Genomic DNA, 57671 nt, shown 5'->3' with positions numbered 1-57671 from the left:
ATGGAGAGAGAAGAATTTAAAAAATTAAAAGAAAGCTCATAGCCTTCTTTTCTTATGTTCTTGTAGTTAAACGGATATAACAGTCCCCTCCTAAGGGACCGTTGTGGGTTCGATTCCCGCCAAGAACGCCAAGAAAGTACATTTAATAATGTACTTTTTATTTATAGTGAATAAACAAACACCCATATGACATAAAGAGTTATGTGGAAATAGAAATTTCACTGTTTTTGCATAGGAGAAAATAATGAAAAGTTTTTTTAATTTTATTTTTAGTAGGATTTTTTTCATATTTTGTATGGTTTTAATTCAACTAGCTCTTTTAACATTGTTTATAATCTATTTTAATAGATATTTTATTTACTTGTATGGAACAAATTTGATTTTTGGTATAATTTTCACATTTATTATTATAAATGATAATATTAATCCAGCATTTAAAATAACTTGGATACTAATTGTAGTGGTACTTCCATTTTTAGGCGGATTAATTTATTTAACTTTTGGAGAAAAAAGACTTTTGAAGTCTGTTAAAAAAAGACTTTTTAATTTTTCCATAAAGTTTAAAGATTCAATGGATCTTTCAAAGGATTATGATATTGAAAATTTGAATGCGGCTGATATGAATGTTTATAGACAAGCTAAGTATATAAATAGTGTGACTGGGAGTCCAATTTTTTTTAATACTAAAACAAAGTATTTTTCTTCAGGAGAAGAGAGTTTTGATGAGTATTTAAATGATTTAAAATCAGCAGAAAAGTTTATTTTTATGGAATATTTTATTATTTCAGAAGGTTTTTTCTTAGATTCTGTTTTAAGAATACTAAAACAAAAAGTAAAAAATGGAGTAGAAGTTAAAATTATTGTAGATGATTTAGGTAGCATTTTTACAATTTCAAATAAAAAACTTGCTGACATTAGAAATTCTGGAATAAAAGTTGTAGAATTTAATCAAGTTAAAGGTATTATTTTACCAAAACATAATAATAGGACTCATAGAAAAATGACTATTATTGATGGAAAAATTGCTTATACTGGTGGAATTAATATAGCTGATGAGTATATAAATTTATACGAAAAATATGGTTATTGGAAAGATTCAGTTTTAAAGCTTGAAGGTCATGCTGTAGCCTCTTTTATAAATATGTTTATTTCTCTTTGGGACTATTCAACTGGAGAAAATACTGATATTTTGAGTTTGTATGATAAAAGTGACCTTGAAAAAAAATCCAGTATTAAGGACGATCTTGGCGTAGTAATTCCTTTTTCTGAAACACCAGTTATGGAATCTACAAGTGAAAATATGTATCTTAATATGATTAGACGAGCAAATAGATATATTTATATAACGACACCCTATTTAATAATAACTTGGGAAATGGAAAAAGCTTTAATAAGTGCTGCAAAAACAGGCGTTGATGTTAGAATTATAACACCACATATACCAGATAAAAAATATGTTCACTTACTTACTAGGTCTTTTTATAAAAATCTTGTAGAAAACGGAGTGAAAATATATGAATTTGAAAAGGGATTTATCCATGCGAAGAATTTCCTTTGTGATGATGGATTTGTTGTAATAGGGAGTATTAATTTAGATTACAGGAGTCTTTATCTTCACTTTGAATGTGCAGTTTGGACATTTGGAACTCCTATAGTAAAGGATGTTAAGGAAGATTTTGAAAATACTTTAAAAGAATCTATAGAGATTACTCCAGAGTGGATAAAATCAAGAAAATTAATAACAAGAATATTGCAATCGCTGTTAAGGCTGTTTGCACCATTAATGTAAGGAGAACTTTTACTCATAGTAAAAGTTTTTTTTTAATAGTATTAATTATAGCGATTTAATGTTGACAAGATTTACTTTCAAAATTGTACATATTATAAATATTATGATAGAATAATAGTCTAGAATATTATAAAAATGGAGATATTTATGAGAAATATTATGCTCACAGTTAGTTACGATGGAAGCTTGTTTTTTGGATTTCAAAAGCAAGAAAATGTTGTAACTGTTCAGGGAGAGATAGAGAATGCCCTAAAGAAAATTACCGGAGAAAATATTAAAATTATTTCAGCAGGAAGAACTGATAGAGGTGTACATTCTTTAAGACATATAATCAATTTTCATACTGAAAGTAATGTAGGAATTTTAAATTTTAAAACTGCTTTAAATCATTTTTTACCTATTGGTATTAGAGTCTTAGATTCTAAGGAGGTTTCTGAAAATTTTCATTCAAGATTTGATGCAAAGATGAAAACATATAAATATATTTTAAATTTAGATGAAGTTATGGATCCTATTTACTATAATTATAAGGCAAATTTTCCGTACCCTTTAGATATCGAGAAAATGCAAAGAGCAAAAGAATGTTTTATTGGGAAAAAGAGTTTTAAGTCATTTATGGGTCCAAGAACAGGTAATACTAATCCTATTAGGGAGATTAATTCTTTTGAAATGTATAAAGAAAATAATGACTTAATTTTTTTGATTAAGGGTCAAAGTTTTATTAGAAATCAAGTTAGAATAATGGTAGGAACTCTAGTAGACATTGGCAGAGGATTAATTGAGGAAGATGAACTTGAAAAAATTTTAGATAGTGAAGATAGGACTAAGGCTGGAGTAACTTTAAGTCCAAATGGTCTTTATTTAATGGAGATTTTATATGACAAATTTTAAAGATTTAGATTTTTTAGTTGAGAGTTTACGAGAAGTTGATAATGGTAGAAATCACATTTTGATAACGGGTAATATTAAAGTTGGAAAAAGCACACTTTTAAATGCTTTTATAGAAAAATATTACAAAAATTCTAAAATTGATGGAATTATGACTGAGCTTGTTATTACTGATAAATTTCGAATTGAACTTTTTAGATATGGAACAGAAGAAAGATTTGTTATTGGAGAAAGAGAAAAAGAAATGAAATTCTTTGACGAGATTTTCTTGAAAAAAAGTTATGAATTTATTGAAAATTTTAAAGATAATGATATTTTAGTTTTTGATGAGATAGGGAATAAAGAATTACATTTAAAAGAATACTGTAAAAAATTAATTTCTCTTTTTGAAAATAATAGAATTTTTGCAGTACTTAAGAAAGGTGGAAATCCAGTAATTGAAAATTTGGATAAATTAGAAAATTTTGTAATTTTTGATTTGGATAAGTTTTATGAATAGAGATGAGTATTTTATGAGTCTTGCTTTGAAAGAGGCAAAAAAGGCTTATGATAAGGGAGAAGTACCGGTTGGTTGTGTAATTGTTAAAGATGATAAGGTAATAGCTAGAGGACATAATCAAGTTTTGAGTAGAAAAAGTGGAGTTTATCATGCAGAAATTATTGCTATCAATAAAGCGGGACAAAAACTGGGCGATTTTAGACTTGAAGATACTGAACTTTTTGTAACTCTTGAACCTTGTTGCATGTGTGCAGGAGCTATTGTAAATAGTAGGATAAATAGAGTAATTATTGGAGTAATGGATGTGAAAAGAGGTTTTTGTGGCTCAATCGAAAATGTATTAGATAGGCAGGAACTTAATCATAGGTCAATTATAAAACTAGGAGTATTGGAACAAGAATGTTTAGAAATTTTGCAAGATTTTTTTAAAAATTTAAGGAGTGAAAATAAAAATAAATGAAATTAGTAGTTTGTTTAGATGAAAATAATGGCATTAGGTTTTTTGGTAAAAGACAAAGTCAAGATGAGTTGCAAAGAAAAAATCTCTTTGAATTAATTGGAAATTCAAAAATTTTTTTAACAGAATATAGCTACGATTTATATAAAGAAATAGAATTTAATTTTGAAATTATCGATGAAAATATAGAGATTGATGGAGACTCAGTATTTTTATATGAAGGAGAATTTTTAGATAAATTTTTACCTTTTGTTGATGAAATAATAGTCTATTTTTGGAATAGAGATTATCCTTTTGATGAAACATTTGATGAGTTTGAACAAGATTGTTGGAAGGAAAAAGAAGTTTTAGAATTCAAAGGAAAAAGCCATGAAAAAATTACTAGAAAAATATTTGTAAAGGAGAATAAAGATGAATAATAAGATTAGAATTGATAAGAAAAATATTAAGATTTTTGGAACTTTATTACTTATTATTATTGCATTATTTATTGCTTTTTTTACATATAGGTATGTTGAAAATAAAAATACTAGGAATACTAATATCGTTGGACTTGATATAAACAAGCTTCCAGAATATAACGGAAAGCCTTATGTAGTCATAAATAATAATGAGCCAAATTTTGATAAAAGTGAACTAGTTGCTGAATCTTTTGAAAAATATTCAGAACTTGATTCCTTAAAAAGATGTGGAGTTGCTGATTCAATAATTGGTCAAGACTTAATGCCAACTTCAAAAAGAGAGAATATTTCCTCAGTAAAGCCAACAGGATGGAAATCTGTTAAATATAACGGAATAGATGGTGGAAATTTATATAATCGTTGCCATTTGATAGGGTTTCAACTTGCAGGGGAAAATGCAAATAAAAGAAACTTAATAACAGGAACAAGATATTTGAATACAAAAGGAATGTTACCTTTTGAAAATATGATAGCCGATTATGTAAAGGAAACAAATAATCATGTAAGATATAGAGTAACTCCTATTTTTATAGATAAAGAACTTGTAGCAAGAGGTGTTCAGCTAGAGGCCATTTCCATTGAAGATAATGGAAAGGCGATTAAATTTAATGTATATTGTTTTAATGTCCAACCCGATATTGAAATAGATTATAAGACAGGAAATTCTTGGAAAAAATAATTAATAAAAATAAAATAATGTTAAAAGATTAATGTTGATTTTTTATCTAAAAATGTGATAAAATTAGCTGGTAAAAGTTTTTAATCGATACAATTAAAACTTTTTAATATTTGATAAGGAGGTATTATAAATGATTCAGTTCAAAAATGTAACAAAAATTTTTTCTAAAGGAGTTAAAGCTGTTGATAATATCAGTTTTACTATTGATGAGGGAGAAATTTTTGGATTTCTAGGTCCTAATGGAGCTGGAAAGAGTACAAGTCTAAAAATGTTGGTTGGAATTTTAGAACAAACAGAAGGTAAAATTACAGTTAATGGAGTTGATACTCTTGAAAACTCTATAAAGGTAAAAGAAATGATTAGTTATGTTCCTGATAATCCAGATATTTATACAAAAATGACTGGAATAAAGTACTTGAATTTTATCGCTGATATTTATGGTATAGATGAAGAAGTCAGAAAAGAAAAAATTGAAGAGTATAATAAGAAATTAGAGTTAGGAGATGCAATTTACAGTACAATAGATAGTTATTCACATGGTATGCGTCAAAAATTAGTATTGATTGGAGCGTTGATTACTTCTCCTAAGGTTTTAATTCTTGATGAACCAATGGTTGGACTAGATGTTAAAACTTCTTTTAATTTAAAAAACATTTTAAGAGAGTTTGCTGATGCTGGAAATACTGTAATATTTTCAACACATGTTATGGAAGTTGCAGAAAAAATTTGTGATAAATTAGTTATTATTAACAAAGGAAAAATTGCATTTTGTGGAAGTTTATCAGAATTGAAATCTGCAGATCATTCTAATGAAGATTTGGAAAGAATATTCTTGGAGTTGACTGACGATGAAACAATCTAAATTATGGACTTTAATAAAATATTTTGTTTCAATTGATTTTTTTGCAATTTTATCTATAAGACAAAATTTAAAAACAAAAGGAAAAAGAGCAGCCAGTTTTCAAGGGGCTGCAGGCATAATATTTCTTGCTATAATGTTTATCTGGGGAGCTCCTAAACTTGGAAAATTCTTAGCTAGTAATTTTCAAACAGCAATAGGTAGTGCAAGTATAACTACTTTTTCTGTAGGAATTTTTGTTATAACACTATTCTTATCATTGGCAACAGCTTTTGTATTCATTGAAAAGAATAATGAAACTGAAATATTATTATCTTTGCCAGTATCTGGTAGTGATATATTTTTATCAAGAATTTATTCTTTAGCAATAACATTTTTCATATCATTCTTTTTGATTTTTGTTATAGCATTTGGAGTAACTGGATATACTCTTGGAAAGGGAATTGATTTTTACATCTTTACTTTTCTAGGATTGATTTTACTTAATTTAGAGGCAATTTTATTAACTGGGGTTATAATACTTATTTTTGGTAAATTACTTAGAACTAGTAAAATATTCAACAGATTTTTAAAATTGATTTATGGATTATTTACAATTGGATTATTTATTGTGTATATGATTTTTACTCAAGCTGCATCAAATCCAGCACTAGGAGTTAATCTTGGAAAAATTCTTGTAGATTTTGATAAAAAACTTTCATCAATATTTTTCTTTGTAGTTTGGATTAAGAAAATAGTTATTTCTAATGATATTATGACTTCTGTTGTAAATTTAGGAATTGGATTAATTATTTGCATAATTCTTTCATTTTTATTAAAATTCTTTGCAGAGAGAAATTATCTTGAAATTTTGAGAAGTGTGAATGTCGTTTCACAAGAAAGCAAAGCAGTTATTGAAAAAAGAAAAAAACAAGGTGTTGCACATGCAAGACAATATAAACTTATTGTATTAATAAAGAAAGAATTTAATCAAATCATAACAACTCCAACATATTTTATGCAAGTAGTTATGATTGATTTAATGGTAGTTATTATGTCTTGTATAGCAGTATATTATGGACTTAAATTTAAATCTCAATTTAAATTTGCTGTAAATTTTGTAGTATCTAACCAACCAATAGGATATTTATTAGCAATAGCATTTGGAATTGGTGCTATTCTAGGACTTTTCTGTGGACTTTCATCACTTACTACAAGTTCTGTATCAAGAGAAGGAAAGGCTTTTTGGGTAATAGCTACTGCTCCAATAGGAATTAATACGCATATAATGTCAAGAATCATTGCTTGTCAAGTATTGCACTTTATTTCTGCAATAATAGTAATATTATTATCAATGATTTTATATATCTTTAATCCTATTTTATATCTTGCAGTTATACTTGGAATGTCTTTAACTTTATTTACAAGTGGAAGTTTAAATATGATTTTGGGATTAATTAATCCATATTTTGATTGGAAAACACCAAAAGAAGCTATGAATGGTGGTTCTGGTGGAATAAGTGTATTTGTTTCAATTTTGATTAATTATGGATTATATGCATTACTTATATTTGTAACTGTAAAGATGATTAAATGGGATTATAAAGTACCTGCAGTTATTTTAGCTAATATATGCATTATTTTATTAACTGCAATAATATCATATTTAATAGACAGAAAACTATTTAAGAGATTATTAAGAAGATTATAATTTCAATGATGTGTTACATCAATTAAGAATTTTAAATTTTTTTTACAATGAAAAACAGAGTGATTTATTCACTCTGTTTTTTTGCTTTTTTTGATATTCTTATTGTTTCTTTTAATAGATTATTTTTTAATTCCCATAAGTCTTTTGAAAGATCGACTTTATATATGTGAGGATTATCAAATCTTTTAAACTCATCCCAAAGACTTTCAATTTCACTTGCACAATATTCTCTAATTTCTTTTATATTTGGAAGTTTGTAGATTAACTCTCCATTTTTGAAAATTTGTTTTAGCATTGGTCTTAAGATATAATCTTCATAAGTTGTAGTTTTCCAAGTATAAATTGGATGAAAAATAGAAATTGGTTTACTTTCATCAATTTTTTCATCGAATAGAGTAATTAAATCGGCTTCAGCTTTTTTTGTCTTTTTATCATATATTCTATATAGATTTTTAACCCCTGGTGTTGTTATTTTATCAACATTTTCTGAAACTTTAATCTTTGGAATAATCTTTCCGTCTTCTTCAATTGCTACTAATTTATAAACTCCACCAAAAACTGGATGAGTTTTTGAAGTTATAAGTCTTTCACCAATACCAAATGAATCAATTTGAGCTCCTTGGTGTAATAAATCTCTAATAGTATATTCGTCTAGAGAGTTTGAAACTACAATTTGTGCATCTTCATATCCAGCATCATCTAACATTTTTCTAGCTTGTTTTGAAAGATAGGCTAAGTCACCACTGTCAAGTCTAATTCCTTTTGGTCTTATTCCCATAGGTTTAAGAATTTCATCAAAAGTTTTTATTGCATTTGGAATACCTGATTGTAAGGTATTATAAGTATCAACAAGCAAGACACAATTATTTGGGAAAGATTTTGCAAATGCTTTAAAAGCTTCCAATTCAGTATCAAACATTTGTACCCAAGAGTGAGCCATAGTACCAAGAACTGGAATATCAAATAATTTTCCAGTTAATACATTAGAAGTACCATCTACACCTGCAATATATGAGGCTTTTGCTCCGTACACAGAAGCATCAATTCCCTGTGCGCGTCTTGCTCCAAATTCCATAACAGCTCTACCTTTAGCAGCTCTTTTTATTCTATTGGATTTAGTTGCTATTAAACTTTCATGATTTATTATTAATAAAGCTATTGTTTCTATTAATTGAGCTTGAACTGCAGGACCTCTAACGGTCATTATAGGTTCATAAGGAAAGATTACACTTCCTTCAGGAACAGACCATATATCACATTCAAATTTAAAATTTTTTAAAAAATTTAAAAATTTATCATCAAAAGTATTTAAAGATTTAAAATATTCTATATCTTCATCATTAAATCTCATTGAATTAAGAATTTGAGTTAAATGTTCCAATCCGGAAAAGATTGCATAACTTGCACCATCCGGATTTTCTCTATAAAAAATATCAAAATAAGTAATTTTATTATCCAAATTTTCATTAAAATACCCTTGAGCCATAGTGTATTCATAAAAATCTGAAAGAATTGAAATATTGAATTCATTAAAATTTCTGTTCATAAAAAACCTCCATAGAAATCTATTTATTTAATAAATATTCAAGATCATGATCAAATATACGAATTCTATTATATATTTGTTTTTGCCATTCTGTATCAAAAGTACCATCATTATTTATAAAAAAGTTAGAATCCATATATCTCATTATTATATAGTTACTATTTTTTTGATCGAAGCCATTTCCCCAAGAAAAATCAATTCCATTTCCGGTATTTCTTGTAACAATTGCCTCAATTAGAGGTAAAGTAATTTCATTACAAGGAATTCTCATATCAGGAATATTCCAGAATGTTTTTTTCTCCTTTTTGTATATTAAAAGGTTTGAAATTGTACCATTTGATGCACATTGTACTCTACGAATTTCATTAATATTTATGATATGCTTTGCTCCGGAGATAACACCATTAGAAATACGAATAGCTTTTTCTTTCAAACTACGAGCTAAATCTATATCCAAAGTATCAAGATTATTTGGAAAATCTTTTGTAAGTTTGTATGCAGCATGAGCTAGAAGTATAGACTTAGTTTCTAAAATATTATGACAATCATTTATAATTGTAGTGTCTGATGTAAAATCAATCGGAGCTGACTTATCTTTCTTTTCAAATAATAAATTATAATTTGAATTAGAATTACAATAGGAAAGTGCTATTATATATGAAATTTTATCAAAAGAAATATCAAAACTTTTCTTTTCTTTCTTTGCATCTTCATAAGATACTCCATCTTTTTTTACTGTTAAAAGACTTCCATCTTTACGAGTAAATTTCACATGTTGCTTTTCAAATATAGTTTTCATAAATCCCCCTTAAGCTTATTTATTATATCGATTCTTATTATAACACTTTTAGTATTTTTTTTCTATTATGATAAAAACAAATTTACTTTAAACTTAATTTCATTATTAAAAATTTAAATTTTTTCTAAATGTAAATAAAAATTATTCTTATTTATATGGATAATTTTTTATTTTTGTGATACAATATAAAAGAATTAGAATTATGCTTGAAATTTTAATTTTTAAAATTTCTTAAATAGGGGGTACAATATGAAAAATATTTCAAAAAAAGTTTTTGGATTAATATTAGCAGGTGCAGTTTTAATTACAGGTTGTACTGCAAAAACTGAGAAAAAAGAAAAAGAAGAAACAAAAAAACCTAAATTAAAAGTTGTAACTACAATTTTTCCAGAATATGATATGGCAAGAGCCATTGCAAAAGATAAAGTTGATTTAGAATTACTAGTAAAACCAGCGGTAGACGTTCATTCATTTAGTCCTACTCCACAAGACATAAAAACAGTTGAAAATTCAGATGTTTTTATTTATGGTGGAACTGAACATGATAAATGGGTTGATACTTTGACAAAAAGTATAGATATGCAAAATAAAAAAGTAGTAAAATTGGTTGATGGTATTAAACAACTTGAAGAAGAAACAGTTGAAGGAATGAAACATGAACATGATCACGATCATGACCATGATGATAAAGATGAAGATCATGATGAAAAAGATCATGACCACGACCATGAAAAAGAAGAAAAGCACAATCATAAAAATGAAAAAGAACATAATCATAATGATAAAGACGAAAAAGATGAACATGAAGAACATCATGATCATGATTCAGAAAAAGAAATGGATCCACATTATTGGACTTCACCAAAAAATGCTATTCAAATGGTTAAAACAATAACTGATGCATTGGTTGAAAAAGACCCAGATAATGCAGAATTCTATAAAGAAAATGCTAATAATTACATTAAACAACTTGAAGGCGTAGATAAAGAATTACATGATGTTGTTGATAATGCAAAGATTAAAAAAGTTGTTATAGCTGATAGATTTCCTTTCAGATATTTATTTTCTGATTTAGGATTAGAATATAGAGCTTTATTCTCAGGTTGTAGTGTAGAATCAACAGCAAGTGCTGGACAAATAAAGAAAATGGTTGATTATGTAAAAGAAAATAAAATCCCAGTAGTTTATCATATTGAAATGGGAAAAGGAGAAATGGCTGAAACTGTAGCAAAAGATTCAGGAGCAAAAGTTAAACTTTTACATTCAATTCATACTGTAACTAAAGAAGAGTTCGATAAGGGTATAACTTATATAGATCTTATGAAACAAAATGTGGAGGCATTAAAAGAAGGACTTAATTAATGAAAGAAAAAATGTTAGTTTGTGAAAATTTAAATATTTTTTACAAAAATAATAAAATAATTGAAGATTTAAGTTTTTCCGTTGATGAGGGAGATTTCTTCCTCATCTTAGGAAAAAACGGAGTAGGAAAATCTACATTATTAAAAGGAATTTTAGGTTTAAAAAATATCTCTTCAGGAGAAATAAAGAAAAATTTTAAAATTTGTGGATATATGTCTCAAGAAGTTTTATTAAAAAAAGAATTCCCATCAACAATATGGGAATTTGTTTTATCTTCAAGAGCTGTTTATTCTAAGTTTTTCTATAATTCAAAAGATACTGAAGTTGTTAAAGAAAATTTAAAAAAATTAAATCTTTGGGATATTAAAGATAAGAGCATAAGTTCACTTTCAATAGGGCAAAGACAGAGAGTGTTGCTTTGTAGATGTCTTTGTGTATCTGAAAAGATAATATTTTTAGATGAACCTACAAATTCTTTAGATATTAATGTTAGAAAAATGTTGTATGATATTTTAGAAAAACTAAATAGAGAAGGACTTACTATTGTTATGATAAGTCATGATGAGGAAGCTTTTAAATATTCTAATAGAGCTTTAATTTTAGGAAAAGAAAATAAAGTCATAGAAAATGTTTGGGAAAAATATGAAAAGGGGGAAATAAATTTTGATTAGTTTAATTTCAGAAATGTTAAGTTATCCCTTTATGGTTAAAGCAATATTCGTTGGACTTTTGATTTCTATAAGCTCTGCATTACTTGGAATAACTCTAGTCTTGAAAAGATATGCAATGATAGGTGTTGGACTTTCTAATGTTTCATTTGCAGCACTTTCAATTGCTCTTTCTTTTGACATTTCTCCAATAGAATTTTCAATGCCTATAGTAATTATAGCGGGAATTATTCTTTTAAAGTATGGAGAAAAATATAATATTAGTAGTGATACAGCAATTGCTCTATTGAGTTGTGTATCAGTTTCTATAGGTGTAACATTTACTGCTGTAACTAAGGGATTAAATGTGGATGTCTGTAACTACTTATTTGGAAGTATATTGATTATGAAAAGAAGTGATATGTATATCAGCTTTGTTTTAGGGATAATAGTTTTAATTTCATATATTTTGTTGTATAATAAAATATATACTATAACTATTGATGAAGATTTTGCAAAGGCAAGCGGAGTAAATGTGAGTCTATATAATACTTTAGTTACAATTTTAATATCAGTAACTATAGTTATTGGGATGAAATTTATGGGAAGTATGCTTATTTCGTGCTTAATTATATTTCCTGCAATGACTTCTATGCGAATTTTTAAAAGCTATAAAGTAGTTGTAATCTCATCAGTTATAATTTCCGTAATAGCATTGTTTATTGGAATAACTTTATCATATATCTACTCAACTCCAACAGGAGCTAGTGTAGTTTTAGTCAATTTAGTTTTATTTATTTTATCTTGTATAGTAAGGAGGTTTATCAGTGAATAAAAAAGTATTAAGTTTAATATTATCTTGTCTTTTATTTTGTTCTTGTTCAAAGGCTGATGGTAATAGTAATTTTATAAAAAATAAAGAGAATAAAAATGATTTAAAAAGTGCTTTAAAAGATGATCCTGAAAATGCAGGAACAGATAAAGATAAAAAATCTACTGAAACTGATAAAAATCAAAATCCTGACGATTATAAAATTGATAGATATCAAAATCAAGATAATTCAAAAGATGAATACAAACAACCGGAGAAAAAGGATGAACTTACTAAAGAACAATTAAATGAAAAAAGAGATGCTGATTCAAAAGATGGAATAATAAATATTTCTGACGGAATTTTTTTAGCTCTTGTAAATGATATTTATGTAAATAAAGATGAATATGTTGGCAAGAAAGTTAGAATTTCTGGGCAAAATGTTAGATTTGAAGACAAAGATACCGGAGAAGTCATTTATGCAATTTTACGAGAAGGTCCAGGTTGTTGTTATAATGATAGCGTAATTGGATTTGAATATATTACTGATGGAAAATATCCTGAAAAGGATAAATGGTATGAAATGATTGGTGAAGTAATAATCGATAAATATAAAACTGGAAAAGTTGTAAAACTTAAACTTATTGAGATAAAAGAAATAGAACCAAAAGGAAAATTAATTCATTTTCAAAACTAATTGGAGATAATATCTCCAATTTTTTTGTAAAATAATTTATTTTTAAGGGTATAAATATCACATCTTAATAACAAAAATTAGATTAAAATATAGAATTGTGATATAATAATTACAGATTTATGCCTTATGATAAATCTGTAATTATTTCATCATAATTACATTAATTTAATTATTAAAAAGCGATTATGATATAATAATTTCATCGCAACAACGGAAAATAGTTATTAAAAGGAGTTGTGATTTAATAAAAAATAAAAAGGATAAAAATATGGTATTAGATAATTTATATTTAATAGTTGCAATTACTGAAAAAACTAATGCAATAGGCAAGGATAATAATTTATTGTATTTTCTAAAAGAAGATATGAATTTTTTTAAAGAAAAAACTTGTGGCAATTCAATAATTTGTGGGAGAAAAACCTTTGAAGGTTTTAAAATTAAACCGCTTCCAAAAAGAAAAAATATTGTTTTGACAAATAGTAATTTTTCTTTTGAAGGAGTAAATACTTTTAAAAATATAAAAGATTTGATTGAATTTGTAAAAGAAAATCCGAAAGAAAAATTTTTTGTTTGTGGGGGAATGAGTATTTATAAACAATTAATTGATTTTTGTTCAAGAATGTATATTACAAAATATGAAGAAAAAGAAATAATAGAAGCGGATAGTCATTTTCCTAAAATTGACGAAACTATTTGGAAAGTTACTGAAAAAATTAAAGGAGAAAGTCAAAATCCAACATTAACTTTTTACACTTATGAAAGGATTTAATATATGAAAAAAGAAGATATAGATGTAAAAAAAGTAAAGAAAAAACAGAGCAAAGCTAAAAAATGGTTTTGGAATATACTTTTTGTAATATGTTTAGGTGTTTTTATATATTCTGCTGGAAATATAATCAAAGATTATTATGGTTCATATAAAGCTGGGAAAGATTTAAGAGATTTAAAAGAGTCTGTTTTTAACGGTGAAGAAAAAGAGACTAAAAAAGAGGTAAACTTAGAAGAATTAAAAAAACTAAATTCTGATTCAATAGGTTGGCTAGAAGTTCCTGATACTAATATAGATGAGCCAGTTGTTCAGGGGAAAGACAATGATTACTATCTATGGAGAGATTTTAATAAAAAAACTTATCCCGTTACTGGAACATTATTTTTAGATGTATATAATAAGCCTGATTTTTCAGATAGAATTAGTTATATATTTGGACATAATATTTGGGATAAGACAAAATTTTATGAGTTGAGAAAATTTGAAGATAAATCATTTTTAGAAAATCATAAGACATTTTATCTTTATACAGAAAAAGGAAAACTAGAATATGAGGTACTTGGAATTGATCTTGTAGATCCTGATACTTCACTGTATGAACAAAGTTCTGAGAGAAATGAAGATGTAGAAGCAATGAAAAAAGAATTGTCTAAACATATTCCAAAGTCAGAGGTTGATAAAATTGATGAAAACACAAAAATTCTAATGCTTGTAACTTGTAAGACACCCGATGACAATACAGCAAGAAGAATTTTGTTTGCAAAATTAAAAGATAAGTAAAATCATAAGGGGATTTATATCTCCTTTGTTTTTTGTGAAAAATTGTAAATTTTAAGGATTTATAGTATACTATTTGTATTATTATAATATAAGGGAGAATTATGGACAAGATAAGTATTATTGTACCTGTATATAATGTAGAAAAATATGTAAAAAAATGTTTGGAGTCAATTGCCAATCAAACATATAAAAATATAGAGATTATAATAGTAAATGATGGAGCAACTGATAATAGCGAAAAAATTTGTAAAGAATTTGTTGAAAATGAAAATAGAGCAAAACTCTATACAAAAGAAAATGGTGGTTTGTCAAGCGCTAGAAATCATGGAATGAAATTTGCGACAGGTAAATATGTATTATTTATAGATTCTGATGATTATATTTCAGAAAATATGGTTGAAGAGCTTTATAAAAATATAAAATACGAAAATGCAGATGTATCTATTTGTGGAGTATATAATGTTTATTCTGATAATCAATCACCACAATGTAAGGAAGATTTGTATTTTAGTTGTGAAAAAGATAGATTTTTAAAAGAGTATTTCATTGGAGAAAAAATTCCAGGAACTATTTGTAATAAACTTATCTCTTATGAAATTGCTAGTAAAATCTCTTTTCCTGTTGGAAAAATTTATGAGGATGCTTTTTATCAGTTTGAGCTTGTAAAATATGCAAAGAAATATGTTGTAACTACAAAGGCATATTATTATTATTTTCATAGAGAAAATAGTATTACAACAAAACCATATACTGTAAAAAATATGAATTGCATAGAAATTTATTCTAATTTTTATGACTATATAAATAAGGAAGTTCCTTCTCTTTCTGAATTTGCTTTTTTCAGACTTTCATATGCTCATTTTATGGTTTTTGATAAAATGTTATTAAGTAATAATTATAAAAATATTTCAGAATATAGAGAAGTTTTAGGATTTTTAAAGAAGAATTTTTGGAAGATTTTTAAAAATAAGAATTTTAGAAAAGGTAGAAGAATTGCAGTAATAATGTTAAAATTAAATGTTAAATTATATAGATTTTTACTTTTAAAAGACTTGAAGAAAAAAGGAGTAAATGCTTAATGGAAATCAAATATCTTTCTATGGATGAAATAAAATCAATAGAACTTGAAATTTTACAATATATTCACGATTTTTGTGTTAAAAATGATATAAAATATTTTATAAATTATGGAACGTTGATTGGGGCAGTAAGACATAAAGGATTTATTCCTTGGGATGACGATATAGATATTTGTATGTTTAGAAAAGACTATGAAAAGTTTATAGATTTATTTTCAAAAGATGATGGAATTTATAAAATTTTATCTTTGGAACTAAATGACAAATATTATAATAACTTTATTAAAGTTGTAAATTCAAAGACTAAAATTGAAGATGAAAGAAATTATAAGACTTATGATTCAGGAATTTTTATTGATATTTTTCCTATGGATTTCTTCGATGATTTAAGTATAGTTGAAAAGACATATAAGTTAGAAAGTTTTAAGCTTCTATCTTTTTCGAAAAAAGAAAATATTCAATATGGTGATAGTAAATTAAAGGATTTTATTAGGAGATTTTTTTGGACAGTTTTAAAACCAGTTTCACCTAGATATTTTGCTAAGAAAATCAAGAAAATTGTTGAAGCGAATGTTAAAGATAGCGGAAAATATTTAGGGCTTATAGGTTGCTCAAAATGGAAGTATGATGATGTTTTCGACTATAACCCTTTTGATGAATTAATCGAGTTAGAGTTTGAAAATAGTAGATTTTTTGCTCCAAAAAAATATGATGAAATTTTAAAAAAATACTATGGAGAATATATGGAATTTCCACCTGTTGAAAAGAGAGTATATCCTCATGAAATTAAGGCTTATTATATAGATTAGGAGATTAAGATGAAAGAGAGACTTACAGTTGATGAACTAAAAAAATATGAATTGGATATTTTAAAGTTCATTGACTATATTTGTAAAAAATATAATATAAAATATTTTGTAAACTATGGAACATTACTTGGAGCAGTTAGACATAAAGGATTTATTCCTTGGGATGACGATATTGATATATCTTTATATAGAAAAGACTATGAGCGATTACAAAAAGCTATTCTTGAAGAAAATAATGAAAGATATACAATTTTATCCAAGGACAACAGTGATTGGTATTTCCAAAATTTTCTTGTAGTTATAGATAAGCACACTCTGTTGGAAGATAGTGTAAAGAGAAATAGAAAAGACAGCAATGTTTTTGTTGATGTATTTCCGATTGATAGATTTAATGACTTAAATTTTGTGAAAAAAGCTCATTTGATGGTAACTTTGAAACATATTTGTTTCATAAAGAAAAAATATATAATTCATAAAGATAGTAAAATAAAAGATTTTTGTAGAGTTGTCTTTTGGCATTTGTTGGCATTTGTAAATCCGAGATTTTTTACAAAGAAAATTCAAAAACTTGTAGAAAGATATTCTGATGAAAATGGGATTTATGAAGCAGCGGTAGGAGTCGATAAAACAGGAATGAAAGAAGTTTTTGAAACGGGAACTTATGAGGAGTTGATAGAATTACCTTTTGAAGATATGATGGTACCAGCTCCTAAGAATTATGATAAGATTTTAACTCAATTTTATGGAGATTATATGCAAAAACCTTCTGATGCAGAAATTGAATATAAATCACATCTATTAGATGCTTATAGAATAAAATAGGGAGAATAATTTTAAATATGGCAAAAAATATAAAAGTTAATGCTTTAGCGAGTATTTTAGTTAGAGTTTTTAATATTCTGTTTCCTCTGATTACAGGTCCATACCTTGCCAGAATTTTGAGCAAGGAGGCTTATGGGGAATTTAATGCTGCAAATTCCATACTAAATTTGTTTATTCCATTTGCTGCATTTGGAATATACAGTTATGGGATTCGTTCGATAAGTAGAGTTAAAAATAATATGAAAGAAATAAGTAAAAATTTTACTGTTCTTTTTTCTATAAATGTAATAAGTTCTTTAAGCATTGGAATTTTGTATATAATATATATGCTTGTGAATGTAAATTCCAATATGTATATGTTGTATATTGCACTTAGTATTCAAATTTTTACGCAATTTGTAACTATAGAATGGATGAATGAGGCTTTTGAAAACTACGGATTTATACTCTTTAAAACATTATTTATCCGTGTACTTATGCTGGTTTCAATTTTTGCATTTGTACGAAAAGCAGATGATATAGTTAATTATGCTTTTATCTTATCAATTACAAATCTTATAAATTATTTAATAAGTTTTTACTATATAAAAAGAAAAGTGAAATTTGTAAAAATTGAATTAAAAGATATTCTTATCCATATAAAGCCTTTAATTGGAATGTTGCTTTTAGCTAATTCATATATGTTATATACTGCGTTGGATAGAGCTGTGCTTTCATTATTAGATGCAAAAATTTCAGTTTCCTACTATACCTTTGCGTTGTCAATAGCCCAACTTATTACAAGTGTAGTTTATTCTATAATAGTAGTAAGTATTCCAAGGCTTTCATATTATCATGGGAATAGTGATGAAAAAAATTATACAGAGTTATTAAATCAAGTTGCAAAGACCTTTTTATTCTTGGTAATTCCTATGGGTATTGGATTAAGTTGTGTATCTAATGAAGTAATGCTGATATATGCAGGAGAAAAATATTTAGAAGCTGGGTTTATTTTAAAACTGTTTTCGCTTAGAATAGTTATGTGGGCATTGGATCAACTTCTTGCAAATCAAGTTTTATTTGTAAGGGGATATGAAAAGAATATAACTGCCTTCTATTTTATAGGTGGATTTATGAACTTGGTTTTAAATATAGTTTTATTTAGATTAAAAGTTGTTCAACCTGAATATTTTGTTTATACAACTTTATTTTCAGAAATTGTAGTATTGATTATTCAAGTTTACTTTATAACAAAGAGAAATATTATTTCTATAAATGGGATATTAAAATCTTATGTAAAATATGTGCTATGCTCCATTCCGTTTTTTGCAATAACTTATGGAATAAATCATATTTTAAAATATTCATTGACATTGAATGTACAATTTCTTATTAGAGTATTTGCAATAATTGTATCTTGTGTACTATATTATTTTATTATTATGTATGTTACAAAGGACAAAATTTTATTCATTACAATTGATGGAATAAAAAGCAAATTCACAGTTAGAAAATATAAATTTAATTCAAAAAAATAACAAAAAAACAATACTTCGAAAGTTCTAGAATATTATATTTTAGAACTTTTTTCTTGTTCATTTTTATATAATATGATATAATAATTGAACAAGGTATTTAAGGAGGAACTTATGTTATCAATACAACAATTTGATATTTTAAATTTACTATTTAAAAATCAAGATAAAAAATATACGCAAAGAGAGATTTCAGATATTACAAATTTTTCTTTAGGAAAAGTTAATGAGACTTTGAAAAAATTAAAAAATAATGAATTTATAGATGAAAATTTAAAAATTACAGCTAAAGGATTTGTTGCATTAGAGCCTTATAAAGTTGATAATGCTATAATTATGGCTGCAGGAATGAGTTCAAGATTTGCACCGCTTTGTTATGAGAGTCCAAAAGGTCTTTTAAATGTAAAAGGGGAAAAACTAATTGAAAGAGAAATTTTACAACTAAAAGAGGCAGGAATAGAAGATATAACTTTAGTTGTAGGATATATGAAGGAAAAAATGTTTTACCTAGCTGAAAAATTTGGTGTAGATATTGTTGTTAATGAAGATTATTACAGATTTAACAATACTTCATCACTAATTTTGGTTACAGAAAGACTAAAAAATACTTATATCTGTTCTTCAGATAATTATTTTCCAAAAAATCCTTTTGAAAAATATGTTTATAGAGCATACTACTCTGCAGTTTACCAAGATGGAGAAAGTGATGAATACTTTGCAGAATGTGATAAAAAGGGAAGAATTACAGGAATAACAATTGGGGGAAAAGACGATTGGATAATGCTTGGTCATGTATTTTTCGATAGAGAATTTAGTGATAAATTTGTAAAACTTTTAAAAGCTGAATATCATGAGCCCATAGTTAGAGAAAATTTATGGGAAACTTTTTATATGCGTCATATAAAAGAATTGGATAATATGTATATTAGAAAATATGATGTAGAAGATATAAAAGAATTTGATTCTTTGGAGGAGTTAAGATTTTTTGACGAAAAATATGTTACTAATTCTGACTCTAAAATTTTCCAAAATATTTGCTCTGTTCTAAAATGTAATGAAGAAGAAATAAAGGATATTAAACCTATAAAAATGGGAATGACAAATACTTCTTTTAAATTCAGTTGTAAGGGAAAGTCCTATGTATATAGACATCCAGGCCCCGGAACTGAATTAATCATAAATAGAAAAAGTGAGTTTGACTCAATGAAAATTGCAAAAGAATTGGGTTTAGATGATACTTACATCTATATGGATGCTGATAGTGGTTGGAAAATTTCAAAATTTATCGAAGATGTAAAAATTCTCGATTATGCTGATAAAAAGAATGTAAAAAGAGCTATCTCTATGCTTAAAAAACTTCATACAAGTGGCAAAAAAACAGATTTTAAATTCAATATTTTTGAGGAAATTGAAAATTTTAAAATTAAAATAAAAAATTCACATCGTGATGATTTTGAAGATATGAATTTAATGAACGATAAAGTTTATAGATTAAAAACATTTTTAGAAAAAGATGATATAAAAGAGTGCATTTGCCATTGTGACAGTTATGATTTGAATTTTTTATTGGATAACAGAGATGAAATGTATTTGATAGACTGGGAATATTCTTCAATGTCAGATCCTGCAGGAGATATTGGTTGTTTTATAACTTGCTCAACATACTCTTTTGATGAAGCAGTTGATATAATAAAAGAATATTTTGATGGAAATCCTACGGATGAAGAATTAAGACATTATATTGCTTATGTTGCAGTAAGTTCGTTTTATTGGTTTTTATGGGCAATTAATCAAGAAATTCAAGGGAAGAGCATTGGGGAATATTTATATATTTGGTATAATCATACTAAAGAATATGCTGATTATGCTTTGAAATTATATGAACGAGGAGATAGTAATGAATAATCTGTCTATTGAAAAAATTATTTACGAAGAAACAGAAAAAAGATTGGATATAATGTCTAAAGAAGATTATGAATTTCCTAAAAAAATCACTAAAATAGATTGGCTTCTTATTTGTGGAATTGTAATAATTTCTATATTTTTAGTTATATTATGTATGATAGGAGTAATTGAATAATGAGTGGGAAATTAAATTATATTCAACAGGAGACGGTAACAGGTGTTGTCCCTATGATGAATTACGAAAGGAAGTATTCTTTCTTAGATTTGTTTTTAACCACAAGTGGTTTTGCAATAGCAACTTGGTGTTATACACAAGGAGCCTATGTTGCACAATTTTTAGGATTTAAACAGATGATTATAAATATTTTTTGTTTCAATCTAATATTTGTAATGATAGAATGTTTGCCTGTGTTATTTGCCGTGCGTTATGGAATAGATTTGTGGATATGGTTGAGAAGTGTTTTGGGAGAAAAAGGAGTTGCAATTTTATCAACAGTTATAAGTTTTGCAAACTTCGGTTGGTATGCAGTTGCAGCAAATCTCTTTGCTTCATCTATGATTAATCTTGCATTAAGTTTTGGAGTTGAATTAAATCCTATAATTTTCAAACCGTTACTTGGAACAGTATGTGTTGTGCTTGGAACTTTAATTGCACTTGGAGGACCTGAGGTTATTAAGTGGACAAACAGATTTTTAGTTATGGCTTTGCTTGTGGTTGGAGTTATAATAGTTGCAATTTGTCTTTTTGCAGTTCCAATTTCTGATATTCTAAAAGTTAAACCTATCTTAGCTGAAGGAACTACAAAATTACAAAACTTTATGTTATCTGGAGAAGGAAATATTGCTTTTGCATTTTCTTGGTCAACACAGGCTCTAGTACTTCCTAGACTTGCAAAATCTGAAAAAAGTGGATATTGGGCAACAAGTTTATCCTATGGAGCTGTAGCACCATTTTTCGTAGCGACAGGAGGTGTTATGGCATTGGCAATGTTTGTAAGAACTGGTGTATATGAAAGTGATCCTACAAAAATGTTATCAACATTGGCAACTCCGGGATTTGCATTATTGAGTTTGCTTTTAGTTGCCTTTGCAAATATTGGAACACAGGGAACTGGTTCCTATGTTAATTGTATGATAATAAAGAGCGGTATGCCTAAATTAAGCTACAAAAAATTAGTAATTATAGCTATGATTTATGTTAGTGGATTGACTATTTGGGGTGGAGTCGAAGAGTATTTTGGTTCATTTATTTCATTAGCGGCATATATTTAAGGTCCAATAATAGGGATGATTGTTGTAGATTATTTAATAGTTAGAAAAAGAATGCTATCTTTAAAATCTGCGTTTTTTATTAGAGGACATGATTCCTATAAATTTACAAATGGTTTTAACTTAGTAGGTCTTGGAATTGTAATAATAACTTTTGCATTAGCAATGTTATTTGTATATAATCCAATGACGGGAGCAATTAAAAGCAATCTGTTCTTAATTACAACAGGTAGTGGATTTACTGCAATTTTTGGAGGACTTTTATATTGGCTAGCAAGTTTAAGTCCATTAAAGTTATATATGTTAAAAGATAGAAATGATTTAGAAATAGTATAGAATATTTTAAAGGCAACTTTATAAAAGTTGTCTTTTTTGCTGATTTTTGGGTATTCAATACTTGTTATTATTGAAAAAATGTATTGTTTATGTTATCATAAATTGTTAGTAGGTGATAAATTTTGAATGAAAAAATAATTGATATAAAAGATTTAAGATATGAATATACTGGTGAGGATGATAAGAAAAGTATTGCTTTGGATGGAGTTAGTTTTTCTGTGAATAAGGGGGAATTAATTTCTATTTTGGGACATAACGGAAGCGGAAAATCTACTTTAGCAAAACTTTTAAATGCTCAGATTACTCCAACAGATGGAGAAATTGAAATTTTTGGGATTAATACAAAAGATGAGAATAAAATTTGGGATATTAGACAAAAATGTGCCATGGTTTTTCAAAATCCTGATAATCAACTTGTTGCAACAGTTGTAGAGGAAGATGTAGCTTTTGGACCTGAAAATTTAGGAGTGCCTTCAGCTGAAATAAGAGAAAGAGTTGATGAAGCTTTAGAAATTGTTGAGATGCAGGAGTATAAGAAGCATTCTCCACATATGCTTTCTGGTGGACAAAAACAGAGAGTTGCAATTGCAGGAATTTTAGCCATGAAACCAGATGTAATAATTTTCGATGAATCTACAGCAATGCTTGATCCTATCGGAAGAAAAGATATTATTGATACTATTTTGAAATTAAACAAAGAAGAAAATAAGACCATTTTATATATAACTCATTATATGGAAGAAGCTGTTCTTGCTGATAGAGTTATTGTTTTAAACGAGGGAAAGATTGAATTTGATGACAGTCCTAAAAAAGTTTTTTCAAATGTTGAAACTTTACGAGAATTGGGACTTTCTATTCCGCAGGTTACAGAACTTGCATATCTTTTAAAGAATGACGGGGTAGAAATTCCTTCTGATATTTTAACAAATGATGAAATGATAGAATTTTTGGAGAGAAAATTAAAATAATGGATATAAATTTTAAAAATGTAAGTTTTGTCTATGGAGAAAAAACTCCTTTTGAAAAACTTGCTTTAGATAATATAGATTTAACTATAAAAAAGGGAGAATTTGTTGGTATTATAGGGCATACAGGAAGTGGAAAATCAACATTAATTCAACATTTTAATGGAATTCTAAAGCCTACAAGTGGTGATGTTTTTATTGGAGATATGAACACTAAAGATAAGGAACTTGCTAAGAGTGGCTTAAGATATAAAATTGGATTGGTTTTTCAATATCCTGAATATCAACTTTTTGAAGAAACAATTGAAAAAGATATTGCTTTTGGACCTAAGAACATGGGACTTAGTGAAGAAGAAGTTACAGAGAGAGTAAAAGAAGCAATGGAGATTGTAGGACTTGATTATGAAGCAAAAAAGGATAAATCTCCTTTTGAAATTTCTGGCGGGCAAAAAAGAAGAGTTGCTATAGCAGGAATTTTAGCTATGAAACCTGATATTTTGATTTTAGATGAACCTACTGCAGGACTTGACCCTAAGGGAAGGGACGAACTATTTTTTCAAATTAAAAGGCTTTATGAGAAGAATAATATTACAATAGTTTTGATTTCTCACAGCATGGAAGATGTTGCAAAACTAGTAAATAGAATTATTATAATGAAAAATGGACATATCCACTTAGACAAAAGTACAAAAGAAGCTTTTAGCGATGTTGATGATTTAAAGAAGGTTGGACTTAATGTTCCGCAAATTACGGAACTTATGGATATTCTAAGAAAAAAAGGACACCATTTTAACAAAAATATTCTAACAGTTGATGAAGCTTTTAACGAAATTAAAAGAGAATTGAGGAAAAATTAATGGTAAAAAATATATCTATAGGTAGATTTTTTCCGGGAGACAGTATTATTCACAGACTAGATCCTAGACTTAAATTATATTTTATTTTTATGTTTATACTTTCCATATTTTTTATAAAGAGTTTTCTGGTTTTTATACCACTTGCAATTTTTTTGTTTTCAATTATAAAAATTGCAAAATTACCGATTTTAATGGTTTTAAAGGGATTAAAAGGAATTTTTTATATTGTTTTATTTACTGTGATTTTGAATTTAATTTTAACACCAGGAGAGGTCTTATTTAGAATATGGATTATAAATATAACTAAAGAAGGTATTAAACTAAGTGCATTTATGAGTGTTAGAATAACTCTTTTAGTTATAGGTACAAGTCTTTTAACTCTAACAACAAGTCCTATTGTGCTTACCGATGCTTTGGAATATGTTATGAAACCTTTTGAAAAAATCAAGTTTCCTGCTCATTCTGTAGCTATGATGATGACAATCGCCCTAAGATTTATACCAACAATTTTAGATGAAATGGATAAAATTACTAAGGCTCAAACTGCAAGAGGTGCAGATTTTGAAACTGGAAGTATTATATCAAGAGCAAAAAGTTTGATTCCTTTGCTTGTTCCACTTTTTGTAAATGCACTAAAACGTGCAGATGAATTAGCTGTTGCAATGGAAGCTAGATGTTATAGAGGGGGAGAAGGAAGAACTAGAATGAATGTTCTAAAATATTCAAGAACGGATTATATAGTTATGGCTTTCATAACAGTATTTTTTGGACTTGTAATAGCATCAAGATATTTCTTGAATATTTGGATTTTTAATTAGAAATAAAGGGAAGAAAAATGAGTTTTGATGGAATTTTTACAAAAGCGGTTGTTGATGAAATATATCCGCTTTTATTAAATGGAAAAATAAATAAAATAAATCAACCGGATAAAAATGAGATAAATTTACAGATTTACAACAAGGAGAATTATAAATTATTACTTTCTTGTGCGAATAATCTTTCAAGAATTCATTTGAGTGAAAAAAGCAAAAAGAATCCGATAACTGCATATAATTTTTGTATGTTACTTAGAAAACATTTAGTTGGAGGTACTATTAAAAATATATATCAACATAAAATGGATAGGGTTGTTTGCTTTGAAATTGAAAATTTAAATGAATTAAAAGAACTTAGTAAAAAACTTTTAATCATTGAAATAATGGGAAAACATTCAAATATAATTCTTGTTGATAAAGAGAGCAATAAAATTATTGATGCAATTAAGCATATTGACTCCAGACAAAGTAGTATAAGAGAAGTTTTTCCAAATAAGGATTACTTTTTTGTAAAAGACGAAAAAGAGAATATTTTAGATGAAAATTATAAATTGCCTTCTGAAATTTTAAAAAATTCAGAACCAATTTCAATGAAAAAGTTCTTTTATACAAATTATTTGGGCTTTTCTCCGATTATTTCCTATGAATTATTAAATAATTCAAATGTTGATTCGGCTGTTAATTCTGCTAATCTAAATGATGAAGATATTAAAAGGATTGACGAAAATTTTGTTAAAATAGTTGAAAATATTAAAGATAAAAACTATTATCCAATTTTTATTAAAGATGAAATGAATAACAATAAAGATTTTTATTGTTTTGACTTAAATTTGTATGAAAAAAAAGAAAGTGTCGATAGCTTATCAAAATTAGTCGAAAGTTTTTATCATAACAACTCTCTAAGAGATAGGATAAATCAAAAGGCATCAGGATTTAAAAAGATTTTGAATACAAAATTAAATAGGCTCACAAATAAGTATTTAGCGATGAATGATGAACTTTTGAATAATCAAAGTAAAGAGGATTTTAAAATTTTTGCTGATTTACTTTCCATAAATATCTATAAGATAGAAAAGGGAATGAAAAAAGTCTCAGTAGAAAATATTTATGATAATATGAAGGAGGTTGAAATTTCACTTGATGAAAGGAAATCTCCAAGAGAAAATATTGAAGCATATTACAAAAAATATAAAAAATTAAAAACTGCTGACGAAATAATAAAGGCTGAATTGCAAAAAATTGAAGAAGAAATGAAGTATATAAAACAAATTTTGGAAACTATTGAAATTATAACAGAATTAAACGAGCTTTCTGAAATTGAAGAGGAACTTATTTCTTTGGGTTATATTAGAAAAAGTAAAAAAAATAAACAAAAACTTGAAAAGTCAAAGCCTTATATCTTTGAAACAGACTCTGGAGCATTGATTTATGTTGGAAAGAATAATTTACAAAATGAAAATTTAACATTAAAATTTGCAAATAAAAATGATATATTTTTTCATGCACAAGATGTTCCGGGAAGCCATGTAATCTTAAGAGGTACAAACTTAACAGAAGATGACTATAAAATTGCAGGATTTTTAGCAGGATATTACAGTTATTTTAAAAATGAAGGATATGCAAATGTAGATTACACAGAAAAAAAACATATTAGAAAAGCAAAGGGAACAGGACTTGGAATGGTGTATTACGATAATTACAAAACACTATTTATAGACTTTAAAGATAAATTATATCATAAATATAAAAAATAGAATGGCAAAAACCATTCTATTTTTCTATTTCTTTAAAACTATTACCCAACCTTCTCTGTCAAGTTTATCAAAAGATAAAATTTCATGATTATGTTCTTGACAATATAAAGGTAAAGTTCCAACAGCTTCCGGACATGTAAATTCCAATTCAATAATTTGCCCAACCTGAGCATCACCTAAAGCTTTTTTAAGCTCTATAAGTGGAAGAGGTCAATCAAGTCCATGTGTATTTACTTTTATTACGTCCATCTTAACTCCTTTGTTTTGTAACTAAAAATATTCTTGCACTTATCCATATTCCTATCATTAAAAACACAAATGCAAACCAGCCTTTCATAGATAATTGAGCAGTGAAAACAAATCCGTTTGAGATGATACAACCTTGTCCCCAAATAGCTCCAAGTGCCATTAAAGCACTACCTATGATTGTGTATAGTACTGTTTTTTTATTAGGCATAATGATTGAAAATTCTTTACTAATAAAAGATGTAAAGAAAGAGCCGAGTATAATTCCTAAAACAAACATACTTCCCCAGCCAAGACCTTGGCCATCGACACCTCATCCTATGCCTGCAGTTTCAATTGGACAAATTTTATCTGCCCAAGTTAAAATTGGAGTTGAAATCCCAAAACTACCAACACGTCCTGTAAGGCTACTAAAATAGAAAGCTAATCCCATTAAAAGTCCTATTAGAACAACAGTAAGTTCTTTTGACCACATTTTTTCACAAAATACATGGCGAAGACCTGTATATCTACTAGGCAACTTAAATTTTAATTTATGTGATTTATAATGTCTGAACATTAGGAAGTATAATACTAAAACTATAATTGCACATAATATAATTGGTGAAAAAGGCAACTTTTCTAAGAAACTATCAGGCAAAGTCAATTTTCCATTTTCAAGAGAAGTGGAAAGTGGCTTTAATGGTCCTTTTACAGCAATATATGATGTTATTGTGAAGGTTAAAAGAGAAATTAATCCTATAACTCTACCATCACCGCTTTTTATAAGAGTACTTGTTAAACAACCATTACACATAATTGCACCAAAGCCGAATATAAAGCTACCAAGTGCGATTCCAATAACTGGAAAATCTACAAAATATGTCATGGGAACAAGATCAAAATAACGTAGTATATGATAAATCAAAGCATTAGTAAAAATAATTGCTAAGAGCAAAACTAGGTTATAATATCTCTTTTCAAGATATATATCCCGAATAGTTCCTGTTGGACAAAATCTTGATCTCTTTAATAAAAAGCCAAAAAGAAAACCAAAAAGTAATCCTGTATAAATCATATTATCCTCCTTTTTTAAATGTTATCAAATACAATTTTAACAAAAAATTGCTAAAAGGTCAATTAATTTTACTTATGGATGTATCGATTTATTGTAAGAAATTAAAACATAATTTTGAACTTATTTTATGCCAAAATAAATATATTATATTGATTTAGAACCTATAAAAATTTTTTCCAAAAATTAATAATAATTTCAACAAAATTGAGTTTATATAGATTAAGTTATAAAATTTATTTCATCAATTTGTAGTAAAATTCAAATTTAAACACACAAAAAGGAGCATTAAGCTCCTTTTATAAGTATATTTTATTTAAAAATCCAATATCAAATATTATTTCATTTCGTTCTTAGTTACTTGTCCACCTTTTACTTCAAGAATAACATTATCTTTGATTGGTGCTTTTACTATTACAGTTATTTCTCCTCCAACTTTTTTTGAAATTTCAACTGCAGGGTCAAGAACGTATTTTTTCCAGTTTTCACGATCTTTATCAGTAACTTTTCCATCTTTTAGATTTTCAAGTGCACCATTAATATCTGTTGCTGCTGGATTATCAAGCTTAATTCTAATTGTTTTCTTATCACTTTCATATATAGCTTTACCAAAATCTTTTATAGTTTTATTGAAATCATCAAGATATTTTTCAATACTTCTTTTTGATTGCATTTCAACTAGTTCTGCTTCTGCCTTTTTAACTCTTTCTTGTAGTTCTTTATTTTCTTTTTCTAACTCTGAAATTCTTTCTTTAGCTCCATTTTCTACCTGTTTTGCTGTGTCATTCTTTCCAGAACAACTAACTAACATAATGCTCATTAATAGCATTGCTACAATTTTTTTCCATATAAATTCTCCTTTTTTGTTTTTGTAAATATAAAATTTACTTAGCTCTATTATAGTCTTATATAAAATAAAAATCAAATTGATAAAAAATATATTTAATATTTTGATATTACTTCATTATATCCTTAATTACTTTTCCAGCTTTTACTTCAACTATACTTTTACTTTTATCTGTTGGCTGTAAAATTTTTACTGTAATTTCTTCGTTTACATTTTTTGAAATTGTCAATGCAGTTCCTGTAACTTCTCTTTCCCATAAATCTCGAATATTATCATTAGCTCTGCCATTATTTTTAGAATCAATCATTCCTGATACATCTGAAGCAGCTTGTTCAACTAATTCAATATTAACTGTATTGTTCTTTTCATCTAATGTGGTCTTAGCAAAATGTTTATTAGAATTATTGAATTCTTGTAAATACTTTTTAATTTTTGCAACAGATTCACTTTTAAGATTGTTATTTTCAGAACTTTTTATTTTTTCTTTTAATTCTTTATTTTCTTTTTCCAGAGAATCATTTTTTTCTTGTAATTCATTGTTTTTCTTTTCTAAAGAGTTTTTTTGTTCTTGCAATTCTTTAATCGCATTATTATCTTCATTATTTTTACCAGAACAACTAACTAACATAATGCTCATTAATAGCATAAAAACAATTTTTTTCATAATAAAATCTCCTTAATAAATTATTTCATTATATCCTTAATAACTTTTCCAGCTTTCACTTCAACTATTGTTTTTTTAATTTCCGTTGGATGAAGGAAATTTACTTTTATACTTTTATCAAGGTTATTAGATACTAATAAAGCTATATCAACTATTTCATTTTGCCATCCTTCGAGCATAGGTTTGGTAATAGTACCATTATTTTTATGGTCAATTAATCCAGATACATCACAAGCAGCCTGTAGTATCAATCGAATATTAACAGTATTCTTACTCTTATCATATGTAGCAATTGCAAACTCTGGATATTTTTCATTGAATTTTTGTAGATATTGAATTATATTAGAAACACTTTCTATTTCTTTTTGTTGTTCTTCTTGTTTAGTTAATTTTTCTTTTAATTCATTGCTCTCTTTTTCTAAGTTGTTGAATTTATTTTGTAATATTTTTAGTTCGGAATTATCTTTTTCTTCTTTTTTTACTTCAGTTTTATTAGTTTCTGTTGTGTTCTTTTCTTCTTTTTTTTGTGCACAACTAACTAACACAATACACAACAATAGCATAGTAACAATTTTTTTCATAATAAAATCTCCTTTAACAAATAAAAGTTTTCCTTTTCTATATTATAAACTTAAATGTAAATAAAGGCAACTATTATATTTAAATATAAGAGCTTTCATAATTAATTTAAAATGGTATAATATAGTTGTTAATATATTCTACATTAAATAAAATGATTATATCAAAGAAAGAGAGTATTTATGAATAATATTGAAGAGTTAAGAGAACTATATAGAGATAAATTCGATGATAATTTACCAAATATGACTATTTCAGAAGATTATGAGATAGAAATTATAAAAAGATGTCTGAAAGAAGAAAAAGATGCATATGAATTGGGATATTTTGATTTAAATAATATATACTAGTAAGTACTGTTAGTAATTTAGCATAATTAAAAAGGAGAAAATAAAAATATGTTAAAATTTAAAAAAATATTAGGATATTATCCTACAGGCTCAGTTGTTTTTTTGCTTGAAGATGGAAGATATGGAATGACCAATGTTTATCTTTATTCTGAAGATTTAGGTGGAGGGGTAGAAATATCATCTACTAGTATATATTTTCTTAGAGGAAAAGAAATGACAAATAATATTCCTGATGGTTATGAAGATAAAATTAGAGAAATTTTAAATAATCCCAATACAAAACTTAGTTTTGAATATGTAGTTGGACCTATCACAAGTCCTATTACAGTAAAAGAATATTTAAAAGATTCAAATATGGAAGATAAAGTAAAATTTAGGAGGTAATTATGGATAAATTCAAAATATTATCAATGACAACGACAAAAAATAACGTTGATTTAGATAAATATAAAAAAGCTGTTTTAGAAAATTTAAAAAATGAATTTAAAAATGCAAATGCAGAATTTGTTGAAAGATTAAATAAATATATAAAAACACAAGAATTTAAAGAAGACGTGCAACGTGATTATGACAACGGAGCGACAGTGAGTGCTTGTATTTACAATATATATATGTATGTTTAAAAAGGTATTATTTACTAATATAGTACCTTTTTTTATTGGACTATATACAGCTTTAATTTAACTACAAAGGCACTTTAAAAGGTGACTTTTTTAGTACATTTTTAAATTGATAATTGTAAAATTAGACAAGTTTGATCATTTGTCTTTTTTATTGTCCGTAATAACTTTAAACTACTTGGACTATGCACCTTAAACATTGAAGGTAAAGAATATGCTTTTAACGAACGTGGAGCGTTGATAAAGGATAAAGTTACTAGTAAAGATGGTGTTATAGAATAAAATAAGGGAGGCTTGTTGCTTCCTATTTTTTATATTTATTCATAAATTTTGAATAATTATTCAATAAAAAATATGACAATAGTTTTATATTTGTTTGCCTATTGTTTGCCTATTTTTAACAAAATATATAAAGTTATATAATCTTATATAAAAACTCAATAAAAAAGTTCTTGAAAATAAGCCATTTTATAAACTTATATAACAAGAACTAATGTTTGGTGGAGATGGTGGGTGTCGAACCCACGTCCGAAAAAGCATTCATATCACTTTCTCCGAATACAGTCAATTTTAAATTTCCCAATAACCTATAAACTAACAAAATCAGTTAGAGGTATCTTATAAATTCAATTACAAATCTAAGAACTTTTGTAAAGGTTGCCCACGAATTTAATGATAGAGTTTAGACTTTTGTGGGGAAAGAATAGACTCCAAATAGCTGACTAGGCAGCTAATGCAAAATTATTATTTTCTGCGTTTATATTTAATTTACCACTTTTTATGTTGATTGGATACAACAATTCGCTTATGATACTGCAACTTCCCCGTCGAAGCCAGTTCATCCCCATATTGTCAAATATAGTATACCCATATTTTTATATCATGTCAAATTTTAGAGATTAAAATTAATTATTAAATTTTCGTAATAAAGTATTGTAAAATATTTTTACTCGATTTATAATTTATTAATATAAAAATAATATAAATTTTTAAGGAGAAAAAGATGTTAAAATCAATGACCGGTTATGGTAGAAGTGAGTTCGTTGATGAAAATTATGATTTATCTTTTGAGATGAAAGCTGTAAATCATAAATTTTTAGATATTCAAGTTAAATTACCATATTTTTTAAATTTTTGTGAAGAAGATATAAAAAAAGTTGTAAGAAAAAAATTGTCAAGAGGACGAGTTGATATTTTTATAAGAGGGAAACAAAAGTTTTCTGAAAGTAACTCTGCTTTGGATGTTAATTATGATTTAGCTTCTGCTTATTTTGAGGCTTATAAAAATATTTCAAAAAATCTGGGGATAGAAAGTTCTGTAAGCATCGGGCATATTGTTAGAAATGAAAATGTAGTTGATGTTAAAACTTCTGAGATTGATGAAGAATATTTGAAAAAGAATGTTTTGGAAGCTATTGAAAAGGCAGTCGATGAACTTGTTTCAATGAGAATTGTTGAGGGAGAAAATCTGAATAAGGACTTGTTGGATAATCTTTTGACTTTTGAAAATAATTTAGGAAATATTATAGAAAGAAAAGAAGATGTTTTAAATAATCAAATTGAGAGATTAAAATTAAAACTAAATGAATTTTCTGATGAATTATCTGAAAGTGAAATAAACAGATTAAATCTTGAAGTAATTTTTTATACTGATAAACTTGATATAAGCGAAGAAATTACAAGACTTCATTCACATATTCAAAATTTTAAGAAGTTTTTAAATCTAGAAAATCAAGTTGGTAAGAAAATTGAATTTTTATTACAAGAGATGAACAGAGAAATCAACACTATAGCAAGTAAATCAAATAATTACGCAATTTCAACTTATGTTATTGAAATGAAGGTTATTATAGAGAAACTTAGAGAACAAATTCAAAATGTTGAGTAGTTTTGGAGGTAATATGAAAAAGGGATTTTTGATGGTTGTTTCAGGTCCGTCAGGAGTTGGTAAAGGTACTATTTGTGATATTTTATTAAGAGATAATAAAGATATTAAGTATTCAATTTCTGCAACGAGTAGAAATAAAAGACCTAATGAAGAACATGGAAAAAATTATTTTTTCGTTTCAAATGATGAGTTTGAAAAGATGATAGCAGATGAAAAACTTTTAGAGTATGCAAGAGTTCATGGAAATTATTATGGAACTCCTAAGGATTTTGTTTTAAATTCTATTGATAATGGAGATGTAGTAATTTTAGAGATTGATGTTCAAGGAGCACTACAAGTTAAGAAAAACTATCCTGATGCAGTTTTAGTTTTTGTTTTGCCACCAGATTTTGAAGAATTAAAGAGAAGACTTGTAGAACGTGGAACGGAAGATGAAGAAACTATAAATTTAAGAATGAATAATGCAAAAAAAGAAGTTGAATTTTTAAATGAATATAATTATTCCATAGTGAATGATTTTATAGATGAAAGTGTAGATAAAATGAAGGCTATTATTGAAGCCGAAAGATTAAAGATTAAGAAATAGGAGGAATGAAAGATGATAAATCCATCATTTAAAGAATTAGAAAAAATTGATAAGAGTAGATATGCTCTAGTTGTAATGACAAGTAAAAGAGCTAGAAGAATTGTAAACGGATCTAAAAATTTAATGGAAACAGATGCACAAAAACCAATTACTCAAGCACTTCAAGAAATAGTAGCTCAAAAGGTAACTAAAAAAGAAAAGGAAGATTAAGATGAAAAAAAATATTTTAGTTGGAGTAACTTCTGGAATTGCAATTTACAAGTCTTTAGACTTAGTAAGTATGTTAGTTAAGGCAGGATATGAAGTTAATGTTGTTATGACTGAAAACGCAACTAAACTTATTAATCCTTTGATTTTTGAAACAATAAGTCAAAATAAGGTTCATAGTGATGTCTTTGAAAGAGATATGGATAGTGAGGTTAAGCATATAAAACTTGCAAAAAATGCAGATTGTTTTGTTATTGCTCCACTTACTGCAAATACTATGGCTAAAATTGTTCATGGAATTGCAGATAATTTGATTACAAATATTGTACTTGCACATACTAAAAAAATGATTTTAGTGCCATCTATGAATGTTAATATGTACGAAAATCCTGTAACTCAAAAAAATATTGAAACTTTAAAAGAAAGACATATAGTTGTAAGTCCAGATTATGGTCGTCTTGCTTGTGGTGATTATGGAAAAGGAAAATTTCCTACAACAGAAAGAATTTTTGAAGAAATTGAGAGCTATTTTGTAAAAAAAGATTTGTTTGGTAAAAAGGTATTAATAGGAAATGGTGCTACAATTGAAGATATTGATCCGGTTAGATACATTTCAAATTATAGTAGTGGAAAAATGGGAAATGAATTGGCACTATGTGCTAGAAGACGTGGAGCTGATGTAAAAGTAGTATGCGGAAAAGTTAATAGTGATTACAGAAAATTTGGAATTGAATACATTGATGTAAAAACCAATGAAGATATGTATAACTCAATAAAAGAAAATTTTGATGAAGCAGATATTTTAATTATGCCTGCTGCACCTGTTGATTTTAAAGTTAAAAACAAAAAAGATTTTAAAATTAAAAAGACTGAAAATTTTGAAAATATTGAGCTTGAAAATAATATTGATATTTTAAAAAGTATTTCAGAATATAAAAAATCACAATTTGTTGTAGGCTTTGCAGCTGAAACAAATTCAGTTAAAGATTATGCAATTTCAAAGATGAATAATAAAAATTTGGATATGATTGTTGCAAATGACGTTTCATTAAAAGATAGGGGCTTTGGTTCTGATTTTAATAAAGTTAATATCATCACGAAAGATAGTGAAATTGAAACAGAAGTTTTAACTAAGAGAGAAATTGCAGATAAAATTTTAGATGCTATTTTGGAGAAAATATGTTAGCAGAAGTTGTTGTTAAGTCTTTTTTACTATCAAGAGCTGAAAATATTTTTACTTATAAAATCCCTAAAAATATTGAAGAAGAAATTTCAGTAGGTAAGAGAGTAATTGTTCCTTTTGGTAAAGGAAATAAGGGAACGGTTGGTCTTGTTATAAATATTTTAGATGAAAAAGATGTTGAAACAGATATAAAGTTCAAAGAAATTAATATGGTTATAGATGAAAAAGAAATTGTAAGTAAAACGCAGATTAAACTTGCAAAGTTTATGAGTGAAAAATATATTACAAATCTTTCTTACTGTCTAAATTGTGTTTTGCCTCCCGGAGATTGGAGTAAAATTGAAGAATTTTTTGTTTTAAATAAAGAAAAATCCAATGAGCTTTCTGCTGTTGAGGCTGAATTTTTTTCAAAGAGAAAAAATATTTTGGAAATTAGAGAATTTTATAATGATGATAATAGAGTAAATTATCTAATTGAAAACGAAATTTTAGTAAAAAAGTATAAATATAACAACTCAGAAAATAAATTTTTAGAAAAATTTGTTAAACTAAATGAAGATTTTGATTTTTCAAAAATTAGAAAAAATGCAGTAAAACAATCAGAACTTTTAAATTTTTTAAAGGGAAAAGATTTTGTAAGTGTTAAAGAATTAAGAGAAAATAATTTTACAAAAACTGTAATAGATTCTTTAGTTTCAATGGAAGCACTTTTTTTAACTGAGAATAAAATTTATACAAATTCCATTGAAGGAATAAAGAATTATGAAAAATTAAAGCTAAATAAAGAACAACAGGAAGTTTTAGATAGTATTTTAAATTCCGAAAACAATAAATTTTTAATTCACGGAATAACAGGAAGTGGAAAGACTGAAATATACTTGCAACTTGTTGAAAAGATGTTAGAACATAGAAAAAGCAGTATAATTTTAGTTCCTGAAATTAGTCTTACACCACAGACCATAGAAAGATTTTCAGGGCGTTTTGGAAATGATATTGCAATTATTCATTCCAGACTTACAATGATTGAAAAATTAAATCAATGGAAACAAATTCAAGACAAGGATATAAAAATTGTAGTTGGAGCTAGATCTGCAATTTTTTCTCCTATAAAAAACTTGGGACTTGTAATAATTGATGAAGAGCATGAATCTAGTTATATTAGTGACCAAAATCCAAAATATTATACTCACGAAGTGGCAGAATATTTAGTCGGATTGTCAGGAGCAAAACTTGTTTTAGGTTCTGCAACTCCGTCTGTAAATATCTATGCAAGAACAGATAGTAAAGATATTAAACTTTTAGAATTAAAAAACAGAGCTACAAAAAATTCTTTACCTGAAGTTGAAATTGTTGATATGCGTGAAGAACTTTTACTTGGAAATAAAAGTATTTTAAGCAACAGTCTTTATGAAGCAATTCAAAAAACTTTGGATAGAAAAGAACAGGTAATTTTATTTTTAAATAAACGTGGAAGAAGTTCTTTTGTTTTTTGTAGAAGTTGTGGTTATGTTCAAAAATGCGATTATTGTGATATTTCTATGACTTATCATAAAGATAATAGAAAAGATATTTGCATTTGTCATATGTGTGGAAGAACTAAACCAAAGCCAAAAATATGTCCAAATTGTTTTAAACAATCCATAAAAGAATTTGGTTTTGGAACTGAAGCATTGGAAGAATATATCAAAAATGCTTTTAAAGATGCTAAAGTTTGTAGAATAGATGCAGATACTTCAAAGGAAAAAGGAGTCTATGAAGAAGTTTATCGAAAGATGAAGAATAAAGAAATTGATATTTTAATCGGTACTCAGATGATTTCAAAAGGACTCGACTTTCCAAATGTAACTTTGGTAGGAGTTGTACTTGCAGATATAAGTTTGAATATACCATCATTTAGATCTGCTGAAAAAACTTTTCAGCTTTTGACACAGGTTGCAGGTCGTTCTGGTCGTGGAGAAAAAGAAGGAAAAGTAATAATTCAAACATATAAACCAAGTCATTACAGTATTGTTAATTCTTCTGATCATAATTATGAAGAGTTTTTTAAAGAGGAAATTAATTTTAGAAGAAGTTTTCTGTATCCGCCAAAGGCTCATATTGTGAATTTTCAATTTAGAAGTAAAAGTGTTGAAAATTGTATGGAAGAATTAAAGAAGATAAGAGATTTAATTTTTGATAAATTTAAAAAAGAAATAAATTTAAAAAATATAATTATTCTAGGACCCAATCCAGATGCGATAAAATGGGTAAATATGGTGTATAGATATAATTTGACTATAAAAGTTCTAGAAGACTATGAGGTCTTTAGACAATTTTTAACAGAATTAATTTTTAATAAAAAGTATTCATTTAATACTGAAAAAAATGGGAAATTAATTTTGACGATAGATTAAGGAGGAAAAATGGCATTAAGAAATGTTAGAATTGACGACGATCCTGTTCTTAGAAAAAAGGCAAGGAAAGTTGAAGTTATTGACGATAAAATAAAAGATCTGTTTGAAGATATGGCAGAAACAATGTATAATTCAGACGGAGTTGGACTTGCATGTCCTCAAATTGGAATTTTAAAAAGACTTGTAACAATAGATGTCGGAGATGAACATGGATTACTTAAAATGGTAAATCCTGAAATTTTAGAAAGTTCTGGAGAACAAGTTGGACCTGAAGGCTGTCTTTCAATTCCTGATGTGAGAGGTTTTGTAAAAAGACCTGAAAAAGTAAAATTCAAATATACAGATATTGATGGAAATGAACAAATTATAGATGCAACAGGACTTTTAGCCGTTTGCATTTGTCACGAAATAGATCACTTAAATGGAATTTTATTTACAGATTTAGCTTTAGAAGGAGAAGAAGCTGAAATGTATGAAAAATTGTATTATGGTGAGGCAGAATAATGAAAAAAATAATTTTTATGGGAACTCCGGATTTCGCAGTCCCACCTTTAGAAACTTTGAATGAAAATTTTGAAGTTTCTTTAGTTGTTTCTCAAAAAGACAAACTTAGAAACAGAAAAAAATTATTACCAACTCCCGTAAAGCAAAGAGCATTGGAACTTGGTCTTGAAGTTATAACTCCTGATAGTGTAAAAAGTGATGAATTTTTTGAAATTGTAAAAAAAATAAATCCTGATTTTATTGTCGTGGTAGCATTTGGACAGATAATTGATAAAAGATTAATCGACTTTATGCAAGGAAAAATTTTAAATATTCACGCTTCAATTTTACCTGAATTAAGAGGCTCTGCACCGATAAATTGGGCTATTGTAAATGGGTTAGAAAAGACAGGTGTTAGTATTATGTCAATAGGTGTTGGGCTTGATACGGGAGATGTTTTGGATATCGAAGAAACTGAAATTTCTGATTTAGATAATGCTGAAACACTTTATGAAAGGTTATCAAAAATTGGTTCAAGTTTGATTGTTAAAACTATTAATGACTTTGAAAACAAATATGAAAATAGGGTTAAACAGGGAGATGTTTTTTCCTATGCTCCTATGATTAAAAAGGAAATGGGAAAACTTGACTTTAACGATACTTCAAGAAATATTTTTAACAAAATAAGAGGCTTTTATAATTGGCCAAGTACATTTTGCGAATATTTGGGAGAAAATATAAAAATTCATAGAGCTGAAATTTCAAAAGAAAATCCGAATGAAAATGTTGGGACAATCTTTAAAATTTCGGATGATGCAATTTTTGTTAAAACTTTAGATGGAAGTATAAAACTTTTAGAAATTCAATTTTCAGGTAAAAAGAGAGTTTCAGTTAAAGACTATCTTCGTGGCAATTCTATAAAAGTTGGAGAAATTTTAAAATAATGAGAAAACTTGCAGTTGAAATTCTTTGTGAAATCAAAGATGAAAATTCAAATTCAACAAATTTATTAAATAAAAACACAAAAAATATTTCTGATTTAGATAGCAAATTTTTAAGAGAAATTGTATATGGGACTTTGGAAAACAGAATTTATCTTGATTATATAATCAAAAAGCTCTGTAAATTAAGGATAAAAAAGTTCAATCCATATATATTGAATATTCTAAGAATTTCTATTTATCAGATTATTTTTATGGATAAAATTCCTGAATTTGCAATAATAAATGAGGCTGTTAATCTTACAAAAGTTTTTAAACTTAAAAAATTTTCTTCTTTTGTTAATGGATCTTTAAGAAATTTTTTAAGAAATAAAGAAGATTTTATGAAGATTGAAGTTGAGAATGAAGAGGAAGCTATCTCTATAAAATACTCTGCAAATATGGATATTGTAAAAATATTACTTGGAGATTATGGCATGGAAGAAACTATAAAAATTCTTGAAAATTCTATGTCCAAACCTCATTTTGCAATAAGAATTTCATCTTTTGAAAAGACGGAAGAAAAAGTTGTTAAGGACTTGGAAAAAGACGGATACAAGCTTAAAAAATCTGAAATTTCAAAACTTACTTATTTTGTAGAAAATCCGACTAATATATTGGAAACAGAAAGTTTTAAAAGTGGAGATTTTACAGTTCAAGATGTTGGAAGTATTTTAACGGGAGAAGTTTTAGCTCCAAAAGAAAATTCAAAAGTTTTAGATATTTGTTCTGCACCGGGTGGAAAAACTTGTCATCTAGCTTTTCAGATGAAAAATACAGGGGAAATTTTTGCAAATGATATTGTAAAGAGTAAATTAAAAAAGATAGAAGAAAATTGTAAAAGACTTAATGTAAAGACTGTAAAATTATTTAATTTTGACGCTTCAATTTGCAAAGAGGAATATAAAGAACAATTTGACTATATACTCTGTGATGTGATTTGTTCAGGAATTGGAGTTATGGACAGAAAGTCTGAAATAAAATTATTTAGAAGCAAAGAAAGTATTGATGAAATAATAGAATTGCAGAGAAAAATTTTTGACAATTCGGTAGAATATCTAAAAGAAAAAGGGGAGATAGTTTACAGCACTTGCTCTGTTTTAAAATGTGAAAATGAAGAAAATGTCAAATATTTTTTAGAAAAACATAAAAATTTAAAAATAAAAGATGTTGAATTTTTGGGTAAATCAGAAAAATTTATAAAATTATTACCTGAAAAACAAAAACATAATGGATTTTTTATAATAAAATTTGTTAAAGAGAATTAAGGGATTGAGGACTAGTCTTCAATCTTTTTTTATAAGAAAATCGACTTGAGCAAAAATTAGTAAAGCGGAAGGAAATGATTCAAGATGATGAACTATTTAAGGATAAAATAAGTCAAAAGAGAAATAACCTTAAAAATCTTGTACTATTTTATAGTGGATTAAAAAATATAGTTAGAAAAATGAATATTCAGCTTGATTGAATGACAAATATGGGGGGAAAGTGGTATAATAAAATGAATGAAAAATTGGCAAATTAGAATTTTATGAGGAGTTTATATGGAGTTTAATAGTTTGATTCCTGAATTATCAGTTTTTGATATTGTTCAGACTAAAAATTTTTATGAAGAATTAGGATTTAAAATAGAGTACGAACGACCGGAAGTGAAATTTGTTTTTATGTCTTTTCAAGATAGTCAGTTTATGTTTGAACAAATTCATGATGATGGCTGGAATACAGGGGAACTAATCTATCCTTTAGGAAGAGGAATAAATTTTTCAATATCAGTTGATGATATTGAGAAACTATATGAATTAGTGAAAAGCAAACAATTAGAGATTTACAGAGAACTGATTAGAAGTGTATATAGGGTTAACGGAATTGAAGAAATACAAATGGAGTTCCTGATTCAAGATCCTAATGGATATTTATTGAGGTTTACAAACTGATGACTCTTGATTTGAAGGGTAGGTAAACTCAGACTTGTCGCGCTAAAACAATTAAATAAAATGACAAAAAGAAAGTGCGGATATTCAACTTAAATCGAAATAATATAAAATTACGAGGAGATTATAAGATGAACAATTATATAAAATTAAATGAAGATAGATGGAATAATGTAAAAAATGACTATACTGAGCCATTGACACATGAAGAATTAGAAGAAGTTAGAAAAAATCCTATTTCTGTTGCATTAACTGTTGGAAAAAAAGTTCCAAAAGAATGGTTTGAAAAAGCAAATGGAAAAAAGCTATTAGGTTTAGCTTGTGGTGGTGGACAGCAGGGACCAGTTTTTGCTATAAAAGGTTATGATGTAACCATAATGGATTTTTCTAAATCACAATTACAAAGAGATGATATGGTTGCTAAAAGAGAAGGCTTAAAAATCAATACAGTTCAAGGCGATATGACAAAACCATTTCCATTTGAAAATGAAACTTTTGATATTATTTTTAATCCGGTTTCAAATGTATATATAGAAGATTTAGAAAACATGTATAAAGAAGCCTCTCGAGTATTGAAAAAGGGTGGACTGTTAATGGTCGGATTTATGAATCCTTGGATATACATGTATGATGCTGACATTGTATGGGACAAACCCGATGAGGAATTACTTTTAAAGTTTTCAATACCTTTTAATTCAAAAGAGCTTGAAGAGGAAGGCAAGATAACCATAAATCCAGAATATGGATATGAATTTAGCCATACCTTAGAAACTCAGATTAGAGGACAACTTAAAAATGGTCTCGCTATGATAGATTTTTATGAGTCTTGTGACAAAAGAAATAGATTATCACGTTATGGAAATGACTATATAGCTACACTTTGCATTAAACTATAATATTATAGAACATACTTCAGGAGAATAGCCCGTTTTATTTTTCGTAAGGGTTAAAATCTAAATCTCAGTTTGTCGAAATAAAACTATTAAATAATAATTACAAAAGTTCTCTTAGTAAAATAAAAGAAGTTGAATTTTTAGGTAAATCAGAAAAATTTATAAAATTATTACCTGAAAAACAAAAACATAATGGATTTTTTATAATAAAATTTATTAAAGAGAATTAAGGGATTGAGGACTAGCCTTCAATCTTTTTTTATAAGAAAATTGTCTTAATCAAAAATTAGTAAATCGGAAGGAAATGAGTCAAGATTATGAACTATTTAAGGATAAAATAAGTCAAAAGAGAAAAAAACCTTAAAAATCTTGTACTATTTTATAGTGGATTAAAAAAAATAGTTAGAAAAATGAATATTTAGGTTGAATAAATGACAAAAAATGAGAAAAGTGATATAATGAGATAGACGAGAAATTGACAAATTGGAATTTGTTTTCCTTGGGTTCCTTGATTTTCACTTTTGTTCAATTTTTGAATATATGGAGGTAATTTATGAAATATAAAGAAGTAAAATTAAACGTTTCAAATAATAAAATCAGAGAATATAAGCAATTTGAAGGCATGAAATTATATTCTGATTTTTTCAAATCTGAAGACGGAAGAAAATTAACTAATAAAAGAGTATATGTTACAAGAAAACAAAATTATGTTTATTATGAAAGAACGGATGTAAATTGGAATTATTGGTCAAATAAAGATAGTTATAATTCAGATTTTATTCCAGATAATGTTGAACATGATATTATTTTTGAGATTTCTTCAGAACTAAGCACCTTTAGTAAACATTTAGGAAAAGAACTGATTGAAAAAATAGAGTTAAAATATAAAAATGGAGAGATTTTAGAAATATTAGACATTTAATCCACTGGTTTAATTAGAGTAATTATTAAAATATAAGATCTTTATACTCATATATTAAAATCTCGGTTTGTAGAAGCGAAACAATTAAATAAAACTATTGAAGAGGAAGTAAAAGCAAATAGCCGATATTTCCTTTTTTGTTGTCAAAAATTAAAAAAAACGGAAAGGAGAATTTATGGAGGAGCTGAAAAATAGAGATAGAAAAGGCATTAGTACAAAGAAAAAAATTGGAAAGACCACCTATGAGGTTGTTGTCCACTTCAATGAAAATGCGACTGAAACAATGCAAGATAAGCTGACAAGAATAATGTTGAGGGAGTTTCGGAGAAAATCGAATGAAAAAAAGATGATTTTGATTAAAAAGTCCTTGACAAGTTGTTACAGGAAAAACATATTAAGTATTTAATTGAAGATGAAATAATTACAGATAAGGAAGAAATAGAATATTTTTTAAGTAGAGAGTATAGAGATTTTTTAGAAAATCGTATGATTGTTGATAAGGATAGACATTATATTGCATACTTTTTTGAAAATGATATAGAAATAGGAGCAGTTCAATTTACGATTTATACCAATGAAGATGGAAAATATTTTTGAGATTGTTTTATACTTGATTTTTGGATATATCCTGAATTTAGAAATAAATCCAAAGGTTTGGAATGTTTTAAGAAATTAGAAAGATATACAAAGCCACTTGGGGCAAATCACTATGTTTTAAATTCAATGAAAGAAAATTCAATTAGATTTTGGAAAAAATTAGGTTTTAGAGAAAACGGAATTGATGAATGGGGTATGAAATTGTTTAGATTGTATTAGATTTTCAACATTTTTACGGCAAATTAATTTAATAGAGAAATGTTAAAGGAGCTTTTAAAAAGCTCCTTTGTTTTTATTTAGTATTAATCTTTGCAAGAAGGGTCTTTACTCGCTTTATCTTTTGGTAAGTCGCCAACTTTTTTATATTCTACATCTTTTGATTTAGGATCCCCAATTTGAACTGGAAGTTCATCATCCATTTGCCATTGATTCCAACCGCCATCATATAAACTTGCATTTAATCCGTTTTCATGAGCGAGTAAGAATGCTACAGAACCTCTCCAACCAGTTCCACAGTAGAAAGCTAATTGTTTGTCTGTTGAAATTCCTTGTTCTTCCCACATTTTCTTTATCTCAGAAAAATTTTTATATTTTCCATCTTTATCAGTGTAAGCATCCATTGATTGTTTATCATGTCCTGCTTTTCCCCATAAAGCTCCTTTTGGTTCTCCTGCTCTAGGAATATAAGTATAACCACTTTCTTTTCCTAACCATTCATTTTCACTTCTAATTGAAATTAATTGGAAGTTATCATCCTTGCCAAGTTTTTCTTTAACAGTTTCTATTGAAGTAATGTATTCAGGATGAGCTGGAATTTTAGTTTTAAAATCAGTTACAGGAGTAGGTTTAGTTTCTTCTTGTTCTACAGGATAATTTTTACTCATCCAGCTTTTTAAACCACCATTTAAAATTTTTACATTTTCAACTCCTGCGTATAGATAAGCTGTGGCAACTCTAGCACAACCTGTATTTTGTCCATACAAAATAACGACAGTATCTTTATCTATTCCATAATTTAATAAACTTTTTTCAAGTTCTTCTGGGCTTCTTAAATTCCATACAGGTTCTTTTTCTACTGTATCAGTATTGATATGTATTGCACCTTTGATATGATTTTGTAAATAATCTGGACTATCTTTTGTTTCACCCCAAGAGACTTCAGCAATTATAAATTTTTTAGAATCTTCATTTTTCCCATCAAGAACATCTTTAACATAATCTTCATCAACAAATATAGTATTTTTAGTTACTTTTTTAGATGAAGATTTTTCTTCTTTTTTCTCTGTTTGTTCTGTTTTCTTCTCACTTGTTTTTTCTTCTTGCTTTTTAGAACAAGAAGCTAAAACGCCTAAGGCCAAGAATAAAATCAATAATTTTTTTAAACAATTTTTCATAGTAAATCCTCCTTATATGTTTTATGACTATAAATGCACAATGACTATTTTTTATCATAGTTAATAAATATATTATTATAATCATTAAACTCATTATATAATAAAATAAAAGATTTGTAAATAAAGGAAATAATAAATTACAATCACACTAAAAGTATAATCAAAATTTTATTATTAGAATAAAAAAGTTATGCTTAATTAAACATAACTTTAAGATTTGAAATTTATTCCTTGATATGAATTTTTTTGTTTTAGGATTTTGCTAACTTCTCCAATTGTTTTAATTTTATCTTTTGACCATAGGGGAGCAATAAGTTTTTCTTTGTCGCCATCTCCTGTGAGCCTATGAATAATTATGTCCTTGTCTAAATTTTCTATTGCCATAATTAAAGCATCTATATATTCATCCCAAGTTATAACTTTGAAGCTATTTTTTAGATAATCATCATATAGTTCACAATCGTTCTGAATATAAAGGCTGTGAATTTTAATTCCCCAAGGTTTTTTGTTATTCACATAATCAATGGTATTTTTATAATCTTTTTCTGTTTCATTTGGAAGGCCAAAAATTATATGAAAAATAGTTTTTATATTTAATTCCTTTAATCTTTTCACACAATTTTCAAATGTTTTTGTACTGTATCCAATATTCATATTATTTCGAGTATTTTCGTTTGAAGTTTGTAGTCCAAGTTCAATCCAGACTTCAATTTTTTTGTTAAGTTCTGAAAGTAAATTATAAATTTCTTCATTAAAACAATCGGCTCTTGTAGCTATGGATAGTACTTTGACATTTGGAAAATTTATTGCCTCATAGTACATTTTCCTTAGTTCTTCTACAGGTAAAAATGTATTTGTATAACTTTGAAAGTAGGCAATATAACCGTTGCTTTTATCTTTTTCTTTTAAAAAATTGATTTGAGCATTTAATTGTTCAGTTATTGATTTTCTTTTAGTTGTAAATTCTCCACTTCCAGTTTCTGAGCAGAATTTACAACCGCTTTTTCCATTTTTTCTATTTGGACAAGAAAACCCTCCATCGATGGAGAGTTTTAAAAGTCTTGAGCCGAATTTTTTCTTTAGATAAGAACTTAAATCATTATATCTTTGCATATTATCTCTTTCTTAATTGTTCTTTTTGTTCTAAAACATGTCGTTTTAATTCGTCTAAATATTCTATTTCATCATTTGAAAAATCAACATTCTTCAAAAATCTTCCTGCACCTTTTATTACCATTAATTCAGGATTTTCTGGGTTTAAAACTTCTAAACGAGTTCTATCTGTTATCAATTCAACAAGACCAGGAATTTGAGATGTACCTCCAGTAAGAATTAATCCTTTTTCAGAAATATCTGCAATTAATTCAGGAGGAGTTTTTTCCAAAGTTTCTGTTATAGCATTTAAAATTTTATTTAATGTCATTCCAATCGCATGTGCAATATCTGAATCATTTACAAAAATATGCATTGGAAGACCATTCATAACATTTCTTCCTTTAATTTCATACATTGAACCGTCATTTGTAGGATAGGCTCTTGCAGCTGATAATTTAATAATTTCTGCAGTATTTTCTCCTATTAACATATTATATCTTGTACGAATGAAGTCTGCGATTGCTTGATCAATTGTATTTCCGCCTACATTTAAACTTTTTGCAATGATTATTTCACCATTAGAAATAATAGAAATATCTGTTTTTCCTGCTCCGATATCAACAACCATAGTACCTGATGGATCGTTTATATTTACACCACAACCTATTGCGGCAGTTATTGTTTCTTCTAAAAGGACAACATTATTAGCACCTGCAAGTTTTACAGCTTGAGTTATTGCTCTTTTTTGTACTTGAGTCAATTCACTGGCAATACAGACTAAAACATTAGGTCTAAAAAAGTTTTTTCCAACAGATTTTTTTATTGCTCTTTTTATAATAGCTTCTGTTGCATTAAAATCTACAATATTTCCTGCAATTACTGGCCTTTTTGCAACTACATTTCCTGGAATACGTCCTAATAATTTTTTTGCAGTTTCTCCATAATTTAAAATTTTATTTTTATAAGTATCCATAGTAACCACAGATGGCTCATTCACTACGATACCTTTATTTTCAACGAAAGTTACTACCTTTGATGTTCCAAAATCAATGGCAAGAGTTTTTCTAAAATACTTCATAAAAATCCCCTAAAAATCTCCTATCTATTTTACTTTATATATTATCAGAATAAGTTCTAGATAATTATATTTTTTAAATTTATTTTAAACCAAAATACACTACTATAATTTTACACTAAAATTAGCTTATAGTAAAGGGCATTATTCATATAAAAAAATTTGATAAAATTTATATGTTGTAGTAAAATAAGAATGATAAAATTAATATTGATATGGAGGACTTTATGTTTAGAATGAAAAACAAACTTAACAATCTATATAATGCAAATAAAGAAGTTAAGTTTGCGCTTATTGGAGCTGGGAAAATGGGAAAAGGACTTGTTAATCAACTTTCTAGAATTAAAGGTCTTACAAGTTCTGTTGTAATAGATGAAAAACCAGAAAAAGCTATGGAAGCTCTTATTTCTTCCGGCGTTAGAAAGTCAGATATTACTACAAGTGATAATATAAAAATAATTGAAAATTCTATAAAAAATGGTATGTATGTCGTTTCTGATGATTATACTATTGCTTGCAAATTACAAGATATAAAAGGAGTTGTTGATGCAACTGGGAATCCTCCTTTTGGTGCGATTTTAGCAATGGATGCAATTGAAAATAGAAAACATACAATTATGTTGAATGTTGAATGTGATGCAGTTATTGGACCGTATTTATTCAATTTAGCAAAAAAGAAAAATGTTATTTATACTGGATCTGCTGGAGATGAACCAGGTGCAATAATGGAACTGGCAGATTTTGCTTTAGGTGCAGGTTTTAAACTTCTTGCAGTTGGAAAGGGAAAGAATAATCCGCTTAATCATTATATTACAGAAGATGAAGTCAGAGAAGAGGCGATTTCAAAGGGACTTTATCCAAAAATGCTTGCAGGCTTTATTGATGGAACTAATACTATGATTGAACTTACAAGTGCTGCGAACGCCTTAGGATTTATCCCTGATGTTATCGGCTGTCACGGACCAAATGCTACACCTGCAGAATTAGCTAAAATTTTTTCTCTTAAAGAGCAAGGAGGAATTTTAAATAATTATAAGACTGTGGATTTTGCTTTTGGAGTAGCACCAGGAGTTTATGCTATCGTAACAAGTGATAGTGACGAAGTTCATGATTTAATGAAGTATTTAAAAATGGGTGATGGCCCAAATTATGCTATATACAGACCTTATCATTTAACAAGTCTCGAAACTCCAATTACTATATATAATGCAATTGTTGAAAAAGAATCAACTATTGTTCCAGCTTGTGGACAAGTTTCAGATACAATTACAGTTGCAAAAAGAGATTTGAAAGCAGGAGAAATTTTAGAGGGAATTGGTGGAAAATCCGTTTTTGGTAAAATAACAAGCCATGCAGATCAAAAAAATAGAAATCTTTTGCCAATTGCTATGATTACTAAAAAAACTAAGTTAAAAGTTGATGTTAAGAAAGATGAGCTTATTACTCTTGATATGGTTGAATTGGATGAAGACCATATTATAACTAAACTTAGAAGAAAACAAGATAAATTAGGACTTTAGGAGAAAGTATGGAAATTATTTCAAAATATAAGAATAAAATTGCAATGGGAATTTTTACCATTGCAGTAATTATATTTATTATATTTTTAAGTTTAAAATTCTCAGGTAATTCTAATAAAGAAGTAACTTATGATTTTTCAAAACCATATAGTAAAATTGAATTTATTAAAGATGAAATGTATATCTTCGAAAAAAATAAATTTTCAAGATTTAATAAAAATGGAAAACTTAAATTAGAAAAAGATATTGAGAATAATGGTAAAATTAGAGTTTCTAATGATGTTATCTATTCATTGATGAGTAATGAAATAATTATGTATAGTAAGAACTTTGATGAGATTAAACGTGTTTCATTGGATAATGAAATTGAGGACTTTTTTATTGAAAATAATAAAATTATTCTAATCAATAATACGAGTTTTAAAATTTATGATGAGAATTTAAGTGAATTGTATACAAATGATGATGTGCAAAATCCTGGATATATAAAATTTTCAAAAAGTAAAAATAATTTTGCATATACAGATTATGTAAAATCGGAAAATTCAATTAAATCTAGATTTCATATTTTGAATTCAAAAGATAAGTCAACTGTTTGCGATTTTACATTTTTTAATGAATTTATAATAGAATTTGGATTTGTAAATGATTCAGATGATAAACTTTTTGTTGCTACAAATGAAAAATTATACCTTTTTGAAAAAAATATTATAAAGAGTCAATACTATATAAAAAATTTAAAAAATGTTATCTATCATTCTGGAAAGATTTATTTATTTTCTGATGATTTAAAAGTTTTTAATGCTAAGGATTTGACACTAGAAAAAACTGTTGAAATTGGTAATGACTATGTAAAATCTTATATTTTAAGTAAAGAAATTCTTTTAGTCAAAAATAATGGGTATGTATTAGTTGATAAGTCTAGTTTAAAAAAGAAAGAATTTTCAGCTGAGATAATAGATTCTATTCAAAGTGAAGATTCAGTATATTTGATTCAAAAAGATAAATACAAAAAAATAAAATAGGAGGGATTTTTTTGGACGAAAAATATTTATTATTGACTTTTAATTCAGTTAATCATACAATGCAATTAGAAAAAGAACTTAAAAATTTAGATAAAAAATTTAAAACAATTCCAACACCAAGGGAAGTAAGTCGTTCTTGTGGTCTTGCAATTTTACTTGATCCAAGCGAATTGGAAACAGTGAAATCATTAAAAGAAACTGGTAAAAACGTTGATTACCTTTGGCTTTTTGAAAAGACACAAGATAGAGGAAATGTTGTAACGGAGATAAATATTAATGAATAATTTTTTTGAGAATTTGATTTATTCAGATTCGCTTAGAAGTTTAATTATAAAAATAATTTTATCAGTAATAGTTTTTTTGATTGCTAAAATTATAATTTATATTTTTACAAAAGCTTTGACAAATTTAGTTAAAACATATAAATCAAATGATTTCAGAAATTCTAAAAAAGTTAATTCTATAGTTTCTATTTTGTCAAGTGTTTTAAAATATATTATTTATTTTATCGCTGTGGTTATAATACTTAGTATTTTTGATGTAAATACTTTATCTTTAATAGCTACTGCTGGTGTTGGTGGTATTATTATAGCTTTTGGAGTTCAAAGTATTATTAAAGATTTATTCAGTGGAGTTTTTATTCTACTAGATGATCAATATAATATTGGGGATGATGTTAATATTAATGGAATTTCTGGTAATATTATGGCTATAAATATGAGAAATACACAGATTCAAGGTTATGACGGAAGTATAAATATAATATCAAATGGCAGTATAACAACTGTTACGAACTTTAGTAAAAATAATCAAAGATCTGTTGTTACTTTTTGTTTTCCAACTGATGTAGATGTTGAAAAAGTTAAGAAAATCATAAATGATTTTTCGCCAGAATTTTCAAAAAAATATAAAAGTGTAATTAAAGATCCAGTATTTTTTGGAGTTACTGAAACTGAAAAATATTATGTAAAGATTGCTATTGCAATTTGGAGTAAACACTCTACGCAATGGCAAAACGAAAAAAATTTAAGAGAAGAATTGTATAAAAAATTTAAAGAAAAAAATATTGAATTTTTGAAACTTGAAAAGGGTGATAAAATTGTATAAATACAAAGTATCGGACATTGTAGTTTTAAAAAAAGAACATCCTTGTGGAACAAATAGATGGGAGATTTTAAAAACGGGAATTGAAATAAAATTGAAATGTCTAGGTTGTGAAAGGGAAGTTTGGATTAAAAGAATTGATTTTGAAAAAAGACTTAGAAAAGTTGAAATAGATGGGAAACTTTTCAAAGTTGCAAATCTATAAAGGAGGTAGTTATGGATTTTTTAGAATTGGCAAAAAAGAGATATTCAGTAAGAGATTTTTCAAGCAAAAAGGTTGAAAAAGAAAAGATTTTAAAAATTTTAGAAGCTGGAAAAATTGCACCAACTGCAAAAAATAGCCAACCGATAAAAATATACTATTGTACTGATGATGAAAAATTAAAACTTTTAAATGAGTCATCTCCTTGTGAATATAATTCACAACTTATGTTTGTTATAACATATAATTCGGATGAATGTTGGAAATATGAAGACGGAATTCCAAGTGGAGTTGTTGATTCTGCAATTGTTGCAACACATATGGTTCTTGAAGCTGAAGATTTAGGATTAGGTTCAGTTATTATCAAAGCATTTAAATCTGAAATAGTTAAGGAAAAATTTGATATTCCGGAACAAAACAAAGTAGAGTTACTTTTATTCATGGGATATAAATTTGAAAATGCCATGCCTTCACCAATGCACGAAACTTATAAATCAGACGAAGAGTTATTTGAGGAATTAAAAATAAAATAAATTTAAAGGAAAATATATGGATAAAATATTAAATGATTTATTTTCTTTTCAAGATATTGAATATAAAAATTTTAATGCAAAACTTATTCCAACAGTAGATAAAGACTTAATAATCGGAGTTAGAACGCCAGATTTAAGAAATTATGCAAAAAAATTATTTAAAGAAGATGAAAAACGAACTTTTAAATTTTTAAATAATCTTCCGCATAAATACTATGAAGAAAATAATTTACATGGATGTTTGATTGAGCAAATAAAAGATTTTGATTTAGCTATGGAATATACAGAAAAATTTATTCCATTCATTGACAATTGGGCAACTTGTGACTTGTTTTCTCCGAAAGTTTTTAAAAAATATCCAAATGAAACATATAAATATATTTTAGATTGGATAAAAGATGAAAACACTTATGTTATAAGATATGGGATAGGTCTTTTGCTTTCAAATTATTTGGATGAAAATTTTAAAGAAGAACATTTGGAAATTGTTTCAAAAGTTAGTTCTGAAGAATATTATGTGAATATGATGATTGCTTGGTATTTTGCAACTGCCCTTGCTAAACAACAAAAGTATGCTATAAAGTTTATAGAAAATAAAAAACTTGATGATTGGACTCATAATAAGGCCATTCAAAAGGCAATAGAAAGCAGAAGAATTACCGAAGAAGAAAAATCATATTTAAGAAGTCTAAAAGTTAAAATAGTAAAATAGAATGAAAAGAGCGAACAGCTCTTTTTCATTTAAATAAAAAATATCCTTTAAAATTTGTACCTACATTATAGGGTAGTACAATCTAAAAATTGTTAAACTATATCTAGAAAGGGGAAATCAAATGAGTATAATAAAATCTTTTAATAGTACGATAGATTATATAGAAACTGTTTTAGAAGATGAAATTGATGAAAAGAAAATAACTCATTTATCCGGATATTCATATGCGATGTTTAGTCGATTGTTTTCTATTTTAACTGAAACAACACTTTCAGAATATTTGAGAGGAAGAAAATTAACAGAGGCAGCGATTGCTTTAAGAGATACGGACGAAAAAGTAATTGACATTGCATTTAGATTTGGATATGAGTCATCAGACTCTTTTGGAACAGCTTTCAAGAATTTTCATGGATTTACTCCTTCTGAAGTAAGAAATGGAAAACCATTCAAATTGGTTTCCAGAATTCAATTAGCTTTAACAGTTAAAGGAGGAAGAAGTATGAATGTTACAATTCAAAAGAAAGGTTCATTTACAGTTGCAGGTTTCAATGAAGAAAATATTAATTCATCATTATGTCCAAAAGTTTGGAATAAATTATATGAAAAATATAGCCATGAAGAACTTGCAAGTCTAGGAGATGGAGAAAGTGTAGGCATTTGTCATGACGTAGAAAGTCCAAATGTAATAAATTACATGGCAGGATATATTGTTACGGATGTAGATAAAGCAAAAAGTATGGGACTTGATATCCTAGAAGTAGAAGAGGCTGAATATGCTATTGTTGAACTAAAAGGAGTAGTTCCTGAATGTATTCACAATGGTTGGAAGTATGTAATGGAAGTATTCTTTCCAGAACATGGATATGTTCATTCTGGAACTCCTGACTTTGAATATTACTATGAAGGGAATATGGATAGTAAAGATTATAAAATGGAATTATGGATTCCAATTGTAAAAGCGTAATATATTAAAAATAAATTAGAGCCTTTGGCTCTTTTTTTATAAATAAAGCTATTCAAAGTGATTAACTTTGATAAAGAGATATAAAACAAAAAATAAAAAAGTTATTGAATAAAATTAAAAATCTTATTGACAAATATAATAAAATTATTTATAATAAGTATACATATAATAAAAAAGGAGGAAATATAATGGAATTTAGTTTTAGTTTAAAAATCAAAGCAGTGAAAGAAAAAGTCTGGGAGTATTATGCAAATATTGAAAAATGGTATGATTGGGAGAAAGATTTAAAAAATATCACATTAAAAGATGGGTTTAAGACAGGTTCATATGGAACTATGGAACTTGAAGGGATGCCTCCTATGGAATATCAGCTTACTCTTGTAAGACCTTTTGAAGAATTTTGGGATAAAACAGAAACTCCATTTGGAGATATTCTTTTCGGTCATCAAATAATTGATAATAATGATGGAAGTGTTAACATAAAACATTCTGTAATTTTAAGCAGTGAAGATGAACGACATTTAGAATTTTTAAGTCAAGTTTTTTCAGATGTACCTCAGTCCATATTTACTTTAAAAAAATGTTTGGAAGGATAAGGTGATATTTTGTTTGTATCAAAATATAAGAACAATTCAGAAAAATCGACGGGATTATTATTTATGAGAGTGTACAATAAATGGCATTTTACGATAAAAAATGAATTGAAAAAAGTGAACCTAACACATCCTCAATTTGTTGTATTAGCAACCCTTGCTTATTTATCACAAAATAATGCCGAAGTTACACAGGTTATGATTTCTAAAATCTCAGGGATAGATGTTATGACTGTATCTCAAATATTAAATCTACTAGAAAAACACAATTTTGTAAATAGAAAAGAACATTCGAAAGACACAAGGGCAAAAACAGTTGTTTTGAATAAAAAAGGAGAAGATATTTTACAAAAAGCTGTTCCTTTAGTTGAGAGAATTGATGAAATTTTTTTTGGAAAGTTAGATAATGATGAAGATCGATTTAAACAATTTCTTGCTAAGTTAAATCAGGAATTATAATCCAGGGAAATATCAAAATTGTCGTCTATGTTTTTATAAAAGAACAGTATTATAGGTAAAGTCAAATCTGTAAATGTATAAAAAATTATGTTATATCTTTTATGAATATTTATTTGGGAGGTTTGTATTTATATATGAATAATTTTTTTGAAGCATTGATAGGAGAAAAATCAGAAATCAAAAATATATTTTCTCCTCTAATTGGAGAATGGGAAATTGAATGGGTTGATGGAAAAGGAACTGAAAAAGAAAGGCATGTAATAGGAGAATGGTTGTTTTCAGAGATATTGAATGGTCAAGGAATTCAAGATGTTTTCATTTGTCCTTCAAGAGTAGAAAGAGCTGTAAATCCACAACCGGATGCTGAATATGGTACAACTATAAGAATATATAACCCTAAAAAGAAAAAATGGGATATTTGCTATTCTTGTTTAGGAAAAATGGTTTGTTTGGAAGCAGAAAAAATAGATGATAAAATTGTACTAGTGAATAAAGAGAAAACAGAGGGTCTTAATCAATGGATATTTTCAAATATTACTCTCGATACATTTCATTGGGAAAGCAAGACGTCTTTTGATAATGGCAAGAGTTGGGTTACAAATGGTGAAGTATTTGCAAAGAGAAAATATTGAATATATAGATTGAATTTAATATGAAAGGTAGTGTAAAAAATTTTTTTATCTTAACACACTACCTTTTTTGTTGGACTTGACGAAAATATCTTAATAGTATAAAATTAACTGTAATTATATTTTCATTATTGGAAGTGTAATTAGCTCTATTTTTAAATGAAAAGATTGTATTTTATTGTTGTCGTTGGAGGAGAGATGGAAAATTTAAGTACAGTAATTGAAAGGTTAAAAAAACTGCAACAAAATTTATCAGAAATTGGTGATTCACTTTGACATTTCCAAGTTAGAGGATGAATATAGGAGTCTTGAAGCTCAGAGCTTTAAGGAAGATTTTTGGAATGATTCTAAAAGTGCAAAGTCAATTTTAGATAATATGAAAAATTTAAAATTTAAGATTGAAACTTTTACTTGTCTAAGTCAAAAAATTGTAGATTCTGTAGAATTTTTAGAAATTCTATCTGATGAAGAATTTATGGAATATGAAAAAGAAGCATTAAAGAATATTCACAATATTGAAAAGGAATATTTATCATTGAAATTAAATACCTTAATGGTTGGAGAATATGACTCAAATAATGCCATTTTAGAAATTCATGCTGGTGCAGGTGGCACAGATGCACAAGACTGGACTGAAATGTTACAACGTCTTTATACAAGATGGATTAGCAGCAAGGGTTTTTCTTTTTCAATTTTGGATTACAATTCTGATACTGAAGGAGGAATTAAGTCTGTTACTTTAAAAGTTGAGGGAAAAAATGCCTATGGATTTTTAAAAGGGGAAAAAGGAGTTCATAGACTTGTTAGAATTTCTCCTTATGATTCTTCAAATAAGAGACATACAAGTTTTGCAAGTGTAGATGTTTTTCCGGAAATTGAAGAAATTACTGATATTGAAATAAATCCTAAAGATTTACGAATTGATACTTATAGATCTGGTGGAGCAGGTGGGCAACATGTTAATAAAACAGATTCTGCAGTTAGAATAACTCATATTCCAACGGGAGTAACTGTTTCCTGCCAATCTGAAAGAAGCCAAATGTTTAATAGAGATACAGCGATGAGACAACTTGTTGCAAAGCTTTTGATTATAAAGCAGGAAGAAAATAGAGAAAAAATAGAAGATATTCAAGGTAAATATTCTCAGATTGCATGGGGTTCACAGATAAGGTCTTATGTTTTTCAACCTTATACACTTGTAAAAGATCATAGGACAGGTTATGAGACTGGAAATGTGGAGTCCGTTATGAATGGGAATATTGATGAATTTATAAATCAATATTTATGTGGGTTAGTAAAAAAAAGCAGGTGATTTTATGAAAAGAGAAACAGCAACTAGAATTATTGCACTTATATTAGCTTTAATGATGGTAGTAGGAGTATTACCAACTGTTATAGGATTATTTAAGTAATGCAAGTTACAAGTATAAATTATAGTAAACCTAAAGAAGTTTTTGAAGTAATTTTTGAAGATGAAACAAAACTTCTTTTGAATTACAATATTTTTGAAAAGTATAAAGTTTCTGTTGATATGGATTTTTCAGAAGATGAAATTTTAGAAATGAAGTATTTTTCAGATATTGAAAGAGCAAAGTCAAGAGCAATTAATTATATTTCTGGAAAATTGAAAACAAAATATGAAGTGAGATTAAAACTTAAAGAGAATGGCTTTGCAGAAGAGGTCATAGATGAAGTTTTAGATATTTTAGAAAAAGAGGAATATCTAAACGATAAAATCTATTGTGAAATATTTATTGAAGATAAGAAAAAACTAAATGGATATGGAAAAAATAAAATAAAATCTTTATTAATTCAAAAAGGAATTTCTAAGAATATTTTTGAAGACTTTTTAGATGAATTTGAATATGATGAAGAATTTGATAATGCCCTTAAAATGGGTATAAAAAAGTTGAACCTATTGTCTAATGAAGAGGATAAATTCAAGAAAAAGCAAAAAGTTATAAACTATTTAGCTTATAGAGGTTTTGGTTTTGATGTGATAAATGATGTTTTAAAGGAAATATTATGATGACTTTTGTTTATATGTTGGAGTGTAAAGATGGAAGTTTTTATACTGGCTATACAACTGATTTAAAAGCTAGATTTGAAAAGCACAATTCAGGCTGTGGAGCAAAATATACTAGAGGAAGGACTCCTGTAAAACTCGTTTATTTTGAAATTTTTGAAACAAAGTCTGAAGCACTTAAGAGAGAAATTAATATAAAAAAGATGAATAGGTTAAAAAAAGAAAAATTAGTATTAAATTTTGATAAAAGCAAATTTTCTACTTATATGGAAGGTGATGTTTAATGATTAATGAAAATTTATATAATCAATATAATGATTTAAGAGAAAATTTAGCGGAATTATTACTTTTAAAAGAGGAAATTATTTCAATTAGGAATGACTTAGTTTTAGAAGATGATGAAAAGTTTAAACTTTTATATAAAAAAAATATTGAAAATCTTATGAAAATTCAAAAGTCTCTTGAAAGAGATGTTATGAATCTTTTTAGGGCAGGAGAAATTTTAAAAACTCTTGAATTTGCAGATAATTTTGTAGATGTAAGTCAAGTTTATACAATTATAGACTCAGAAAATAAAAATAGCAAAAGATTTAATTCAAATGAAGTTAAAAATTTTGTAGGACTATTTGACGAACTAGATATAGAAGAAAAAAATACTTGTGATGATGTCTTTAAGGCGATTGCAAAAGAAATTTCTCCTCAAACAAATAGTAAAAATTGGGATAAAGAACTTTGGAAAAAGACGCTAAAAGCAAAAGCTGATGACAGCAAAAGAACAATGAATAAAATTTTTAAAGCTATTGAAGAAGAAAGATTGATAAAAAATCCGATAGATTTTGATATTGATGAGTATTCGGAAAATATTCGAACTTTAGAGAATAATTTGAAATTTTTGCAAAGAGAAGTAAAAAATCTTGGGGAATCCTGTAAAGATACCCTTGATGAGAAAAAGGTTGAAAGAATGCAAAAGTTATTGAAAAAAGTTGAGAATAGAAAGGCAGATATAAATCATTCAATTGAAATTTTAACAAAAATAAAAAATGGTTTAATGGATGGATT

The 57671-nt window shown here is 26.9% G+C and carries 67 protein-coding genes, 1 tRNA gene, 1 other RNA gene and 2 pseudogenes (2 of these 71 cut by a window edge); 60 read left to right on the top strand and 11 right to left on the bottom strand.

Annotation, left to right across the window (positions count from 1 at the left end):
* From VJI77_RS02555 to VJI77_RS02510, 10 genes are all read left to right on the top strand, one after another.
* Window positions 1–42 carry the 3' portion of an epoxyqueuosine reductase QueH gene (locus tag VJI77_RS02555; RefSeq protein WP_009372335.1) on the top strand. 600 nt of this gene lie to the left of the window's left edge, so the window shows 42 of its 642 coding nt (coding positions 601–642); its start codon lies off the left edge, out of view; its stop codon occupies window positions 40–42.
* Window positions 43–56: 14 nt separating this feature from the next.
* Window positions 57–131 (top strand) — tRNA-Arg (locus tag VJI77_RS02550).
* A 113-nt stretch (window positions 132–244) separates the two neighbouring features.
* Complete coding sequence (gene cls / locus VJI77_RS02545; protein ID WP_323988138.1) at window positions 245–1789, top strand: cardiolipin synthase; 1545 nt, start codon at window positions 245–247, stop codon at window positions 1787–1789.
* 147 nt (window positions 1790–1936) lie between these two features.
* Window positions 1937–2680, top strand: coding sequence for a tRNA pseudouridine(38-40) synthase TruA (gene truA / locus VJI77_RS02540; RefSeq protein WP_323988136.1), 744 nt, complete (start codon window positions 1937–1939; stop codon window positions 2678–2680).
* Complete coding sequence (locus tag VJI77_RS02535; RefSeq protein ID WP_323988134.1) at window positions 2667–3176, top strand: nucleoside-triphosphatase; 510 nt, start codon at window positions 2667–2669, stop codon at window positions 3174–3176. Before truA ends, VJI77_RS02535 begins: the two co-directional genes overlap by 14 nt.
* Complete coding sequence (gene tadA / locus VJI77_RS02530; RefSeq protein WP_323988133.1) at window positions 3169–3636, top strand: tRNA adenosine(34) deaminase TadA; 468 nt, start codon at window positions 3169–3171, stop codon at window positions 3634–3636. The genes VJI77_RS02535 and tadA overlap by 8 nt, the downstream gene beginning before the upstream one ends.
* Entirely contained in the window at window positions 3633–4052 is a 420-nt protein-coding gene (locus VJI77_RS02525) for a hypothetical protein (protein ID WP_323988132.1), read from the top strand. Before tadA ends, VJI77_RS02525 begins: the two co-directional genes overlap by 4 nt.
* Window positions 4045–4773: a DNA/RNA non-specific endonuclease gene (locus VJI77_RS02520; RefSeq protein WP_323988131.1), complete on the top strand. Its 729-nt coding sequence runs from the start codon at window positions 4045–4047 to the stop codon at window positions 4771–4773. The genes VJI77_RS02525 and VJI77_RS02520 overlap by 8 nt, the downstream gene beginning before the upstream one ends.
* 130 nt (window positions 4774–4903) lie before the next feature.
* Window positions 4904–5635 (top strand): ABC transporter ATP-binding protein, encoded by a 732-nt coding sequence (locus tag VJI77_RS02515; protein ID WP_009372732.1) that lies wholly within the window; start codon window positions 4904–4906, stop codon window positions 5633–5635.
* Window positions 5622–7322: a hypothetical protein gene (locus tag VJI77_RS02510; protein WP_323988129.1), complete on the top strand. Its 1701-nt coding sequence runs from the start codon at window positions 5622–5624 to the stop codon at window positions 7320–7322. Before VJI77_RS02515 ends, VJI77_RS02510 begins: the two co-directional genes overlap by 14 nt.
* Window positions 7323–7386: 64 nt before the next feature.
* On the opposite strand, the gene VJI77_RS02505 is transcribed toward VJI77_RS02510, so the two are convergent.
* On the bottom strand, window positions 7387–8868 hold the full coding sequence (locus tag VJI77_RS02505) for a nicotinate phosphoribosyltransferase (RefSeq protein ID WP_323988128.1): 1482 nt from the start codon (window positions 8866–8868) through the stop codon (window positions 7387–7389).
* Window positions 8869–8887: 19 nt separating this feature from the next.
* Window positions 8888–9667 carry a hypothetical protein gene (locus tag VJI77_RS02500; RefSeq protein ID WP_323988127.1) on the bottom strand — a complete coding sequence of 260 codons (780 nt, stop codon included), beginning with the start codon at window positions 9665–9667 and terminating at the stop codon, window positions 8888–8890.
* Between the two features lie 249 nt (window positions 9668–9916).
* Here VJI77_RS02500 and VJI77_RS02495 point away from each other — a divergent pair, with 249 nt between their 5' ends.
* From VJI77_RS02495 to VJI77_RS02415, 17 genes and pseudogenes are all read left to right on the top strand, one after another.
* Window positions 9917–11029 carry a metal ABC transporter substrate-binding protein gene (locus VJI77_RS02495; protein ID WP_009372496.1) on the top strand — a complete coding sequence of 371 codons (1113 nt, stop codon included), beginning with the start codon at window positions 9917–9919 and terminating at the stop codon, window positions 11027–11029.
* The gene (locus VJI77_RS02490; protein ID WP_323988126.1) at window positions 11029–11700 is read left to right on the top strand and encodes a metal ABC transporter ATP-binding protein; all 672 of its coding nucleotides are present in this window, start codon (window positions 11029–11031) and stop codon (window positions 11698–11700) included. Before VJI77_RS02495 ends, VJI77_RS02490 begins: the two co-directional genes overlap by 1 nt.
* Window positions 11693–12511 carry a metal ABC transporter permease gene (locus VJI77_RS02485; protein ID WP_293440155.1) on the top strand — a complete coding sequence of 273 codons (819 nt, stop codon included), beginning with the start codon at window positions 11693–11695 and terminating at the stop codon, window positions 12509–12511. Before VJI77_RS02490 ends, VJI77_RS02485 begins: the two co-directional genes overlap by 8 nt.
* Window positions 12504–13184, top strand: coding sequence for a TIGR03943 family putative permease subunit (locus VJI77_RS02480; protein WP_293440157.1), 681 nt, complete (start codon window positions 12504–12506; stop codon window positions 13182–13184). Before VJI77_RS02485 ends, VJI77_RS02480 begins: the two co-directional genes overlap by 8 nt.
* Before the next feature lie 268 nt (window positions 13185–13452).
* Window positions 13453–13953: a dihydrofolate reductase gene (locus VJI77_RS02475; RefSeq protein WP_293440159.1), complete on the top strand. Its 501-nt coding sequence runs from the start codon at window positions 13453–13455 to the stop codon at window positions 13951–13953.
* 3 nt (window positions 13954–13956) lie between these two features.
* Complete coding sequence (srtB, locus tag VJI77_RS02470) at window positions 13957–14733, top strand: class B sortase (protein ID WP_293440161.1); 777 nt, start codon at window positions 13957–13959, stop codon at window positions 14731–14733.
* A 101-nt stretch (window positions 14734–14834) separates the two neighbouring features.
* On the top strand, window positions 14835–15812 hold the full coding sequence (locus tag VJI77_RS02465; RefSeq protein ID WP_323988125.1) for a glycosyltransferase family 2 protein: 978 nt from the start codon (window positions 14835–14837) through the stop codon (window positions 15810–15812).
* Entirely contained in the window at window positions 15812–16621 is an 810-nt protein-coding gene (locus VJI77_RS02460) for a LicD family protein (RefSeq protein WP_323988124.1), read from the top strand. The genes VJI77_RS02465 and VJI77_RS02460 overlap by 1 nt, the downstream gene beginning before the upstream one ends.
* Window positions 16622–16630: 9 nt before the next feature.
* Window positions 16631–17443, top strand: a complete 813-nt coding sequence (locus VJI77_RS02455) for a LicD family protein (RefSeq protein WP_313961603.1) — start codon at window positions 16631–16633, stop codon at window positions 17441–17443.
* Window positions 17444–17460: 17 nt separating this feature from the next.
* Window positions 17461–18960 (top strand): oligosaccharide flippase family protein, encoded by a 1500-nt coding sequence (locus VJI77_RS02450; protein ID WP_323988123.1) that lies wholly within the window; start codon window positions 17461–17463, stop codon window positions 18958–18960.
* 111 nt (window positions 18961–19071) lie between these two features.
* Window positions 19072–20862 (top strand): NTP transferase domain-containing protein, encoded by a 1791-nt coding sequence (locus VJI77_RS02445; RefSeq protein ID WP_323988122.1) that lies wholly within the window; start codon window positions 19072–19074, stop codon window positions 20860–20862.
* Complete coding sequence (locus VJI77_RS02440) at window positions 20855–21037, top strand: hypothetical protein (protein ID WP_293440173.1); 183 nt, start codon at window positions 20855–20857, stop codon at window positions 21035–21037. Before VJI77_RS02445 ends, VJI77_RS02440 begins: the two co-directional genes overlap by 8 nt.
* Window positions 21037–22467: pseudogene (locus VJI77_RS02435) on the top strand (cytosine permease). The gene VJI77_RS02440 and the pseudogene VJI77_RS02435 overlap by 1 nt, the downstream one beginning before the upstream one ends.
* 122 nt (window positions 22468–22589) lie before the next feature.
* Complete coding sequence (locus VJI77_RS02430) at window positions 22590–23435, top strand: energy-coupling factor transporter ATPase (protein ID WP_323988121.1); 846 nt, start codon at window positions 22590–22592, stop codon at window positions 23433–23435.
* Window positions 23435–24289: an energy-coupling factor transporter ATPase gene (locus VJI77_RS02425; RefSeq protein WP_323988120.1), complete on the top strand. Its 855-nt coding sequence runs from the start codon at window positions 23435–23437 to the stop codon at window positions 24287–24289. Before VJI77_RS02430 ends, VJI77_RS02425 begins: the two co-directional genes overlap by 1 nt.
* The gene (locus tag VJI77_RS02420) at window positions 24289–25107 is read left to right on the top strand and encodes an energy-coupling factor transporter transmembrane component T family protein (protein WP_269722505.1); all 819 of its coding nucleotides are present in this window, start codon (window positions 24289–24291) and stop codon (window positions 25105–25107) included. Before VJI77_RS02425 ends, VJI77_RS02420 begins: the two co-directional genes overlap by 1 nt.
* A gap of 17 nt (window positions 25108–25124) precedes the next feature.
* Entirely contained in the window at window positions 25125–26858 is a 1734-nt protein-coding gene (locus VJI77_RS02415; protein WP_323988118.1) for an Rqc2 family fibronectin-binding protein, read from the top strand.
* 24 nt (window positions 26859–26882) lie between these two features.
* Here the strand turns inward: VJI77_RS02415 and VJI77_RS02410 are convergent, their stop codons facing one another.
* The 5 genes and pseudogenes from VJI77_RS02410 to VJI77_RS02390 all read right to left on the bottom strand — a co-directional run bounded on the left by VJI77_RS02410 (window position 26883) and on the right by VJI77_RS02390 (window position 30250).
* Window positions 26883–27056, bottom strand: coding sequence for a sulfurtransferase TusA family protein (locus VJI77_RS02410; RefSeq protein ID WP_081446152.1), 174 nt, complete (start codon window positions 27054–27056; stop codon window positions 26883–26885).
* Between the two features lie 52 nt (window positions 27057–27108).
* A pseudogene (locus tag VJI77_RS02405) lies at window positions 27109–28161 on the bottom strand (YeeE/YedE family protein).
* Between the two features lie 334 nt (window positions 28162–28495).
* The gene (locus VJI77_RS02400) at window positions 28496–28969 is read right to left on the bottom strand and encodes a hypothetical protein (protein WP_323988116.1); all 474 of its coding nucleotides are present in this window, start codon (window positions 28967–28969) and stop codon (window positions 28496–28498) included.
* Between the two features lie 145 nt (window positions 28970–29114).
* A complete protein-coding gene (locus VJI77_RS02395) occupies window positions 29115–29669 on the bottom strand; it encodes a hypothetical protein (RefSeq protein ID WP_323988114.1) in 555 nt (184 codons plus the stop codon).
* A gap of 20 nt (window positions 29670–29689) precedes the next feature.
* Window positions 29690–30250: a hypothetical protein gene (locus VJI77_RS02390; protein ID WP_323988113.1), complete on the bottom strand. Its 561-nt coding sequence runs from the start codon at window positions 30248–30250 to the stop codon at window positions 29690–29692.
* Between the two features lie 180 nt (window positions 30251–30430).
* On the opposite strand from VJI77_RS02390, the gene VJI77_RS02385 reads away from it, so the two are divergent.
* Genes VJI77_RS02385 through VJI77_RS02375 form a run of 3 tightly spaced genes read left to right on the top strand, consistent with a single transcriptional unit; the run spans window position 30431 to window position 31221 of the window.
* Entirely contained in the window at window positions 30431–30598 is a 168-nt protein-coding gene (locus tag VJI77_RS02385; protein WP_323988112.1) for a serine/threonine protein phosphatase, read from the top strand.
* 48 nt (window positions 30599–30646) lie between these two features.
* On the top strand, window positions 30647–30982 hold the full coding sequence (locus VJI77_RS02380) for a hypothetical protein (RefSeq protein WP_323988111.1): 336 nt from the start codon (window positions 30647–30649) through the stop codon (window positions 30980–30982).
* 2 nt (window positions 30983–30984) lie between these two features.
* On the top strand, window positions 30985–31221 hold the full coding sequence (locus VJI77_RS02375; RefSeq protein ID WP_323988110.1) for a hypothetical protein: 237 nt from the start codon (window positions 30985–30987) through the stop codon (window positions 31219–31221).
* Between the two features lie 495 nt (window positions 31222–31716).
* Here the strand turns inward: VJI77_RS02375 and ssrA are convergent.
* Window positions 31717–32064: a transfer-messenger RNA gene (gene ssrA, locus VJI77_RS02370) on the bottom strand.
* A gap of 157 nt (window positions 32065–32221) precedes the next feature.
* On the opposite strand from ssrA, the gene VJI77_RS02365 reads away from it, so the two are divergent.
* The 15 genes from VJI77_RS02365 to VJI77_RS02295 all read left to right on the top strand — a co-directional run bounded on the left by VJI77_RS02365 (window position 32222) and on the right by VJI77_RS02295 (window position 43500).
* Window positions 32222–33106 (top strand): YicC/YloC family endoribonuclease, encoded by an 885-nt coding sequence (locus VJI77_RS02365; RefSeq protein WP_323988109.1) that lies wholly within the window; start codon window positions 32222–32224, stop codon window positions 33104–33106.
* A gap of 13 nt (window positions 33107–33119) precedes the next feature.
* A complete protein-coding gene (gene gmk / locus VJI77_RS02360; RefSeq protein WP_041954472.1) occupies window positions 33120–33692 on the top strand; it encodes a guanylate kinase in 573 nt (190 codons plus the stop codon).
* Window positions 33693–33704: 12 nt separating this feature from the next.
* On the top strand, window positions 33705–33902 hold the full coding sequence (gene rpoZ, locus VJI77_RS02355) for a DNA-directed RNA polymerase subunit omega (RefSeq protein ID WP_004832943.1): 198 nt from the start codon (window positions 33705–33707) through the stop codon (window positions 33900–33902).
* Between the two features lies 1 nt (window position 33903).
* Window positions 33904–35085: a bifunctional phosphopantothenoylcysteine decarboxylase/phosphopantothenate--cysteine ligase CoaBC gene (gene coaBC / locus VJI77_RS02350; RefSeq protein WP_323988107.1), complete on the top strand. Its 1182-nt coding sequence runs from the start codon at window positions 33904–33906 to the stop codon at window positions 35083–35085.
* Window positions 35079–37475, top strand: coding sequence for a primosomal protein N' (priA, locus tag VJI77_RS02345; protein ID WP_323988106.1), 2397 nt, complete (start codon window positions 35079–35081; stop codon window positions 37473–37475). The genes coaBC and priA overlap by 7 nt, the downstream gene beginning before the upstream one ends.
* 9 nt (window positions 37476–37484) lie before the next feature.
* A complete protein-coding gene (gene def / locus VJI77_RS02340; RefSeq protein ID WP_323988104.1) occupies window positions 37485–37979 on the top strand; it encodes a peptide deformylase in 495 nt (164 codons plus the stop codon).
* Window positions 37979–38902, top strand: a complete 924-nt coding sequence (fmt, locus tag VJI77_RS02335) for a methionyl-tRNA formyltransferase (RefSeq protein ID WP_323988103.1) — start codon at window positions 37979–37981, stop codon at window positions 38900–38902. Before def ends, fmt begins: the two co-directional genes overlap by 1 nt.
* A complete protein-coding gene (gene rsmB, locus VJI77_RS02330) occupies window positions 38902–40206 on the top strand; it encodes a 16S rRNA (cytosine(967)-C(5))-methyltransferase RsmB (RefSeq protein WP_323988101.1) in 1305 nt (434 codons plus the stop codon). Before fmt ends, rsmB begins: the two co-directional genes overlap by 1 nt.
* 74 nt (window positions 40207–40280) lie before the next feature.
* Window positions 40281–40406, top strand: a complete 126-nt coding sequence (locus VJI77_RS02325; protein WP_268743882.1) for a hypothetical protein — start codon at window positions 40281–40283, stop codon at window positions 40404–40406.
* A 76-nt stretch (window positions 40407–40482) separates the two neighbouring features.
* A complete protein-coding gene (locus VJI77_RS02320; protein ID WP_004832955.1) occupies window positions 40483–40872 on the top strand; it encodes a bleomycin resistance protein in 390 nt (129 codons plus the stop codon).
* Window positions 40873–41000: 128 nt separating this feature from the next.
* Window positions 41001–41765: a class I SAM-dependent methyltransferase gene (locus tag VJI77_RS02315; RefSeq protein WP_323988100.1), complete on the top strand. Its 765-nt coding sequence runs from the start codon at window positions 41001–41003 to the stop codon at window positions 41763–41765.
* Between the two features lie 550 nt (window positions 41766–42315).
* Window positions 42316–42684 carry an EXLDI protein gene (locus VJI77_RS02310; protein ID WP_323988098.1) on the top strand — a complete coding sequence of 123 codons (369 nt, stop codon included), beginning with the start codon at window positions 42316–42318 and terminating at the stop codon, window positions 42682–42684.
* A gap of 175 nt (window positions 42685–42859) precedes the next feature.
* Window positions 42860–43090, top strand: a complete 231-nt coding sequence (locus VJI77_RS02305; protein ID WP_323988097.1) for a transposon-encoded TnpW family protein — start codon at window positions 42860–42862, stop codon at window positions 43088–43090.
* Window positions 43060–43281 (top strand): hypothetical protein, encoded by a 222-nt coding sequence (locus VJI77_RS02300; protein WP_323988096.1) that lies wholly within the window; start codon window positions 43060–43062, stop codon window positions 43279–43281. Before VJI77_RS02305 ends, VJI77_RS02300 begins: the two co-directional genes overlap by 31 nt.
* 9 nt (window positions 43282–43290) lie before the next feature.
* Window positions 43291–43500, top strand: coding sequence for a GNAT family N-acetyltransferase (locus VJI77_RS02295; protein WP_323988146.1), 210 nt, complete (start codon window positions 43291–43293; stop codon window positions 43498–43500).
* An 83-nt stretch (window positions 43501–43583) separates the two neighbouring features.
* Here VJI77_RS02295 and VJI77_RS02290 read toward each other — a convergent pair whose 3' ends face one another.
* The 3 genes from VJI77_RS02290 to VJI77_RS02280 form a co-directional block, all read right to left on the bottom strand.
* Window positions 43584–44675 carry a sulfurtransferase gene (locus VJI77_RS02290; RefSeq protein ID WP_323988095.1) on the bottom strand — a complete coding sequence of 364 codons (1092 nt, stop codon included), beginning with the start codon at window positions 44673–44675 and terminating at the stop codon, window positions 43584–43586.
* 210 nt (window positions 44676–44885) lie between these two features.
* A complete protein-coding gene (locus VJI77_RS02285; protein WP_323988093.1) occupies window positions 44886–45788 on the bottom strand; it encodes a TIGR01212 family radical SAM protein in 903 nt (300 codons plus the stop codon).
* A 1-nt stretch (window position 45789) separates the two neighbouring features.
* Entirely contained in the window at window positions 45790–46848 is a 1059-nt protein-coding gene (locus VJI77_RS02280) for a rod shape-determining protein (RefSeq protein WP_293439956.1), read from the bottom strand.
* Between the two features lie 224 nt (window positions 46849–47072).
* Here VJI77_RS02280 and VJI77_RS02275 point away from each other — a divergent pair, with 224 nt between their 5' ends.
* From VJI77_RS02275 to VJI77_RS02205, 15 genes are all read left to right on the top strand, one after another.
* Window positions 47073–48365: an NAD(P)H-dependent oxidoreductase gene (locus tag VJI77_RS02275; RefSeq protein ID WP_293439954.1), complete on the top strand. Its 1293-nt coding sequence runs from the start codon at window positions 47073–47075 to the stop codon at window positions 48363–48365.
* 8 nt (window positions 48366–48373) lie between these two features.
* Window positions 48374–49390, top strand: a complete 1017-nt coding sequence (locus tag VJI77_RS02270; protein WP_323988091.1) for a hypothetical protein — start codon at window positions 48374–48376, stop codon at window positions 49388–49390.
* An 11-nt stretch (window positions 49391–49401) separates the two neighbouring features.
* Window positions 49402–49674 (top strand): DUF3343 domain-containing protein, encoded by a 273-nt coding sequence (locus tag VJI77_RS02265; protein WP_009372733.1) that lies wholly within the window; start codon window positions 49402–49404, stop codon window positions 49672–49674.
* The gene (locus VJI77_RS02260; protein WP_313960990.1) at window positions 49667–50497 is read left to right on the top strand and encodes a mechanosensitive ion channel family protein; all 831 of its coding nucleotides are present in this window, start codon (window positions 49667–49669) and stop codon (window positions 50495–50497) included. The genes VJI77_RS02265 and VJI77_RS02260 overlap by 8 nt, the downstream gene beginning before the upstream one ends.
* Window positions 50490–50699, top strand: a complete 210-nt coding sequence (locus VJI77_RS02255) for a DUF951 domain-containing protein (RefSeq protein ID WP_009372460.1) — start codon at window positions 50490–50492, stop codon at window positions 50697–50699. The genes VJI77_RS02260 and VJI77_RS02255 overlap by 8 nt, the downstream gene beginning before the upstream one ends.
* An 11-nt stretch (window positions 50700–50710) precedes the next feature.
* The gene (locus tag VJI77_RS02250) at window positions 50711–51229 is read left to right on the top strand and encodes a nitroreductase family protein (RefSeq protein WP_323988090.1); all 519 of its coding nucleotides are present in this window, start codon (window positions 50711–50713) and stop codon (window positions 51227–51229) included.
* Window positions 51230–51245: 16 nt separating this feature from the next.
* The gene (locus VJI77_RS02245) at window positions 51246–51941 is read left to right on the top strand and encodes a DNA alkylation repair protein (protein ID WP_323988089.1); all 696 of its coding nucleotides are present in this window, start codon (window positions 51246–51248) and stop codon (window positions 51939–51941) included.
* Window positions 51942–52062: 121 nt separating this feature from the next.
* Entirely contained in the window at window positions 52063–52905 is an 843-nt protein-coding gene (locus tag VJI77_RS02240) for an AraC family transcriptional regulator (protein WP_278477803.1), read from the top strand.
* Window positions 52906–53093: 188 nt separating this feature from the next.
* Window positions 53094–53501, top strand: coding sequence for a polyketide cyclase (locus VJI77_RS02235; RefSeq protein WP_323988088.1), 408 nt, complete (start codon window positions 53094–53096; stop codon window positions 53499–53501).
* A 9-nt stretch (window positions 53502–53510) separates the two neighbouring features.
* On the top strand, window positions 53511–53957 hold the full coding sequence (locus VJI77_RS02230) for a MarR family winged helix-turn-helix transcriptional regulator (RefSeq protein ID WP_323988087.1): 447 nt from the start codon (window positions 53511–53513) through the stop codon (window positions 53955–53957).
* A 134-nt stretch (window positions 53958–54091) separates the two neighbouring features.
* Window positions 54092–54589: a hypothetical protein gene (locus tag VJI77_RS02225; protein WP_323988086.1), complete on the top strand. Its 498-nt coding sequence runs from the start codon at window positions 54092–54094 to the stop codon at window positions 54587–54589.
* 195 nt (window positions 54590–54784) lie between these two features.
* A protein-coding gene (prfB, locus tag VJI77_RS02220; protein WP_323988085.1) for a peptide chain release factor 2 occupies window positions 54785–55898 on the top strand; the annotation gives its coding sequence in 2 pieces (ribosomal slippage) (window positions 54785–54859 and window positions 54861–55898; 1113 coding nt in all).
* 99 nt (window positions 55899–55997) lie between these two features.
* Window positions 55998–56615, top strand: coding sequence for a regulatory protein RecX (locus VJI77_RS02215; RefSeq protein WP_323988084.1), 618 nt, complete (start codon window positions 55998–56000; stop codon window positions 56613–56615).
* Window positions 56612–56896, top strand: a complete 285-nt coding sequence (locus VJI77_RS02210) for a GIY-YIG nuclease family protein (protein ID WP_323988083.1) — start codon at window positions 56612–56614, stop codon at window positions 56894–56896. The genes VJI77_RS02215 and VJI77_RS02210 overlap by 4 nt, the downstream gene beginning before the upstream one ends.
* Window positions 56896–57671 carry the 5' portion of a hypothetical protein gene (locus VJI77_RS02205; protein ID WP_293439935.1) on the top strand. 43 nt of this gene lie beyond the right edge of the window, so only the first 776 of its 819 coding nucleotides appear in the window; it begins with the start codon at window positions 56896–56898; its stop codon lies beyond the right edge, outside the window. The genes VJI77_RS02210 and VJI77_RS02205 overlap by 1 nt, the downstream gene beginning before the upstream one ends.

The sequence above is a fragment of the Parvimonas sp. D2 genome, assembly GCF_035282635.1.
In the GTDB taxonomy this organism is placed as follows: domain Bacteria; phylum Bacillota; class Clostridia; order Tissierellales; family Peptoniphilaceae; genus Parvimonas.
Note: the sequence above shows the minus strand (reverse complement) of the source record. Positions and strands in the feature narration are given on the sequence as shown.

Coding starts and splice junctions, on each gene's coding strand:
- VJI77_RS02420 (WP_269722505.1), top strand. CDS start 24,289: ATGGTAAAAAATATATCTATAGGTAGATTTTTTCCGGGAGACAGTATT.
- def (WP_323988104.1), top strand. CDS start 37,485: ATGGCATTAAGAAATGTTAGAATTGACGACGATCCTGTTCTTAGAAAA.
- VJI77_RS02320 (WP_004832955.1), top strand. CDS start 40,483: ATGGAGTTTAATAGTTTGATTCCTGAATTATCAGTTTTTGATATTGTT.
- VJI77_RS02475 (WP_293440159.1), top strand. CDS start 13,453: ATGGTATTAGATAATTTATATTTAATAGTTGCAATTACTGAAAAAACT.
- tadA (WP_323988133.1), top strand. CDS start 3,169: ATGAATAGAGATGAGTATTTTATGAGTCTTGCTTTGAAAGAGGCAAAA.
- VJI77_RS02235 (WP_323988088.1), top strand. CDS start 53,094: ATGGAATTTAGTTTTAGTTTAAAAATCAAAGCAGTGAAAGAAAAAGTC.
- VJI77_RS02395 (WP_323988114.1), bottom strand. CDS start 29,669: ATGAAAAAAATTGTTTTTATGCTATTAATGAGCATTATGTTAGTTAGT.
- VJI77_RS02440 (WP_293440173.1), top strand. CDS start 20,855: ATGAATAATCTGTCTATTGAAAAAATTATTTACGAAGAAACAGAAAAA.
- VJI77_RS02525 (WP_323988132.1), top strand. CDS start 3,633: ATGAAATTAGTAGTTTGTTTAGATGAAAATAATGGCATTAGGTTTTTT.
- VJI77_RS02375 (WP_323988110.1), top strand. CDS start 30,985: ATGGATAAATTCAAAATATTATCAATGACAACGACAAAAAATAACGTT.
- VJI77_RS02365 (WP_323988109.1), top strand. CDS start 32,222: ATGTTAAAATCAATGACCGGTTATGGTAGAAGTGAGTTCGTTGATGAA.
- VJI77_RS02520 (WP_323988131.1), top strand. CDS start 4,045: ATGAATAATAAGATTAGAATTGATAAGAAAAATATTAAGATTTTTGGA.
- VJI77_RS02250 (WP_323988090.1), top strand. CDS start 50,711: ATGGATTTTTTAGAATTGGCAAAAAAGAGATATTCAGTAAGAGATTTT.
- VJI77_RS02325 (WP_268743882.1), top strand. CDS start 40,281: ATGATTCAAGATGATGAACTATTTAAGGATAAAATAAGTCAAAAGAGA.
- VJI77_RS02415 (WP_323988118.1), top strand. CDS start 25,125: ATGAGTTTTGATGGAATTTTTACAAAAGCGGTTGTTGATGAAATATAT.
- gmk (WP_041954472.1), top strand. CDS start 33,120: ATGAAAAAGGGATTTTTGATGGTTGTTTCAGGTCCGTCAGGAGTTGGT.
- VJI77_RS02385 (WP_323988112.1), top strand. CDS start 30,431: ATGAATAATATTGAAGAGTTAAGAGAACTATATAGAGATAAATTCGAT.
- cls (WP_323988138.1), top strand. CDS start 245: ATGAAAAGTTTTTTTAATTTTATTTTTAGTAGGATTTTTTTCATATTT.
- truA (WP_323988136.1), top strand. CDS start 1,937: ATGAGAAATATTATGCTCACAGTTAGTTACGATGGAAGCTTGTTTTTT.
- fmt (WP_323988103.1), top strand. CDS start 37,979: ATGAAAAAAATAATTTTTATGGGAACTCCGGATTTCGCAGTCCCACCT.
- VJI77_RS02425 (WP_323988120.1), top strand. CDS start 23,435: ATGGATATAAATTTTAAAAATGTAAGTTTTGTCTATGGAGAAAAAACT.
- VJI77_RS02305 (WP_323988097.1), top strand. CDS start 42,860: ATGGAGGAGCTGAAAAATAGAGATAGAAAAGGCATTAGTACAAAGAAA.
- VJI77_RS02280 (WP_293439956.1), bottom strand. CDS start 46,848: ATGAAGTATTTTAGAAAAACTCTTGCCATTGATTTTGGAACATCAAAG.
- VJI77_RS02505 (WP_323988128.1), bottom strand. CDS start 8,868: ATGAACAGAAATTTTAATGAATTCAATATTTCAATTCTTTCAGATTTT.
- VJI77_RS02455 (WP_313961603.1), top strand. CDS start 16,631: ATGAAAGAGAGACTTACAGTTGATGAACTAAAAAAATATGAATTGGAT.
- srtB (WP_293440161.1), top strand. CDS start 13,957: ATGAAAAAAGAAGATATAGATGTAAAAAAAGTAAAGAAAAAACAGAGC.
- VJI77_RS02245 (WP_323988089.1), top strand. CDS start 51,246: ATGGATAAAATATTAAATGATTTATTTTCTTTTCAAGATATTGAATAT.
- rsmB (WP_323988101.1), top strand. CDS start 38,902: ATGAGAAAACTTGCAGTTGAAATTCTTTGTGAAATCAAAGATGAAAAT.
- VJI77_RS02290 (WP_323988095.1), bottom strand. CDS start 44,675: ATGAAAAATTGTTTAAAAAAATTATTGATTTTATTCTTGGCCTTAGGC.
- VJI77_RS02215 (WP_323988084.1), top strand. CDS start 55,998: ATGCAAGTTACAAGTATAAATTATAGTAAACCTAAAGAAGTTTTTGAA.
- VJI77_RS02495 (WP_009372496.1), top strand. CDS start 9,917: ATGAAAAATATTTCAAAAAAAGTTTTTGGATTAATATTAGCAGGTGCA.
- VJI77_RS02450 (WP_323988123.1), top strand. CDS start 17,461: ATGGCAAAAAATATAAAAGTTAATGCTTTAGCGAGTATTTTAGTTAGA.
- VJI77_RS02535 (WP_323988134.1), top strand. CDS start 2,667: ATGACAAATTTTAAAGATTTAGATTTTTTAGTTGAGAGTTTACGAGAA.
- VJI77_RS02270 (WP_323988091.1), top strand. CDS start 48,374: ATGGAAATTATTTCAAAATATAAGAATAAAATTGCAATGGGAATTTTT.
- VJI77_RS02260 (WP_313960990.1), top strand. CDS start 49,667: ATGAATAATTTTTTTGAGAATTTGATTTATTCAGATTCGCTTAGAAGT.
- VJI77_RS02500 (WP_323988127.1), bottom strand. CDS start 9,667: ATGAAAACTATATTTGAAAAGCAACATGTGAAATTTACTCGTAAAGAT.
- coaBC (WP_323988107.1), top strand. CDS start 33,904: ATGAAAAAAAATATTTTAGTTGGAGTAACTTCTGGAATTGCAATTTAC.
- VJI77_RS02445 (WP_323988122.1), top strand. CDS start 19,072: ATGTTATCAATACAACAATTTGATATTTTAAATTTACTATTTAAAAAT.
- VJI77_RS02465 (WP_323988125.1), top strand. CDS start 14,835: ATGGACAAGATAAGTATTATTGTACCTGTATATAATGTAGAAAAATAT.
- VJI77_RS02490 (WP_323988126.1), top strand. CDS start 11,029: ATGAAAGAAAAAATGTTAGTTTGTGAAAATTTAAATATTTTTTACAAA.
- VJI77_RS02210 (WP_323988083.1), top strand. CDS start 56,612: ATGATGACTTTTGTTTATATGTTGGAGTGTAAAGATGGAAGTTTTTAT.
- priA (WP_323988106.1), top strand. CDS start 35,079: ATGTTAGCAGAAGTTGTTGTTAAGTCTTTTTTACTATCAAGAGCTGAA.
- VJI77_RS02390 (WP_323988113.1), bottom strand. CDS start 30,250: ATGAAAAAAATTGTTACTATGCTATTGTTGTGTATTGTGTTAGTTAGT.
- VJI77_RS02240 (WP_278477803.1), top strand. CDS start 52,063: ATGAGTATAATAAAATCTTTTAATAGTACGATAGATTATATAGAAACT.
- VJI77_RS02400 (WP_323988116.1), bottom strand. CDS start 28,969: ATGTTAGTTAGTTGTTCTGGAAAGAATGACACAGCAAAACAGGTAGAA.
- VJI77_RS02310 (WP_323988098.1), top strand. CDS start 42,316: ATGAAATATAAAGAAGTAAAATTAAACGTTTCAAATAATAAAATCAGA.
- rpoZ (WP_004832943.1), top strand. CDS start 33,705: ATGATAAATCCATCATTTAAAGAATTAGAAAAAATTGATAAGAGTAGA.
- VJI77_RS02315 (WP_323988100.1), top strand. CDS start 41,001: ATGAACAATTATATAAAATTAAATGAAGATAGATGGAATAATGTAAAA.
- VJI77_RS02460 (WP_323988124.1), top strand. CDS start 15,812: ATGGAAATCAAATATCTTTCTATGGATGAAATAAAATCAATAGAACTT.
- VJI77_RS02275 (WP_293439954.1), top strand. CDS start 47,073: ATGTTTAGAATGAAAAACAAACTTAACAATCTATATAATGCAAATAAA.
- VJI77_RS02515 (WP_009372732.1), top strand. CDS start 4,904: ATGATTCAGTTCAAAAATGTAACAAAAATTTTTTCTAAAGGAGTTAAA.
- VJI77_RS02285 (WP_323988093.1), bottom strand. CDS start 45,788: ATGCAAAGATATAATGATTTAAGTTCTTATCTAAAGAAAAAATTCGGC.
- VJI77_RS02380 (WP_323988111.1), top strand. CDS start 30,647: ATGTTAAAATTTAAAAAAATATTAGGATATTATCCTACAGGCTCAGTT.
- VJI77_RS02510 (WP_323988129.1), top strand. CDS start 5,622: ATGAAACAATCTAAATTATGGACTTTAATAAAATATTTTGTTTCAATT.
- VJI77_RS02225 (WP_323988086.1), top strand. CDS start 54,092: ATGAATAATTTTTTTGAAGCATTGATAGGAGAAAAATCAGAAATCAAA.